The sequence below is a fragment of the bacterium genome, from assembly GCA_037143175.1.
In the GTDB taxonomy this organism is placed as follows: domain Bacteria; phylum Verrucomicrobiota; class Kiritimatiellia; order CAIKKV01; family CAITUY01; genus JAABPW01.
Genome location: JBAWZF010000001.1, coordinates 115,344 through 173,014, shown reverse-complemented (window position 1 = coordinate 173,014; position 57,671 = coordinate 115,344). Strand labels below are relative to the sequence as shown.

Below are 57,671 nucleotides of genomic sequence, written 5' to 3'. Positions count from 1 at the left end.
CCAGACTCCGTCACCCCCATCCGACCCAATGTGAGAAAGGCACCCAGATTACTCACCCCACCCGCCCCCCGGACCCCCATCTCCACCACATTCCGCAACTCGCGCGCATTGCCCGGCCAATCATGCTGCCGGAATAGATCCATGCTTTTCTCAAACTCCGCCCAAATCGTGACATCATCGGAGCCTGTCAGATCCTTCATGAGACAGCGCACCAACAGGGGGATATCGTCCTTCCGTTGTCGCAACGAGGGCATCTCAATCTTGACGATCGACAACCGGTAAAAAAGATCCTCACGGAACCGCCCCTCACGCACCTCACGCTCCAGATTCCGGTTCGTCGCCGCAATGATCCGTACATCCACCGGTCGCACCGTATTTGCCCCGAGCCGCCGGACTTCCTTCTTCTCCAGAACGCGCAGTAACTTGGGTTGCAATGACAGATCCAACTCCCCGATTTCATCCAGGAACACCGTTCCGCCATGGGCGGATTCAAAGGCCCCTACCCGCTCGGTACCCGCCCCCGTAAAGGAGCCTTTCGCATGCCCGAATAATTCGCTTTCAATAACTCCGGTGGCAAGCGCCGCACAGTCAATGACCACAAAAGGCTTTTTGCTTCGCGGACTATACGCATGCAACGCCTCCGCCAGCAGTTCTTTACCCGTCCCGGTTTCGCCCTGAATCAAAACAGCCGCATCCGTTTTGGCATACGTTTCCGCCAGATGAAATACCCGGCGCATGGCCGTGCTCCGCCCGTTTAACCGCCCGAAACTCTCATGGGGGCTTAAGGGATAGGACATCGTTTCCTGCAGCGGACAGAACACCATCTGGGTCTTCCCCACCTGGAATTTCACCCCCTGGGTCAGATACACTTCACAAACCCGGACGCCCTGCACCATCGTGCCGTTCGTGCTACCCAGATCGCGCAGAAAAAAACCATCTTCACGCTGATGAATTTCACAATGCCGGCGGGAGGCTGCCTCATCCGTGATAATTAAATCATTCTGCGAACCTGCCCCGATCGTAAACACATCTTTATCGACAGGAACTTCACGACCACTCTCCTTATTGCTGAGAATCAGGAGTTTCGCCTTTTTTAACTTCAAGGCACGAGGCGCCTTTTTGGGGCTCAACATGACCGTTTGAAATCCGCCTCGACCGACAGGTGTGATGGCTGTATTGCTCATAATTATTACCGATAAGGCTACGCTGCCCTTCGGCTGGAGTCAACGGGAATCTGCATACAACAGAACGCATTAACCTCCAAATTATGTATACTGCGCCACACATAAGCCCCAAAAATGATGGGGCGAACCGTACCTATCCGGCCTCATAAAGCCACTACATGACCATTTCTCACTTCATGGCACACCTTGTGCTAAGATTAATAGTGAGACATTTTGAAGATTAATTAAGGAGCATCCATGTCAAACATCGAAACTAAACTGAATCCATCCGAGGCCCCTTCATCGCAGGGTGACATCGAAACCGTCAAGGCGCTGAATATGGCATACGACAACATGACGCACCAGGTACGCCAGGCGATCGTGGGACAGGATAAAGTTGTGGAACAGGTGCTTGTCGCGATCTTCTGTCGAGGCCATGCGCTTCTGGTCGGCGTACCGGGCCTCGCCAAAACCCTCTTGGTAAGCACCCTTTCCAAAGTGATGCACCTGACGTTCAAGCGCGTCCAGTTCACTCCCGATCTGATGCCCGCCGACATCACTGGAACCGATGTGCTGGAAGAGGATCGCACCACCGGCAAGCGTGCCTTCCGGTTTGTTCATGGCCCGTTATTTGCCAACATGGTTCTGGCCGATGAAATCAATCGGACACCACCCAAGACTCAGGCTGCGCTTCTGGAAGCAATGCAGGAGCGGATTGTGACCGTGGGTGGCGGTGACTTCAAACTGCCCGACCCCTTCTTTGTGCTCGCCACTCAGAACCCCATCGAACAGGAAGGCACCTATCCCCTTCCCGAGGCCCAGTTGGATCGATTCATGTTCATGATCAAGGTGGATTACCCCACTGCCGCAGAAGAACTGGATATCGCGAAAAAAGTGACCGGCACTTACAAGGCCGTCCTTGAACCCGTCCTTTCGGGTGAGGATATCCTGAAGCTTCAGGAAATCGTGCGCCGTGTTCCTGCTGCCGATCATGTGTTTGAGTATGCCCGCGATCTGGCCCGGGCCACACGCCCCGGCCCCACCTCACCCGCCTTCATCAGGGAGCTGGTCCAGTGGGGTGCAGGCCCACGCGCCACCATCAACATGATGATGGCCGCCAAAGCCCGCGCCATTCTGCACGGTCGCTATCATGCCACCACGGAAGATGTCCGCGAAATGGCCGTCTGCGTCTTGCGGCATCGCATTGTCCCCACCTTCAATGCAGACGCCACCGGCATCTCCACCGACCAGATTGTCCAACGGCTTCTGGAAGAGGTCAAACCCTCGACGGACGGTTCGCTCACGTAATCATGAGTGATTCCCCCCATAGCACTCCGTCTTCTGTCCCGCCTCACTTCCAGCTCCTGGATCCTGAGGCGATGGCAAAAATCAACAGGATTGAGCTGCTGGCGCGTCAAACCGTGGAGGGATTCATTTCCGGTCGCCACCAGAGTCCCTATCGCGGGTACTCGGCCGAATTTGCCGAACACCGGGAATATGCGCCCGGCGATGACCTCCGTGATCTCGACTGGCAGGTCTATGCCAAATCCGACCGCTACTACATCAAACAATATATCGAGGAAACCAACCTCCGTGCCACCATTCTGCTGGATGCCTCCGGCTCCATGTCCTATCGAGGCGAGAATGCCGCCAAACATCAGGGACAACCGCTCAGTAAATTTGAGTACGCCCGCTTCCTCGCCGCGAGTCTGACCCGTCTCCTCCTGAACCAGCAGGACGCTGTCGGGCTCGTGACCTATGACAACGCCATCCGCAACTACATTCCCTCCCGGACGCGAACCAATCATATGAACGTCCTGTTGGAGGCGATGTTCAACACAACCCCTGGCGAAGAATCGGCCCTCGCCCCGGTTTTCCATGAAGTTGCCGAACGGATTCACCGGCGCGGCCTCCTGATCATCATCTCCGATCTGTTCGACAAGCCGGAGGAGATTCTCAAGGCATTGCACCACTTCCGCTTCCGCAAGCATGAAATTATTCTCATGCACGTGATGGCGGATGAGGAGTTGACCTTCCCGTTCAAACATTGGAGCCAGTTCCAGGATCTAGAACAGAACGGAAACCATCTGGAGATCGATCCGGAATCCCTGCGTTCAGCTTATCTCCGTGAAGTCCGCACCTTTCTTGATGCCATTGAAAAAGGCTGCGGGGAAATGCGGATAGACTACGTCCCCTTTTCAACCCGCCAGGATTTTGATCTGGCCTTGGCCAGTTACCTGGCCCATCGGAAGAGCCTGGTGAGAAGATGAAGAGGCCAGTGAGCAGTGAACAGTTAACAGTGGCCAGTGGGCAGTGGGCAGTGGGCAGTCGACAGAGCTCGAATACCCCTCTTTTACTCTCTGCTCTCTGCCTACTGCTCACTGCCCACTGGCCACTGCTCACTGCTCACTGCCCACTGCCCACTGCCTACTGCCCACTGCCCACTGCTCTCTGCTCACTGCCCACTGCCTACTGGCCACTGCCCGTGCCGGAGTCACCATGACATTTTTAAATCCACTTATCCTCATTGGCCTTGCGGCGATCGCCATCCCGATCCTGATTCATTTGCTGAACCGCAGCAAACCCCGTCCCATCGAATGGGGTGCCATGCAGTTCCTGAGGGCCTCCATGACCGCCCGTAGCCGCCGCGTAAAGATCGAGGACGGTATCCTCCTGTGCCTGCGCTGCCTGGCGCTGGCCACCCTGGCATTGGCCATGGCCCGCCCCTTTCTTCCCAGTATGTCCGCCATCCCCTGGATCCTCATCCTGCCCGGCATCTTTCTCGCCGTACTCTGCGCCGGCATTGCCACGGTCCTCTGGCCCAATGAAAAGTTGCGCCGCCGGCTGTTGAAAATCGCGGCCGCCATGCTGGTCATTGCCGTACTGGCGACCCTCCTGGAACAGCGGATCCAGGCACGCCGCTGGATGACGGCGGCGGGAGGTGGCGACACGGTGATCGTTCTCGACGCCTCTCTCTCAATGACCATGGCCTCCGAGGGTCCAAGCCAATTCACCCAGGCGGTCCAGGAAGCCCGTGACCTGATTGAAAAGTCACGCCCCGGTGACGCCATGGCGATTATCCTGGCGGGCCCCGTCCCCCAGGCCCTTGTCAGTCGCCCCACCTCTGATCGGCGCGAGTTGCTGCGCGCCCTCGACAGCAAGGCCTGCAAACCCACCGGCAGCATCATGGCCACACTGGAAGCCCTGAACCTGGCGACCTCGATCCTGGCCGATGGTCCTAATGTGTCTAAGACCGTGGTGATATTCACAGATGGCCAGGCCGCAGGTTGGGACGGACAGACAGAAGCCCGCTGGAACTTTCTGGCCTCCGGCTTCAAGCAACTGCCGACTCCGCCGCGTATCATCTGCCGCCGCCTTCCCCACCCTGAACTGTTCAGGAATACGCTGGTCACTGGAATCCGCCTGTCACGCTCCATCATCGGTACAGATCGCCCGGTAAAAATCGAAGTCAGCGTCGCCAACTCAGGTAACGTCCCGGTCCACCCGTCCGCGCTCGAGTTGCTGGTGGATGGAAAACAAATCGAGCGAACTCCGATCATGAAGGATCTGGTGCCGCAGGCGGCCGAGGTATTCCTTTTCAACCACATGTTCGAGACACCCGGCTACCATGTCATTCAAGCCCGACTCGTGGCCGAAGATGATCTCCTCGCCGATAATTCCCTCGAACAGATTGTCCACATCCTGGATCGTCTACCGATCCTGCTGGTTGAGGGCGCCTCTACGGAACGTTTCTTCTTCCGTAAAACGGCAAGCCTCATCCGGGTCGCGTTGACCCCACGTGACGCCTCCGCCAATAAGAGTGCCGACACCTCGGAATTGCCCTATCTGGTCAAGCCCACCATTGTTGAGGCAGCTGATATCGGCACCATCAAAGATCTCACCCCATATCGCGTCATAATTCTGGCGGACGTCTCCCGTCTGCCTGCGGCAGAGGCCGAACGTGTGGCCGTTTTCGTCAAGGCAGGGGGCGGCCTGCTGGTGACTCCCGGTGCCCGCGCCGAACCGGCGTTCTACAATGCCTGGCAGACCACCGCCGGGGAGACCCTTCTTCCCGCCCGGCTCGAGCAACGCATCTACCCACCCGATCCGCTGAAACTGGAACTCAAGTCCTTTACCCATCCCGCAGTCCGACTGGTGGCGCAACCGGATCAATCGGACGCCCGGCTTGGCCTTATAGCCAGCTATTGGGAAATGGGACTCGATCCCGCCTCCAACGAGAGCCGGGTCGGCGGCCGGCTTGAATCCGGCGCCCCCTGGCTGCTGGAACGTCCACTCGGAAAAGGGAACGTATTGATGACGCCCATGGCCTTTGATCGCCGCGACAGCAACCTGTATTCCCTCAAATGCTTTGTCCCGCTGCTCCATGAGATGGTGTACTTCCTGGCGACCTCATCCCTGCAGGACTGCAATATCATGCCGGGTACAGAATGGACGTTGGCTGGCGTAGTTCCTGCGGACGTCAATAATACGGCGGATTGGGAAACAGCCACGGTCACCCTCCCCGCTGGCGAGCAACTTCCCATCCGGATCAAACAGGAAAAAAACCGGTTCATCGTCCGTTGCGGCGAGACCCGCCAACCCGGAATTTACCGTGTCCAATTCCCCGCAGCCCTTGCCGCCGCTGCCGGGGTCGCCTCGAATGGTAACTCCGAGGTGCTCTTTGCGGTGAAGAACCAGCCTGAAGAAAGCACCCTCACCTTTCTATCCGATGCCGATATCGCGGCCATCCGAAGCCACGTCGACTTGTTCCTGCCGAAATCTCTGGATGAACTTCTCACCGCCTTCACAGGGAATATACCCGGCCAGGAATTATGGAAGATCCTGGTTATCTGTGCCTTGTTTACACTCCTTGCCGAAGTTACCCTCACCCGTTGGATCACGCTACACCGGCATCTGCATCAGGCCAAACCGGTAACCCTGAAATCCCCGGCAGAAAGCGTACAGGCTACGAAAACACGACTAACGGAGTTGATGTCGAAATGATTGATTTCTCGAACAGTCTATTAGTCTACAGCCTACTAACCTGTCTTCTGCTGGGTTTGTGGATACGCGCCCAGGTTTGGAGCCGCGTGGTGGTGAACCCGTGGAAATGGCTGGCGTTTACCGGCAGATCAGCCCTTGGATTTTTGACGCTCCTCGCCGCCGCCGGACTGGCCCAACAGGCCGTCGTATTTTCAACTAAATGGCGTCTGTGGCCACTCTTGCTTCTCGCCGCCCTCCTGATCGAAACGGTCATGGCACTGGCACGTCTTGAACGGAATATCGTATCCCCCCGGGCTGGCAGAGCCCTGACCCTCCTCAGGATATCCACCCTACTGGCGGTTGTCCTGATGCTCTGTCAGCCCGTTTTCGTCTACAACGTCGCCCATAAAATCCAGCGTCACATCGTGGTCTTGCTGGATGTCAGCGCCTCCATGCAGATCCCGGATAACAACCTGACCGTGGCCGAAAAACTACGCCTGGCCGAGAGCCTGCAGCTCCCCATGGCTCAACGCCTCTTCCAAGTCGACACACTTGCCGACCGCTTGAACGAAGCCAGTCAGAACCTTCTGGCGCAACTCGACTGGCTTAATGCTCTTTCCGGAACCGGCCAGGATCTCCGCGCCCGCCAATTGAAACAGCATGTTAAAGCGCAACGGAAAGCGCTGACCCAGGTTCGCGACAGTCTCGAAGAAACCGTAAAAGTCCTCGACGAAACCGCGGCGGCGCCCTTCCTTCAGAAGGATGCCACCTCCCAAATCACCGATCTGAAGCGCTTCAGATCCCGAATTACCTCCGAAGCCAGTCAACCCCTGGAGCTTGCCATCAAGCGGGTTGACGACTGGCAGACCGTCACCAATAGCGGTGCCGCCTATGACTCCATCCGCGAAACCGTGCAAAAAACGGCGACCTTCCTCGCCGAGGGCGAAGCACGACTGCGGCTCATCGGCGATGCCGTGGATGAACGCTTCTACCGTTCCCTGTCCGAGTCGGATCGCAAGGCCATCGACCAGATGGCCACGTTCCGCCGGAGTGAGGTGGCGTATAAACTCCTGACAACCCGCACCGGCACACAGTCCCTGCTCGAACGTCTCGAGCATGAATATGGCGTTCAACTCTTGACCTTCGGGTCATCACCCACCGAAGTAAAAACCAAAACATTTCTTGAGGCCGCTGGCACCCTGGTCATCACCTCGCCTCCGCCCCGGCAGGTTCAGGGAACCGATATCGCTGGAGCCTTGGCCAGGATCTCATCCACCATGGTACCGGAACAGACCGCCGGGGTGCTTCTTCTTACGGACGGCCGCCACAACACCGCCGGTTCCGTGGAATCCATCGCCCGCAAATTCGGCGTACAGCGAATTCCTATCTTCCCTGTTGTACTCGGAGGAAATCAGTTCCCCCCGACCGATGCCGCCATCGCCTCTGTCACCGCGCCCGAATCGGTCAGCACAAACGACCGGATCTCCTTTGCGCTCGATTTGAAACTGGATGGCCTGTCTGGCTCCAATGTGACCGTCACCCTCTTCGATGGCGCCACCCCGGTTGCCTCTAACACCGTCACACCTTCAGCCGCTGCCTTCCGACAGCAGCTCCTGCTCTCGGATGCCCCAAAAACAAATGGCCTGCACGCCTATTCCGTCAGGGTTGGAAATTTCCCTTCCGAAGTCGATTCCAGCAATAACGTATTCAATATTCCCGTGCGGGTAGAGAGCGATGCCATCAATGTCCTGCTGATCGACGGCCAACCGCGCTGGGAATTCCGTTATCTCAAAAATCTCTTCATGCAACGGGACAAGAATGTGCGGCTCCAGTACCTGTTGCTTCATCCTGACCAGGTTGCGGGAATCACCAACCGCCCCCCGCGCGCTGCCACTGTCGCGGCAGACCAGGCGGAACCCGAAGCCACCCTCCTTCCGACGAATACGGCGGAGTGGCTGAAATTCGATGTCATTATCCTGGGAGATGTGGCCCCTGATGAACTGGGCAAGGCCAACATGGACATCCTGCGGGACTATGTCCTCAGCCGCGGCGGTTCACTCATTGTCATCGCAGGAAGTCGGCATATGCCGCAAGCCTATACCGGTACTCCCCTGACAGAAATCCTTCCCGTCACTTTCAAACCCACCCAGCGTCCCCTTCTTGCGGCACCGGAAATGGAATTTCGGCTCAGCCTGACTGCGGCGGGCCGGGATGCCATGTTTATGAGGCTTGATGATGACCCGGCCGGGAACCTGAAAGCCTGGGGCGAAGTGCCCGGACTCCGCTGGAGGAACGGCGCCATCACGGCCAAGAACGGGGCCACCGTGCTCGCCTATGCGACACCACCACAGCCGGAATCCGATGGGCTGCCTAGCCGTATTCCTGACGCCGAAAGTCTTCTCAAGCAACAACGACTTGAACAGGAGAATCCGCTCGTGATCAGCCATCAAGCCGGCTTCGGCTCGGTTCTGATGTTCGGGTTCGACCAGACCTGGCGTATGCGTTACAAGAAGGGCGATCAATTTCACCACAAACTATGGGGTCAAATTCTCGGCTGGGCCACGGCCGATAGAATTGCCACCGGTTCCAATACGCTCCGGATTGGAACCTCCCGCTCGCGTTACCCTGCCGGAAGCCCGATTCGCGTTACCGCACGGCTGGCCACGCCGGACTTCATGCCCATCATAAAAGCTTCCCCTGGCGCAACGCTGTGGCGCGGCGACCGGAAAGTCTCCCATTTCCAATTGAGTTATCGCGAGAGCTCTCCGGGGATCTACTTCACCGAACTGAGTGCGTTACCCGAAGGGAATTACCGCATTGAACTGGAAACGTCTGGAATCAGCAAAAAGGATACCGCCCCGTCACCGTTCACCGAATTTTCCGTCACGGCGGTAACGGATGCTGAAAAAGTTGAGCTTTCGGCGGACCGCGGAGTGCTGACCAGTCTGGCCGGACTTTCCGCCGGCAAGGTCCTGGATACATCTGCGCTCGACTCCATTTCCAAACGGCTCGGGCCCGCAAAAATCACGAGCACAGAACGGCGCCAGATTGATATATGGAATTCCTGGCCCTGGTTTCTTCTGATCCTGACGCTCCTGACCGCCGAGTGGATGCTGCGCAAGAAAGTGAGGCTGCCCTGATGAACAAGACCCCGATAAACGAACCGGCCCCGCTGCCAGCCCAGATTGTAACCGCACTCAGCGGGCTGATCCGGCGGACACGGCACCTGATGATTCTCCGCGGACTTTGCGCTTCCTGTGCCGCCGGACTCGGAGCGTTCCTGCTGATCATGCTGCTGGATGCCAGCGTCACCCTGCTGGTCGAGTGGCCCCGCTGGGTCATGACCGTGCTGGCCTATGCTGCCTGGGTGGGAGCGACAGTCTGGTACCTGATCCGGCCCCTGACCCACTCGTTCACGCTGGCCGGCGTTGCACGGCTCATCGAAACACACCATCCGGAATTACAGGAGCGCATCAGTTCCGCCGTCCAACTCCTGGGCAGTAAGGATCTCCCCTCCATTCGCGGCTCAGAAACCCTCATCGCGGCCTTGACCGAAGAAGCGGTCCGCGAAGCCATCACGATCCAACCCCGCCATGAAATCTCATTTCGCGGCGCGATTCCGTTCGTCGCCGCCGCCGCAATCGTATTTATTTCGCTGTCGACGATCTACCTGGTATGGCCCCGGCAAACTTGTTTCCTGCTGGCACGTGCCACAGCCCCCTTCCTAAATCTCCCCAACGTTCAGGCGGTCGACCTCGTGGTTGAACCCGGCGATACCCTTGTTGCCGCAGGATCTTCCTTGAACGTTTCGCTTCGCACAGCCAACCCGGTCGTCTCCTTCGCACGGCTTCGCCAGGTGGATCGTCAAGGCCGTGTAACGGTCATGGAAATGGCTCCACTGCCGGCCTCAACCAATCAGCCGGGACGACGCTTTGCCGTCACCGTTCCCCGCATCCTGAACGACTTCCGGTATCGCGTTCAGGCCGGCGATGCACTCTCCCGGTATTTCACCGTCCGTGTGGCCATCCCCCCCGTCATTGAACACCTCGCCCTCCAATACAGCTACCCCGAATACTCACGCCTGAGCATCAAGCAGGAGCGTGACGGCTCCGGAACCATCCGGGCGCTTGCCGGCACCGCCGTATCCCTGTCGGCTCAAGTCAACAAACCCGCGCGCCAAGCCATACTTTTGGTGATGACCCCCACCCTGACTAACACCTTCACAGGACTTCTCCGCACGGAAGGAAAAATCAATTTTTATGATTTCAGTCTCACGTTACCAGGAAAACTGAACGGTAGTTGGACCATCCGACTGACTGACGAAATCAACCTGACCAACTCTCCATTCGAGCACCCTATACAGAGCATCCCGGACAATCCACCCGTGGTCACCCTAACCAGCCCCCTCACCCGTGAGCTGCACCTGAACCGCGAGGCCCGCCTCCCTATCACCTACCGGGCTGAAGACGATCACGGGTTAACCGCCGTGGCCCTTGTTTGCACTGTTTCGGGAATGACCAACGACCTGATCCGGTCCCTGCCCCTGCCGGATTCCTCGCCAGAAACAATTCCAAGAACCCTCAATGGAGAAACACTTATCGCGCTTGAGGACATCTGTTTCAGCAACGCGACACGCGTCTCCTTCCGCATCCGGGCGTTTGATAACCTCCCGAGGCCTTTCCAAGGTCCCCAGAGCACCGACTCGGAGCCCTGCACCATCCTCATTGATAATCAGGCGGCCTCCTGGACAGAACAAGTTCTGACCAGTCAGGATCAGCGCGTCCAACAGGGACTCAAGAAGGTCCGGGATCAACTCAACCTTGCCCGCGAACAGGCACGGGCCCTGGAAAAGCCGTTGGGCCAGCCCACCCTCCCCGACAGCACCACCCGCCAAATTGACACCCTTCAGGATACGCTGGCCTCCACCGACAACGGGCTGAGGAAAATCGCCGCTGATATTGACAAGGGCTTCTTTGAATCCATGGCCAGTAACCTGACCACACTTGCGGAAGGCCATATCAGCAAGGCGGAAAATATGGCGGGGCAAATCCGTCTTCTTGACACCCCCGCCGAGCGCACCGCCATCAACAGCAATATCACTGCGGAAATCACCACCTCGCTGGAGACCGTGGAGAAGGCTATTGAGAATCATGAAATTGCCAGGGCCGCAGTTCACCGCGCCGTGAAACTCGAGCAGTTGGCGAATAAACAGGCCGCCCTTGCGCAAGCCCGGCAAGACATGGACAACACCCCGCCCATCCCTTCCAGTAACACGACCGCCATCGCCCAGGCTGCTGCCGCCTCAAATGAGTGGAAGCGTGCCCAGAATCAGGTGGCCAATGAACTCGCCAAAGTCACCCGCGAAACCCCCGGCTCCGCAGCCCAGATTGCCGCGGCTATCAGTAACCGTACGACTCAAGCCGCCACTCAGGCCAATGACCTCGCGACGCGGCAGAAAGAGCTCGCGGCTTTAACAAAAGAAGAAACGGAGCGACTTCAGAAACAGGACAGCCAATGGCGCGAGCTCACCACTCGCCAGAATCAGTTGGCAGATCTTGCCCGCAACGAACCGCTGGCAGCGGCCCAAAGCGAAGCCATGCGAAATGCCGCCCGCGATCTGGAATCCGGAAAAACCGCACATGCCGTCGAAACCCAGGCCAACGTATCCGACGCCCTGAAACAGGCCGCTGATATACTGCGCCAGGCTGCCAACGCTCAACAGACCGCCGTGCCACAGGCTGCACAGCAGCAGTCTCAGGATTCTATCAAACCGAACCCCACGCGCGAACTCGCCGCCCGCGCGGCTGAACTGAATGCCGACCAGCAAGCCTCCGCCAACCCCAAACCTGAAGACCCCTCTGCAAAAGCCGCAACACAACAAGCAGCGCGGCAAGCACAGGAAGCCAGCAGCCTTGCCAAACTCGCCGCACTGAACGCCGGACAGGCTGCGGAGAGGGCCCAACAGACCGCTCAACAAATTGACCAAAACAAAGCCGCGACTCGCGAGGCCGCACAAGAGATCAGACAAACCGCACAAGCAGCGGCAGACCAGGCGAAACGAGCACAACAGGCGGCTCAAGCCGCCCAACATGAGGCCAATCAAGCCGCTGAGCTGGTTCAAAAATCAACTTACTCCACTTCCACACACGCCGCAGAAGAGGCGCTCGCCGAGACTGCGAAGTCAGCCGACTCAGCCACCGTCCATGCCAAGACGGCATCAGATGCGGCGTTGAAAGCCAGTGGACTCGCCGCACGGGCGGCGGAGATAAGAGCCAATCAGGAAGCTTCCTCCACCCCCAACTCTGCGGTTACCCCGGCAAAAAATGATACACAACAGGCGGCACAGCAGGCTCAGGATGCCCGTAAGCTGGCCCAGCAGTCGACCCAACGCGCCGAACAGGCGGCGGACAAAACCAGACAGGCAGTTCAACAAATCGAACAACAGCTTTCGCTGGCAAAGCAAACTGCAGTAAAGAGTTCACAGGCAGCGGAACAAGCGGCCCAACAAGCGCAACATGCCATGGGGAAAGCCAACGAACAGGAACTGATCAATGCCACTCAGGCGGCACGGCAGAAAGCTCTGTCCGCACAACAAAACGAGGACGCGGCACGCAAGGCCAGCAAGCAGGCACAAGGGTTATTGAAAGCAGCCGAGCAAGAGGTTCTGAAAGCTCAAAAAGCGACCGAGGATACCCAGCAAGCCGCTCAACAGGCAACTGAACAAGCCCAGAAAGGTGCCGCCGCCCCCACCCCGTTCGCCGCCGAACAGGCACAAGCCGCAACTGCCAGGACGGCAGCAGCAGCCACGGCCCATGCCGTGACTGCACAAGAAGCAGCCTTGAAAGCTGCAAAAATTGCCGAACGGGCGACAGACCTGAGTGCGGAACAGCAAGCCTCAGGAAAATCCCCGCTCGAAAACGCCCTGGCAAAAGCCGCCACGCAACAGGCCGCACAGCAAGCACAGGAAGATGCCAAACTTGCCCGGCAGGCAACGGTAAACGCCGGGCAGGCGGCTGAAAATACCAGGCAGACAGCCCAACAACTCGAACAACAGGCGGCGATGGCTAAACAAACTTCCTCAAAGAGTGCACAAACTGCCTCACAAGCCGCGCGACAGGCAAAACAAATCAACCAGTCCGCCGAAGTTCAGGCACAAAAAGCGCAAAATGCGGCTGAAGAAGCCCAGCAGGCGGCGAAAGAGGCAATTGATCAAGCGCAGAAGGCTGCTTCTGCCACGTCCCCACGCGCCACTGAACAGGCTCAGGACGAAACCCGTAAGGCCGCCGCCTTAGCCGCAACCAAGGCCTTGGCCGCAGAAGAGGCCGCGCTCAAAGCCAGTGACTTCGCCGCGCGTGCCGCAGGCTTGAAAGCCGAGCAACAGGACTCCAGTAAACTCAACCTTGAAAATGCCGCGACTAAGAACGCCACTCAACGTTCAGAACAGCAAGCTCAAGACGCCCGCCGGATGGCCCAACAAGCTGCCAAAATCGCCGGTGAGGCGGCAGAACGCGCCAAACAGTCAGTCCAACAGGCCGCACAAGAATTGGCCACAGCCCAGGAAGCCGCCGCTAAAGGCTCACAAACAGCTGAACAAGCGGCACAACTGGCCCAGCAATCCAAGGGTACCGCCAACGAACAAATCATGACTCAAGCTGCTCAGACCGCCCAGAAAAATGCGCAGACCGCGAAGCAGAACGAAGTCGAAGCGCGTGCGGCTGCAGAGCAGGCAAAGCAAGCCACCCAAGCCGCAGAACAACAGGTGCAAAAATCACAGCAGGCGGCTCAAGCGGCCCAGCAAGCCGCTCAACAGGCAACTGAACAAGCCCAGCGGGGAGCCACCGCCAACTCCACGCGCGCCGCCGAGCAGGCACAGGCAGAAACGGCCAAGGCGGCCGCCGCCGCCACCGCCAACGCCGTAGCCGCCCAGGAAGCGGCGCTAAAGGCCAACGAGTTTGCCACCCAGGCAGCAGGTATCAAGACCAATGCCCAAGTTACCGCCGCCATTGCGCCGAAATTCGGAAATGTCTCGGCGAAAGCGTCCGCACAACGAGCCGCGCAGCAAGCTCAGGAGGCCAACAAGATTGCCCAACAAGCAGCAGAGGCCACAAAGCAGGCAGCAGAAAAAGCCCGGCAGGCAGCCCAACAAATCGATCAACAGGCAGCCACCGCCCAACAGACGGCGGCCCGAAGTGCTCAGGCCGCTCAGCAGATTACTCAGCAGGCAACTCAAGCCAAGGGTAAACCCGACGAACAGGCAATGGCTCGCGCTGCTCAGACCGCACAGCAAAACGCCCTGGCCGCCAAACAAAATGAAGCCGCAGCCCGGGACGCCTCACAGCAGGCAAAACAATCCGTCCAGTCCGTGAATCAACAGGTTCAAAACGCACAACAGGCGGCTCAAACGGCCCAGCAAGCAGCCCAAAATGCCATCGAGCAAGCCCAGAAGGCCGCCGCTTCAACCTCCACACGCGCCGCCGAACAGGCTCAATCAGAAGCCACGAAGGTGACGTCCACAGCTACCGCCAATGCCGTGGCCGCAGCCGAAGCGGCATTGAAAACCAGCGAAATTGCCGCGCGGATCCTTCAACAAAACAATGCGCTAAAGTTGTCAGAACTGGCCCGGCAGCAAGCGGAACTTCACCGCGAAGCCGCCAACCTGATTACAGGAAAAGAGAACGCAAAAGATTTACTGAACGCAAACCTCTCACGACAGGCGGGCGAACAGCAGCAGAAATTAGCGGATGAAACCGATGCGCTGGCACGTGAATTGAATAAGGAGCCCCCTCCCACCCGCGCGGCGATACAGGCAACCCGGGCGGCAGATACGGCCCGTCAGACCGCCTCTGAAATGCAAAAAGGTGACCTGCCACAAGCAAGTTCATCCGCGACGGAAGCCAGTCAGGCCATGAATCAACTCGCCGATACGCTTCGCTCCGCAACCACAGCGACCGCCTCAGACCGGCTCGATAAACGTGCAGAACTCGCCCGTCTTGCCCAGCAGGCCGACACCCTCTCAAAACAGCAGGCACAACTGGGACATCTGATGGGTGCCCTCGCCGAGAACAGGCCACACGATGCCTTGCAACAACAGCAGGAACAATTGGGCGGAGAGGCGAAAGAACTCACCCAGGAAGCCAACGTACTCCATGAACAAGCGAACGATGTTCTGGCACAATCCCAGATTGGCCCCAAAACAGCACAGGCGGCCCAGGAATTAAACCGGGCAACCCAATCTGCAGAACAATCCGCCAAACGATTCATCGAGGCAACCGGAAAGGATGATGATTCCGGGCGCAGGGCCTCAGCCCAGGAACAACAACAGGCTGCCAGCCAAACCCTTCAGAACCAGCAGAACGCCGCCCAATCACTGCAACAGGCCTCCGCTCAATTGCAACAGGTTGCCAGTGCTGCGGGTTCCCCTCAAACGCCCAGGGCGGCCCCTGGCCAGCAACCCGCCGCCTCGCTGGCAGCTCAGGAAGCCATCGCCCAAGCCTATCAGTCGGCCAAACAGGCGGCGGAAAGTTCACAAGTATCTGCCGCCGCACAGTCCGCCACTCAACTGGCGCAAGCCGCTCAACTGGCTGCCGCCGATGCTCAAGCCTCAGGCGCCAACGCACGCCCTGCGACCCTCCAATCGGCCAGTCTTAACAGTGACGGCAAAAACGATACCTCACAGGCCTCCGAAGGGGTCCCCTCCTTTGCACGACGTATGGGGCTAAAACTTCAGGATTGGCTCCGTCTGCACGGTGAATTGAAAGACGATGTGCTCAAGGCGGCCAATAATGAAGGCCCCGAAGAATACCGCCCCTTAATCCAGCGCTATTTCCATGAGGTTTCCGGTCATGGAGAAGAGGAGTAATATGAATATCTTCACACGATTACTTGGACTGGCAACGCTCACTCTCCTGCTGGCCTCCTCGTCCAACGCTGCACCCTCTGTGATACAAGATGTAAAGTATCAACGCGCGTTTGATGAGGCGGTGGATAAAGGGCTCTCCTTCCTCGCCAAATCACAAACAAAAGATGGGGCGATCGGAGAAAAGCAGTCACCCGCCATCACATCTCTGGCCGTCATGGCATTTCTGGCCCGGGGCCATACACCGGGACTTCCTCCCTATGGCGATGTGATCAATCACGGCATAGATTTCATTCTCACAACCCCGGACACGAAAGGCACGATGATGGGCGGCCAGGGCCAGATGTATAGCCACAACATCGCCTGCCTGATGCTCTCGGAAGTCTCCGGCATGGTGGATCCGGAACGCCAGGCCAGGATCGATGCGATTCTGCCAAGGGCCATCCGCATCATATTGGACGCCCAGGATGTCAATAAGCCCGAGTCCATGGCTGGCGGCTGGCGCTATCAGCCCACCAGTACCGACAGCGATATCTCCCTTGCCGGCTGGGCCTTGGCGGCCTTGCGCTCGACCCGGAACAATGGCGCACCAGTGCCCAAGGAGGCGATTGATAAAGCCGTGAAGTTCATCCTCCGCTGCCGGACCCAGGACAATGGGTTCGCCTACCAGCCCGGTGGCGGGGCCAACCTGGCCCGTACAGGAATCGGCCTCCTCTGCCTGGAACTATCCGGAAGGCACCGCGAAGATGTCACGCTTAAGGCGGGGCAGTATATTATTAATCAGTTCAAAAAAGACTCACCGTTCAGTGGCGATTCTGGCCGCTACTATGCCCTGTACTATGTGGCCAACGGGATGTTCCAGCTGGGTGGTCCGGAATGGGAAGCCTTTGCCCCGATCCTCTATGACACCATTCTTAAAACGCAGTCAAAAGACGGTTCATGGCCAATCTCGGGCAGCCATGATAAAGATATCACCTATTGCACCAGCATGGCCATTCTCTCCCTGAGTGTCTCCTACCGCCAGCTCCCCATCTACCAACGGTAGAGATTCCTCATAAATATCCAAGAAGCATGTGGCATCGAATGTTTTAGTTAAAAGACATTTGACACCGACACACGGAATTGTGGTACTTTTTGAAGACATTAGAAAAAGAACGCATCACTATGGATATCAAGCATCATATTCGCGAAGCCCAACGCAAGATTATCAACAACCTGATAACCTGTGAGTTACTGATCGCTGACCTCTACTCAGAGTTCGGGCGGACAAATCAGGAAATGTCTGAATTCTGGCAGGACCTTGCGCTTGAGGAAAAAGAACATGCCGCTCAACTCACATCGGTGGTTCACCTTCAGGGAAAGGGCCTGATTTTTCAGGATATTGGACGGTTCGACACCGTTGCGATGGCACCCTTAATGGACATGGTTAAAAAGGAATTAGAATCAGCACGTCTAACGCCCCCCTCTCCCATACATGCCCTTTCAGTTGCTCTGGACGTGGAAACATCACTGATTGACTCACATTTCTACGAAATCGTGAAAGCCGATTCCCCTGAATATCAGGCTATTGCCCGCGAGCTTGGAGCGGATACGAAGCAGCATGTCGAAAAGGTGCGAGCCAAGTTCATTGCATGCCATCACAAGGATTCCAGGAAAAAGTAACCAACCTTCCGCCCCTAAGCTTAGAGGCGGGAATGAATGCCACCAGCTCCGTATCAGCCAACGGTAACCGGAATAGACTCATGCCCCCCCTCGAACAACCCAGTTCCATAGACACCGTGAACATCCGTCCCTATCAGGCCAGTGACCGGAGTGCCATCCGGCATATCTGCGCTGAAACGGCTGCTGCGGGCGAGCCGCTGGAAAACTTCTTTTCAGACCGGGAATTGGTTAGTGACCTTGTAACACGATATTATACCGACTTCGTCAGCGATTATTCCTGGGTTGCCGAACTCAATGGACAACTAGTCGGGTACCTGACGGCTGCCCCTGACACCCATGCTTTCAGAAAAAGTCTCCACTGGAGCATCGGCCCACAAGCCTTCCTTCTGGCGCTCGGGCGGGGGCTTCTTTTCAAGTCGACAACCTGGGCCATGGCGGGAGCCTTAATAAAGCGAAAAGGTCAATGTATCCGCCCCCCTTTCCACGTGCCGGAGAATTACCCCGCCCACCTCCATATCAACCTCTTGAAGCAGGCACGAGGCCACCATACCGGCTCTAAACTGATTTCATTGCTGCTGCAAAAGCTCAAGACCAATCATGTCCCGGGCGTCCACGCCACTGTTCTCGCCAATAATGCCGGGGCCTGCGCATTTTTTGAACGGATGGACTTCAAGCCGATTTTTGAATACGATGAAACCCTGCCGGCTAACAAGGGAGTTCGCGATGTTCATGTTATCGTATTTGGAAAAGCGGTTCGTTAAAAAACGGAGTTGCAGCGCGCGTTTACTCCTCCTCGCCCTCATCACAGTCCCCTTGCTGGCCACAGCCGAACGGCTCTCTTCAGGCCCTGTAACGCTTTGCAACACTGACCGCATTCTCATCCTCGCCCCGCACCCAGATGATGAAGTCATTGGATGCGGAGGAGTCATTCAGCAAAGTGTCGCCATGAAGCTTCCCGTACGGGTGGTCTATTTCACATATGGGGACAATAATGAATGGTCCTTTCTAATTTACCGCAAACATGCCGTACTGGCCCCCGGAGCCGTCAAACAGATGGGCCTGATCCGTCATAATGAAGCGGTGGTGGCGGCGGAAACGTTGGGGCTATCCACCAACCAACTCACGTTTCTGGGCTATCCCGACTTCGGGACCCTCCGCATCTGGATCAACCACTGGGGCGATAGCCCTCCTGCCGAAGGGATGATGACTCACGCCACTGCAGTACCCTATGCCAATGCCTTGCGGCCCGGGGCACCTTACCGAGGGGAAGAAATCGTCAAGGATCTCACCAGCGTGATACGCGCCTTTATGCCAACCAAGATTTGCGTTTCACACCCGGCCGATTTCAACGTGGATCACCGGGCACTTTATTGCTTTACACAATTGACCCTGTGGAATCTTGAAAGTGAGATTCGCCCTGAAGTTTTCCCTTACATGGTCCATTTTCCCCGCTGGCCCAATCCGCGCGGCAACCACCCCGGCCTCCCCCTCAAACCGCCAGCGTTTTTCGAGGACGATATTGCCTGGCGCGATTTCAGACTGACGCCGGAGTTGATTGCCGGCAAGGAAAAAGCGTTGCGGGCACACCGGTCCCAATTTGAATATGCCGCACACTATCTGGAATCATTCATGCGAACCAATGAGCTTTTCGGAGATTTCGAAAGAATCGTCTTCCCGGCTCCGATCACGACCCGCTCCAAGGTGAGCCTGTTGCCAACCGCGCCCCCCCGGCCTGATGAACGTGATGAGGAAAACCATTTAACCGAATCTGAACGCAATGGTTTCGTTGGTCTTGAGTGGCGCCATATCCAGTTGGAAACCAATGCCGTCAAATTATCCATTAACCTGTCGCGCCCTCTGGGCGAAGCGGTATCAGCAGCTATCCAGGTTTTCGGGTACCGCCACGATGTCCCCTTCGAACTGATGCCTAAGATCCGGGTGGAGATCGGCCTCCTGGGAAATACCGTCCACAACCAGAACCTTTCACTACCAACCAATAGAATCAGAGTTTTGCACCATATGCGGGACATTGAAGCCGAGATCCCTCTCGATCTCCTGGGGTGCCCCGAACGCCTGTTTGTCTGCGCCCGAACCTACCTGGGAGAAATCCCCCTCGACTGGGTCTCCTGGCGCCTCGTGGAACTTAAATGAGCGTCAGTCATTCTTCTTGCGTCTCGCTTGGCATCCTTGGTAATTTTCACAGCGGAAAGGTTATTCTAAACACATGGAGTCAATCATCACCAATGTTGCGCATCGGCCGCGACGCAGTTTGTGCCTGGAGCGTTCCCGTGAGCTGGAATTGGAACGGCTTAAACGCTTGTCCGTACAGGCGAGAATAGAAACGGCGCTGACCATGAGCACCCGTTTCGCGTGGCTCAAACCGCAACCCAAGGATAACTGACCCGTGAACGATCCTGAAGCCATCCTGCGTGCCGCGGAAGGTGTCATCGGCATCCTTAAGGGGCATCGCATTGACGCCGTGGTGATCGGCGCCGTGGCGCTCGCCGCCCACCACTACGTGCGACAAACGGAAGATCTCGACCTGGGGGTGAATGCCGACCTTCCGACGATGCGGGCGCTCACAGAATCGCTCCGCAAGGCGGGCTTCACGGCTGAACTGAGGGAGCCTGACGGCGACGATCCCTTGGGAGGCGTCATCGATGTGAGCGGCCCCTTTGGCCTCCTGCAAATCATCAGTTACGCGAACAGATTCCCGGCGGTGATTGAAGACGCCTTGCGTCTTTCGAATCTTGTGGTGAGGGAGGGCAGTCCGCTCAGGATCGTCCCAATCCCCCATCTTGTCGCTCTTAAACTCTATGCCGGCGGCTACAAATCGAAAGCCGACATCGTCGAGTTATTGGCCCGTAATCCCGATTTTGACCTGAACGAAATCCGGACGGTGTGCGAACAATACCGGCTCGAGGGCCTTGACGAACTTCTCTCGGAATCATCTCGCGGGCAATCCCGATGACTTCCTTTGCTTGGACAATTAGAATTGAAACTTTTTTTATTTACCCTGATGAGTAAACGGAACCTGCTTAAGGAGATCGAACATGGCTAAGAAAGTTTCTGGACTGGATGAGATTCTCGGGCGTTGGCGGACGGAAATCAAGGGAAAGCGCCGCCGCATCATTTCCTTCGAGGAGACCGTCGACATCAAGATTAACTCCCTGAACAAGCTGATCTTTACAGATGTCGAACCGTTAAATGGTTGGGAGTTCAAACATTTCAAATATACCCGCCAGCGCGAGCGTATCGCGATCGACGACGAGTGGCGTCCGATTTCCGTGGGCGAGCGTTGGGGTGGTCCCGACATGAGTGCCAAGTTCCGGTGCAATGGCCGGATGCCCGCCCGTTTCAAGGGCAAGACGGTTGTCCTCAAGGTCTATTTCAGCTGAGACACGTTGCTCTACGTAAACGGCAAGCCCTATCACGGCATCGACCCGTTTCGGGATACTGTATTTTTGACCAATCACGCCAATGGCGACGAAAGTTATGAGTTCGAGGCCGAGTCCTACATCATGTGGCATTTCGGCGAAGACGAGATCAAGACGCTGGAAATCTCGCAACTGGCCGTGATGGATGTTGAAATGAAAGACATCTACTGGGATTTCCGCGCCGCCTACAATGTCATGATGGTGCCCAATCAGGATCCTGACCTGGTGGAATTCCTCAAGGCCGGCTTCATCAAGGCCATCGAGCCGATCGACCAAAATGAGAAAGATATGGATGCACGGCGCGCCAATGCCCGGAAAGCCCGTGATATCCTGCGCCGCGAAATCTATGAAACAGATCGCTTCCAGAAGGAAGGACTGATTCATCTGGCCGGAAACTCCCACCTGGACGTGGTCTTCCTGTGGACTCATGCCGAGTTCGTGCGCAAGCTCGGGCGTACCCACGCGACCGCCCTGCGGCTGCTGGCACAATACCCGGAGTACACCTTCTCCCAGAGCCAACCGCTCATGTACGAGGAGATGAAGAATAACTATCCGGAGATGTACGAGGAAGTTAAGCAGATGGTGAAGGCTAAGCGGTGGGAAGTGATCGGCGCCTTCTGGGTCGAGCCTGACTGCAACCTGATTTCAGGCGAATCGTTTACCCGTCAGATTCTGTACGGAATCGATTTTGTGGAGCGTGAGTTCGGGGTCACCCCGCGAACCTGCTGGTGCCCGGACGTTTTTGGCAACGCCTGGACCATGCCCCAAATTCTGGCCAAGAGTGGGCTGAAGTACTTTGTGACGCACAAAATGGGCGTCTGGAACGACACCAACCCCTGGCGGAAAAACACGTTCTGGTGGCAGGGCCCGGACGGCTCGCGCATTTTCTCGCTGATGCCCCCAACGCACTTTATCGGCTCGATCGAGGCCGACCATCTGGCTGAGCACTGGAAGAACTTCGGGGACAAGAAGACCATTGGCGAAAGTCTCTACAACTTCGGTTGGGGTGATGGCGGTGGTGGGCCGGATGTGGAAATGCTGGAGTATCAACGCAGATATGCGAACTTCCCCGGCGTGGTTCCGACCAAGCCTTCATTCGTCGAAGAGGCGTTGGATCGCATGTACGAGAAGGGCAAGGACGCCGACCTGCCGGTCTGGAACGATGAACTCTATCTGGAAGAGCACCGCGGGGTACATACCACCAAAGCCCGCCTCAAAAAGCTCAACCGCATTTGTGAAAACCTGTATCGTAACGCCGAACTCTTCAGTGTGTTGAGCGGCCGCGTCTATCCGCGCGAAACGCTGGAACAGGGTTGGAAGATTGTGCTGACCAATCAGTTCCATGATTCGCTGCCAGGCTCCCACATTTCCCCTGTTTATCAGGATCTGCTGGAAGCCTATGACAAGACGCTCGCTATCGGCAACGAGGTGCTGGGCCAGTCCCGCGTAGCGATAGTCCGCCGCGTGCATACGTCTGGCGAAGGGCGTGCCCTGGTCGTGTTTAACAGCCAGCCATTTGTCCGCAATACCATCGCATCGGTGGAGTTGGAACCCGCAAACGTCCACGTGATTGATAGTGAAGGGCATGAAGTCCCTTGCCAGTTTATCAAACACTATGAGACCGGACGCAGCGTCATGCTGTTTGAAGCGGACGGGGTTCCTGCCGTCGGGTACAAGGTGTTCCGCCTGATCCAGGGAACAGGCAAAACCAGCTTCAAGCCTGTTTCCGTCAGCCGGACGTTACTGGAGAACGATCTGGTGCGGGTGACCCTGAACGGCGAAGGGGAAATTGTTTCGCTGGTGGATAAACAGACGGGACATGAATGTATTGATGCCGGCAAGCGCGGTAATGTCCTGAAGCTTTACGAGGATGTGCCGGGTAACTATGAGGCGTGGGATATTGCTCCAACTTATACCAAGGTCACGTTTGATGTTTCAGGCGCGACCGTGGAAGTACTGGAAAATGGCCCGGTCCGTTCGGCCGTTCAAGTCTCGCGATCGTTCCGCGGTTCGAAGATGACCCAACGGATTGTGCTCACCCGCAATTCTGCCCGCGTTGATTTCGAAACATGGGTGGATTGGCATGAACAGCAGAAGTTGCTGAAGATCCGTTTCTTCACCAATATTGTGACGCGACTGGCGACGTATGATATTCCCTATGGCAATATCCAGCGCAGCAGTTACCGGAACAATTCGTTCGATGAGGCCAAGTTCGAGGTATCAGCCCATTACTGGATGGATCTCTCGCAGCATGATTATGGTTTAAGCGTCCTGAACAACTGCAAGTATGGACATGAAGCCTTCGACGGCATGATGTCACTCTCGCTGTTGCGCGGTCCGCTCAGTCCCGACCCGCTGTCGGATCAGGAGCAACACTGGTTCACCTACTCGCTCTACCCGCATAACGGGAGCTGGGCTGAAGGGGGAACACACCAGCAGGCGCTGGACCTGAATGATCCTGTTGGCGTGGTGGTGTGCGATGGGCACAAAGGCGAACTGCCCCCGATTCACGGGTTTATTTCCGTGGATGCGCCCAATGTGACGCTGGAGGCCCTGAAGCAGGCGGAGAAGAGCCATGATGTTGTGATCCGTTTGCTGGAGCGGTATGGCGCGACCCGCCCGGTGACCGTGACCTTTGATAAGGCGCTACGTACGGCGACGGAGTGCAATCTGCTCGAACGTGAGGATGTCCCGGTTAAAATGGACGGTAAGACGTTGACCTTTGAGATCAAACCTTACGAGATACGAACCTTTAAGGTGCGGTTCGATTGACCGTAGAGGCCGGTCACAACGTCCGGCTATCATAAGCCCAATGCAAGAGGGCCTGACGCTGGCGCGGGCGGCAACTTACGTCTCCCGCCGGGCAGGCTTTCTTGAGCTGGGCCACATGGCGGGTCATCGCTGCCCAGCGCTTGATCTGGCGGTTGTCGTCGGGACATCGCCGTCCCATGTAATACCGGCAGTACCATTGGAACCAGCCCCGTGGATCATCCGGGTAGATCCAGTCCTTCTCCATCCAATAACTCAGGGGTTTCGAAGCATTGACGCCAAAATAATTCAGTTTGGGATTACGCTTATCGGGGCTCAGCTTCGCTCTCAAGAACCAGGAGCGGGGAAATTCCTCCTGACAATCGGTCATGTATTTCCCGCCGAAAACGCCCATTTCGAGCATTTGTTTTGGCGATAATTCAGGATCAAAGGCAGGCAGAAAATTCCACCCCACCGGCTCTGTCAACCAGTAGACAAAGCCGGACTGCATCCGGTCGTTGACAACAATTTTTCGCTTTTCCATCAGCCCTTGAGTTTCAGGGCGATGCGGGCCACATGAGCACCCTGAAAACGGGCACCAGCCAGTTCGTTCTCGCTGGGCATCCGTTCACCCTGGCCACCCGTGATGGTTGACGCGCCATAGGGGCTGCAACCGGTCACCTCGGCAAAACCAAGTTGTCCTGCAAAGGCATAAGGCAGCCCGACCACGATCATCCCCTGGTGCAACAGCGTGGTGTGAAAGTTGAGAATCGTTGATTCCTGTCCGCCATGCTGTGAGGCTGAGCTGCAAAATACGCTCCCCGGCTTACCGATCAGCGCGCCTTTCATCCAAAGCCCGCCAGTAGCATCCAGAAACTGACGCATCTGGCCGCACATATTGCCGAAACGGGTCGGGACGCCAAAGATAATAGCGTCTGCGGCAGCAAGGTCATCCACGGAAGCAATCGGGATATGCGCCATCTTTTTCTGGGCCTCAACAGCCCCCATCTTGCCCAACACCTCTTCCGACAGAGTTTCCGGCACACGCTTTATGACGACATTGCAACCGGCCACTCCCCGAACGCCCTCAGCGACCGCTTCTGCCATTTTGTAAATATGGCCGTACAGACTGTATTCAACAATTAAGACGTTACACATAGTCACTTCCTCCTGCAGGTTCGATAATTTTTGAACCACACCGAATCAGTTCTTAATGCATTTTGACTATACCAGAGCCGGGACGGATGCACACCCCAAAAAGCATCAGGACAAGGCATCGGGACGCTTGCGCCTCAAAACGGCTGTCAATCTCAACCGGTTATACCGCTGCTCCAATAGCCCCATCACTATCAGTAGCACGGTCACCCCCGGTCCCACTCTACAATCTTGCGGCACACATTCTGGCCGCACAATACGACCATCGGCATTCCGCCACCGGGATTAACGGAGCCGCCGACAAAAAACAAATTGGCATAGCGCGCATCCTGCTTGGGTGCCTTGAATCCGAAATTTTTCCACTTATCCGCCACCACCCCGTAGATGGAACCCCGGTTCGAGTAATACTGCCGCTGAATGTCACGGGGCGTCCACACATGCTCAAACACAATGTGCTTGCGCAAGTCCGTCAGACCCATACGCTCGAGTTTGAGGATGACCCGATCCTTAAAAGCCATGTAGTCCGCGTCGGTCAGCGGTTGCTTCTCATTCAGGCAGGGAATGTGGGGCAGGATTTTAAGACAGTCACACCCTGGCGGCGCCACCGTCGGGTCGGTCTTGGAAGCGGCCACCAGATAGATGGTAGGATCGTCGGAGAGAACCCCCTTTTTAAAGACCGCATCAAAGTGTGCCCGCTGCTCGCCCGAATAAAAGAAGTTATGGTGTGCGAGTTGCGGGTAGCTGATATCCAGGCCCAGGTCAAGGATCAGCCCCGAACAGGCGGGCTCGAAACGCCGGAGTCGCCGTTGCGCCGCGACATCCGGCGGCAACAGTTTCTGGTGGGCGGGAATAACCTCCATATTGGAGACGATTATCTCCGCCTCGTGTTGCCCGCCCTCAGAGGTGGTGATGCCTATCACCCGGTTGCCTTGCGTCCGGATCTTTGCCACCTCGGAGTTCAGATGCACGGGAATCCCGAGTTCATCCATCAGCCTGCGTAATCCCAATGCGATGTTGTAAAGCCCCCCATCCACATACCAGAGATCGTACCGGAACTGGATCGTGGGCAGGCAGTTCATGAACGCGGGGGCATCGTAGGCGGAGGATCCCACATACTTGATAAAATAATCAAGCACATCGCGCACATGCGGTTCATCAATGAACCGTTCCACGCCCCCGTGCATCGTGCGGAAAAGATCAAACTTCAGGAAATCCAAAAGTCCATAGAACCGCTGAAAATCGCGCACGTTGTCCAGCCCGCGCTCAAAGTAGCCCTTATTAACGAGGTCGTAAAGCTGCCCCGCATAGTCTAAGAATTTTTTGAATTGCCCCGGATCCTGCCCGACCTTGCGCAACTCTTTTTCCATGAGGTCAGCCTCAGGGACCAGATCGAGCACTGTCCCGTCTTCGAAAAAGTTGCGCCAATGGGGCCGCAGCGGCCGGATCGGGATATAGTCGGCCAGCCGCCGGCCCGACATCTGGAAAAGCCGTTCGAAGATATGGGGAAGCGTGAGAATGGAAGGGCCCAGATCGAACGTATAGCCCCGCCCGCTGAGGACGTTCAGTTTACCGCCGATCTTCGCGTTCTTTTCAAAGACCTCCACGGCATAACCCTCCTGGGCCAGCGAAATTGCCGCCGATAGTCCGCCCAGGCCAGCCCCGATGACAATCACTTTTTTGCGCTTCGGTGTACTCATAACTTCTCCTCTTTCTCCCGCCATGATGTCGTGGCTCCCCTCACTCTGTTCGCTCGGCGATAGATTTCAAAGCAAGCTTATCACGCGGGTTCGCCTCCAACGCTTTTCGATAAAATGTCTTATACAATATCCTTGACGGGAAGCGACGATATTTCGTTCCCTGTCCCATGACTGCACATTCATGGTTGACGCAGGCGCAAGCATTCCGGGACAAAGGCACCGCCCGCTCCCTGACCTACCGGCGGGCGCAACTCCACATTCTGGCGTCTGCGATTGAGTCCTTCGAAGGCGATATTCTTGACGCCCTGCACCGGGATCTGGGCAAACCGGTCATCGAGGCCTATGCCTCCGAAATCGGTTTTGTTCTCGCCGACATCCGTTACGCCTTGAAACATCTCGACGATTGGGGCAGCCCCCAGCGCCGCCGCACTCCCCTTTGGCTCAAGCCAGGCTCCAGCCACGTTCACCCCGAACCCTACGGCGTAGCCCTCATCATCGGCCCCTGGAACTACCCCTTCGCCCTGGCCCTCTCGCCGCTGGTGTCCGCCGTGGCGGCGGGAAACGGCGTATGTGTCAAGCCGTCCGAATACGCACCGCATGTCTCGGGTGTGATCGCCCGGCTCCTGCGTGACCATTTCCAGCAGGACTATATCACCGCGGTGGAAGGCGATGCGACCCGCGCCCGGGAACTGGTTTGCCAACCGTTCGATAAAATCTTCTTCACCGGCAGCACTGCCGTGGGGCGTCTGGTGCTGGCGGCGGCAGCCCCGAACCTCACGCCCGTCACTCTGGAACTGGGCGGAAAATCACCCTGCATTATCTGCGCTGATGCCGACCTACAGGTTGCGGCCCGCCGGATAGTCCAGGGAAAATTTCTCAACGCCGGTCAAACGTGTGTGGCTCCGGACCATGTCTGGGTTCAGGCGGAGTTACTGAAACCCTGGCTCGAACACCTCACCCGAACCCTGCGTGAGTTCTATGGCCCCGACCCGAAGCAAAGTCCGGATTATGGGCGCATCGTCAACCCCTCCCACCTGAACCGCCTGACGGCCTTTCTTAAGCAGGGCCACCTCGAGTGCGGCGGGCAATATGACGAAAGCGACCGCTACCTCGCCCCTACCGTCCTCACCGCCATCCCACTAACCGCCCCCGTCATGCAGGAGGAGATTTTTGGACCCATCCTGCCGGTCCTTCCGTTTGAAAAACTGGATGACGTCATAAGCCACCTCCGTAGCCAGCCGCGGCCTCTGGCGCTTTACGCCTTTACCGGCGAACGGGCCACCCAGGAACGCCTGCTCGCCGAAACCCACTCGGGTGGCGTCTGCTTCAATGATACCCTGAGCCACATCCTCAGTCGTGACCTGCCGTTCGGCGGCCTCGGGGAAAGCGGTATGGGCGCCTATCACGGAAAGGCGGGCTTTGACACCTTCACCCATTATCGGAGCGTGTTGACACGTTCCTCGCACTTTGACCCGGGTCTGGCCTATCACCCTTCCCGGATTTCTCTTGTCACCTTGAAACGATTCCAGCATTTTTTTATGAGCAACTAAGGAGTCAACCCATGCCAGCCCAAAAACATATCGTTATCGTAGGCGGAGGCCCCGGAGGGCTCACCACGGCCATGATTCTCGCCCACCGGGGATTCAAAGTTACCCTCTTCGAGGCCCAGCCCGCCGTGGGCGGCCGGAATGCAGCCATTAAATCAGGCCCTTATGTGTTTGACGCCGGCCCCACATTCCTAATGTTGAAAGACGTACTCGACGAGGTCTTCCTGGAGGCCGGGGCGACCACTGACAGTCTGATGGACATGCGCCGGCTGGACCCCATGTACCGGCTCCACTTCGCCGACAAAACCATCGACACCTCGATGAATCGTGAACGGATGAAAGCCGAAATTGCCCGCGTTTTCCCAGGCCGCGAGAATCACTATGATGAGTTCATGAGCCGCGAAGCGGTGCGATTCAAGAAACTTTACCCCTGCCTGCAAAAATCCTACCATACCCTGTCTTCATTGTTCTCCGGCAGCCTGATCCAGGCGCTCCCCCACATGGCGCTAGGCCGTAGCTTATTCTCGGAAGTCATGAAGATCTTCGGGGATAAGGACCTGGCGCTCTCCTTCACTTTTCAATCCAAATATCTGGGCATGTCTCCGTGGGAATGTCCGGGAATGTTCGCGATGATTCCCTATATCGAACACGCCTATGGCATCTACCACCCCATCGGCGGCCTGAGTCGGATCTCCGAGTGCATGGCCGACGTCGCCCGCCGTAATGGGGCCGACATCCATCTCTCCACACCCGTCGAGGAAATCGTCGTACGTAACGGAGTGGCTGTAGGCGTCCGCCTGACCAGTGGCGACGTCGTGGAAGCCGATGAGGTCGTCATCAACGCCGACTTCGGGCATGCTGCCACCCGGCTCTTCGCACCTGGCGCCCTGCGAAAATACACACCTCGTAAAATGAAAAGCATGAAGCTCTCCTGCTCCACGTTCATGATGTATCTCGGGTTGGATAAGAGCTACGACTCCCCTCATCACGAGATTGTATTCGCCCGCGATTACCGGGCCAACATCGATCGCATTTTTAACGGAAAGGAACTGTCGGGCGATCTTTCGTTTTACGTGCGCAACGCCAGCGTGACCGACCCCACCCTTGCGCCCGCCGGCCACTCCGCCCTGTACATCCTGGTCCCCGTGCCTAATTTACGCGGGGCCATCAATTGGGACGAGCGCCGGATCGCTTATCGCGAAATGACACTCGACGCCGTCGAGGCGCGCACGGGCATGAAACTCCGGAACCATATTGTCACCGAGACACTCGTGACCCCGGCGAACTGGAATCAAGACTATCACGTTTACGAGGGAGCCACCTTCAATCTGGCTCACAATCTGGGCCAGATGGTGTACCTGCGGCCACGCAATAAATTTGAAGACGTTGACCACTGTTATCTGGTCGGCGGCGGAACCCACCCGGGGAGCGGGCTGCCAACCATTTACGAATCAGGTCGTATCTCCGCCAACCTGATCTCGCGCCGCCACGGGGTCCCGTACGTATCAGGCAATCTGGAAGTCTGAACACCTACCCGATCGCCACGGAGCCTGTTTCACCGGTACGAATCCGCAGGCAATCCTGCATGTCGAACACGAATATTTTACCATCCCCAGTCTGCCCCGTACGCGCTCCCTCAGTGATGGCATCCATGGCGGGCTTCAAAAACTCATCATTGACGGCAATCTCGAGCTTCACCTTTTTGAGCAGGGTGCCGGCTTCTTTATGGCTCCGGTAGACCTCGGCGATTCCCTTCTGACGGCCCCGGCCCACCACGTTGGATACGGTCACCAATTGAATATCTTTCGCCAACAACAAGGCGAGCACCTCATCGAGTCGATCCGGCTGAATGATTGCAATTATGTACTTCATGGTTACTCCTCTTAATCCAATACGGTATATCCTGACTCACGATGCTGGGTAAGATCCAGCCCAATCGCCTCTTCATGTTCCTTCACGCGCAGGCCGATCACAAAATCAACCACCTTAAACAACACCAGGGACATGACGAACGAATAGACCATCGTGATACCCACCGCTTTCAATTGGATCCAAAGCTGCATCGGATTTCCATAGAAAAGACCACTCACACCCGCGGGATTAACCGATTGCGTGGCCCAGATGCCCACCGCAATGGTTCCCCAGATACCGCCAATCCCGTGTACGCCGAAAGCGTCCAGGGAATCATCGTACTGGTATTTGGCCTTCAAAGCGGTCACCGCCAACCAACAGATGATCCCGGACAGCAAGCCAATCCAGATGGCCCCCGATATCGCGACATAGCCCGCCCCGGGCGTCACTGCGGCCAACCCGGCCACCGCACCCGTGATCATTCCCAACGTCGTCGGCTTGCCGAATTTCACCCAATCCAGAATCGACCAGATGAGCCCGGCTGCGGCACCCGCAATATGGGTACACATAAACGCGTTAACGGCCACATGATTGGCGGCCAAGGCACTTCCGGCATTAAAGCCAAACCAGCCGAACCACAGCAACCCGGCGCCCAGGACGGCCACGGGCAGATTATGAGGCGGCGAGATGGCATCGGGAAAGCCCTTGCGCTTGCCCAACACGATGACCGCAGCCAGAGCGGCCATACCAGCATTGATGTGAACCACAATGCCCCCGGCAAAATCCACGGCCCCCATTCCTCCCTGAGTGCCCAGAAAACCACCCTGCCCCCAAACCCAATGTGCCACGGGATCATACACCAGCGTCGTCCACAATAGACTGAAGACAACAAAGGCGGCAAACCGCATACGCTCGGCAAAGGCACCAATAATCAAGGCCGGCGTAATGACTGCAAACATCATTTGGAAGATTACAAAGGCGGTATGAGGAACTGTCGGGGCATAAGAGGACGCTTCCATCCCCACATTCTTTAAGCCTACCCATTCCAGACTTCCCACGATCCCGAACAAATCAGGGCCAAACGACAAACTGTACCCGCAAAAGACCCATTGCAGACTGATGACGCTCAACATCATGAAGCACTGCATCAGAATGGAGAGTACATTTTTCCGCCGGACCAGTCCTCCATAGAAAAAAGCCAACCCGGGCGTCATCAACATCACGAGCGCCGCGGAAAGCAACACCCAAACGGTATCCGCGCCATTGATCCCCGGGAGACCACCCGTCGTTGTCGCAATGAAAACCTCATCCCCAGCCCTGAGCATAGCGGGAAGCATCCCCACCACCACCGCAAGAAACCACATCCAGCGACTAGCTAATCTCATACCGCGATACCCTCTGCTTTCATATTACGCTATATGGCCACTTCACCATCATTGTCAGGCAAATATCTTGTCACTCGCTTGACCTACCCCAATTTACACATTTCTTATTTTCAATAGCAAAGGGTGTACCAATTGCATGAGAAACCGGTTTATCCCACTGAAAAAAAGCGCAAAATGTCGCAACAGGTTAAAATCAAATCACTTATATCACTGAATTAACAATCATGAATTAGCGCAGGGACACAAATAAGCCTTCGAAAAGTCTTACAGCTTGACGACAATTTTGTCGTACAAACACAAGACACGACATTAGTGTATTTTTATGCCAACCTCGGCTTTACAAGAACATGGTCATGACCCGTACCATCGGCACTCTCATGGAGATGGGCTGCAACTATGCCAGCCCCCCCCGACCATTCATTCCCGCCCGAAGTGAAGTTCGAAACCCTCGAAGACTTCTTTGAACGCGGCCGCCGCATGACAGCCACCGGTCTTGATTTCCCGGCACCGTTCTGGCAACGTCCCTCGCATGAATAAATTGAATGCAAAATGGATTTGGGCGGACACGCCCGAACGACGTCCTCAAAATCAGACCGTAATTTTCCGTAAAACATTCCATCTGCAGGCGATCACGACGGCCACGCTGGCGATCACCGCCGACTCACAATACCGCCTGTTTATCAATGGCAACTGGATTGAAGACGGCCCCTGTCGCAGTTGGCCCAGGCATTTCCAGTATGACGTACTGAATGTCGCCCATCTTTTAAAGCCGGGGCGCAACGTCATTGCGGTCATCGCGCGCCACTACGGTTACAGCACGTTTCACAAAGTGCCGCAGGAAGCAGGCCTGCTGGCTCAACTGGATGTCCAATTCCGCAGCGGAACGTCGTTACGGCTCAAAAGCGACCGAACCTGGCGCGCCCGTGTCAGTCCGGCACACCGCGCAGATACGGCCCGCATCAGTATCCAACAGGAAGCCACCGAATGGATGGATGCCCTGCAGGAAATTCCATCTGCAATTTGTCAAGATCTCAATGATCGCGACTGGCCTCGAGCCCGCGAGTTCCATGCCGCCGGTGCCGGACCGTGGCAGGATCTGCATCCACGCGATGTCCGCTTCCTGACACGTGAGCCGGTGTTTCCCCAGCGGATGATGGAGGCGCAAGTCGTGAGTGCCCCCCAACACATCGTTACCTTTGACCTCAAGCATCTCTGCTATCCACAGGATCGTACAGCGAACATTATGCCTTTCGCCGCGGTTCTGGGCACGCTTCTAGTGTCCAACCATTCCCGCGATCTCCGCCTCAACACCGACACAAACGGATTCCGCTGCTTCTGCCGCGGGCGTGAGGTCACCGACGGCATACTACGATTACAGCCGGGTGATAATCTGCTTACTCTGCTGGTTCAAAATGACTATGGCCATGGGTGTTACGATCTCGGCCTGGGGTTTGATGACGTAACAGACCTGGGTTGGCGTAACCCCTGCGCATCCGAGGATACAAACCCATGGGCACTGATCAATCTCGCCGTCGGGTTTGTCCCCCCCTCCAATATCACCAACACCACCCACGACACGGGTCCCGCTGAGTTCGCCGGGCGCGCCGAGCCCTTTGCCGTCTGTGGCGATGCCGCCTCGTTTGCCCGGGCGGCCGCCGCCAGCCAGTACCGACCGATCCCGCACGGCGAGATGTTCCTGGCCAACAGCACCCTCCAGTTTCGTTTCCGCGAAGTACAACACAACGCCAGCCCGCAAGTTGACGATCCCGCCGCGCTCCTGTCGGCCAATCATGAGTGGACCACGGTAGCTCCGGCGGCCACTGGTGATGTCGAACTGTGCCTCGACTTCGGGCAGGAACTGATCGGCTGGGTCGAGTTTGAAGTGGAGGCGGCCGCCGGAACCATTGTGGACGTGAATCTGATTGAATTCAGAATCGGCGAGGAACTCCAGCACACGAATGGCAATCGCAATGGATTGCGTTATATTTGTCGGGAGGGTGTAAACGCATTTACGTCGCTGAAACGCCGCGCCGGACGCTATCTGTTTCTGACCTTGCGCAATCAGACCGGGCCCGTCCGTATCCGCACCATCCGCCTTCTCCTGGCCACTTATCCCGTGGAACGTCAGGGCGAGTTCCGCTGTTCCGAACCGCTCCTCACCCGGATCTGGGAGATCAGCGCCTACACGCTACGCCTCTGTATGGAGGACACCTATACAGACTGCCCACTGTATGAGCAGACGTTATGGGTCGGCGACGCGCGCAACGAATCGCTTTACAACAACATCTGTTTTGGTGCCAATGATATCACATTGCGCTGCCTGCGACTGACTGCACAGTCGCTCGATGATATGCCCATCACAGGTTGCCAGGTGCCCAGCGGGTGGGACATCATCCTCACCGCCTGGAGTCTGCTCTGGGTTCAAAACGTCTGGGAGTATTACCAAGCCAGCGGCGATGCCAGCGGCCTGATGGAACTTTACCCCGCCGTGAAACAGAACCTCCAGGCGATTGAAGCCTACTGCACCGAGCGCGGCGGCCTGCTCTCCATCCAAGTCTGGAATCTCTTCGACTGGGCGCCCATTGACCAGGACCACCGCACCGTGCTGCATAACTCCCTGTTCCTGATCGGGGCCCTCGACGCCACCCACAGCGCGGCTGCGCAGCTTGGCCGCATGGATGATGTGGCCTGGCTTGAGACCTGGCGCCATCGGGTCCACAACGCCATCGTGGCACTGTGGGATCCAGTCAAAGGCGGTTATCCCGATGCCATCCGTGACGACGGTACGATCAGCCCAACGCTCAGTCAGCACACCAGTGCGCTGGCACTGATCCATGATGTGTTCCCGGATAACACCGCCCGCGCCTGCGCGCTCCGGAACCTACTGGATCCGCCCGCCGGCATGGTCCACATCGGCAGTCCCTTCGCCTTACAGTACGTCATGGAAGCCCTGGAAAAAGTCGGCGATGCCCGGAATGCCTTGAACATGATCCGCCGCTCCTGGCGCGACATGATCGACAGCGATGCCACTACCTGCTGGGAAACTTTCCGCGGCTGGGAGGCAAAAATACCGACCCGCAGTCACTGCCACGCCTGGTCCTCCACTCCCGTGTATGTGCTCAACCGCAGTGTGCTGGGAATCTTGCCCGCCGCGCCGGGCGCCACCGAGGTGATGGTCAGCCCGCACCCTTGCGATCTGGAATGGGCAGAAGGCGCCAGCGCCTCGCCACATGGTCCGCTACACGTCGGATGGCGTATCAAAGGCGGTGACTTGCATATTCAGGTGGACATGCCCTCATCCGTCCATTGGCGTATCGTCCGCAATCCAGACTGGCAGACCTTCACCCGCATTTGGGTCAATGGAGCGGAGTGGAACGGCTAGGGACTCAGCACCCCTTTAGGAGCTGAACTCATCACGCCCCACCTGAACCCAGCGGGCAAATCGCTGGGGCTCATTTTCAACAGTATGGGTATCCTTCAGAATCATGACCGTATTCAGGGCACCGGCATACTTGAGCGTTTCCTGAAACTCAAGGCGGATGTCCGCCTCGTTGAAACCCATGCAGACCGGAGTTGGCTTGGGCTTGCGACAATAGACGTAATGGCGCCCGAACAATTCCGCACACCGCGCCTGAGCACTCCAGGGCGCCAGGCTCATCATGGTAGGCGCCACCCGACTGGTCACTGAGAGATTGTTTGAAAGGAATGCCGAAATCGCTGATCGTCACCGGACACCCAACAGTGAAGGTGGGGTCGAAGGCGGCATCATCCCGGATTACATCGTGCTGATATTGGTATCATGCTGTGAAAACTGCATCATCTGCCTCCGTAACATCTGAATTCATGTGGGATTACTGGTTATTACTGAGATATTTACCCGAACAATGACATCTGGGCGGAGTCACGGGGTTTGCGTTTCTGGCGGGCTAATTTGGGTTGGCCGGCATCGCTGAATTCACCCTCTTCCAGGTTCGCAAGAATTTCTTTAGCGCGGTCAATCACTTCACCGGGCAAACCGGCCAAGCGGGCGACCTGAATCCCATAGCTCTTATCGGCAGCGCCCGGCACAATCTTGCGCAGGAACACAATCTGGTCATTCCGCTCACGCACCACCACATTGTAATTCCTGACTCCGTTCATGGTCAGCGCCAAATCCGTCAGCTCGTGATAATGGGTTGCAAAAAGCGTCTTCGCCTTCGCCTTGGGATTATTGTGCAGGTATTCCGCCACCGCCCAGGCGATACTGATCCCATCAAAGGTGCTGGTTCCGCGTCCGATTTCATCCAGGATAATCAAGCTCCGCGAGGTGGCATTATTGAGAATGTTGGCTGTTTCCTGCATCTCGACCATGAAGGTACTGCGCCCTCGCGCAATATCGTCGCTTGCGCCAACCCGGGTGAACACCTGATCCACCACGCCAATCTCAGCGGAAGAAGCCGGCACAAAGGACCCCATCTGGGCCATAATCACAATCAGTGCCACCTGCCGGATGTAGGTGGACTTTCCGGCCATATTGGGCCCGGTCAGCACAATCAGCTGCGAATCGGTCCCATTCAGCAGAGTATCGTTGGGAACAAAGCGCTCCGCTCCCGACATCCCTTCAATCACCGGGTGACGGCCATCCTTGATAGAGACTTGATCATCCGCTGAAATGCGAGGCCGCACATAGCGCCCCATGACCGCGCGTTCCGCCAAGGCGGACAGGACATCGGTTTGAGCGAGGGCGGTGGCAGTCTGCTGAATCGCAGCGGTCTGCTCCACCACTTTGTCTCGAATCTCCACAAATAACTCATATTCCAGGGCTTCGGCACGTTCCTGTGCTCCGGTGATCTTGCGTTCATACTCCTTGAGTTCCGGGGTTACAAATCGCTCCCCATTCACGAGCGTCTGCTTGCGAATATAATCATCCGGCGCGTTCGCCAGTTGTCCCTTGGAAATCTCAATGTAATAGCCAAATACCTTATTGAAGCGGACCTTCAGCGTTTTGATCCCAGTCCGGGCCTGTTCACGGGTCTGAAACTCCGCCAACCACTGCCGGCCTTCGCTGGCCGCCACGCGAAGCTCATCCAACTCAGGGCTGAAGCCCTTGCGGATGATGCCCCCCTCTTTCAAGGTGATTGGGGGTTCATCTTCAATCGCCTGCTCGATCAGCGCCGCAAGTTCCGGCAACAGGCGCATCTCACCACCCAACTGCTTCAATAGCACCACCGGGTGATCCACCACCAAATTCCGCAGCTCCGGCAAGGCGGACAGGGAGGATCCCATCCCCTTCAAATCACGGCCATTCCCGCTTCCCGCGCTCAAGCGCGCCACCAATCGTTCCAAGTCGCGGATTCCCGTAAATCGCTCACGAATATCATGCAACAACGTCCGATCCCGCATCAAGGCCTCAACGGCATCGAGACGGCGCTCAATGCCCTTCACATCGGCCAAAGGCCGCAGAATCCATTCGCGCATCAACCGGGCTCCCATTGGCGTTTTGGTTTGATCCAGCGTCCCCAACAACGTCACCGAGTCACGCCGTTCCTCATTCCGGCGCGGCACCAAATCCAGATTCATACAGGTCGCCTGGTCAATCATCATGAATTCAGCTGGATTACTCACCCGCAGAGAACGGACATGCTTGAGATCTCGCTTCAGCTCATCTTGAACGTAGTACAACACGCCCCCGGCGGCCCCGACGGCCGCAGACATTTGCTCACAGCCAAACCCATCCAGCGAATGAACCGCAAAATGGCGGATCAACCGATCGCGCGCCACATCGTAACGGAATACCCAGTCTTCACTGCTGGTAATGACAATCCTGTCGAGCGAGGCAATCAGGGCTTTCATCACCGGATCAGACATCTGCTCAGCCGGAAACACACATTCACGCGGACCGAATTGTTTCAGTGTATCCACCAGAATGCCGGCATCGGAAGATTCTTCCACCCAGAAGGCACCCGTGGAAATGTCCAGTAAGGCCAGGCCAAACACATCCCCGCTTCGGCAAAATCCTCCAAGATAGTTATTCTGAACCGAAGTCAGAATCGCATCCTGCATCACAGTCCCGGGAGTCACGATGCCCGTGACTTCTCTCCGGACAATGCCTTTGGTCATGGCGGGATCTTCAACCTGTTCACAAATGGCCACTTTCTTTCCAGCCCGGATCAACTTGGCCAGATACCCGTCAACCGCATGGAAAGGAATTCCGCACATGGGAATGCTCTGGCGTCGCGTCAGGGTGATATCCAAAATCTGTGCGGCCTCCTTGGCATCCTCAAAAAACATTTCATAAAAATCGCCAAGCCGGAAAAAAAGAATCGTATCCGCAGGCAGCTTGTTTCGAATCTGCCGATACTGCGACATCATTGGCGTCAATGTTTCACCACTCATGATACCCCTTTCTGCCCCACTCCATCTGCCAGTTGCTGCCACTGGCTCACAGCCAACATCTCAGGGCGGATCCGGGGATCTACCCCCATCGTCTCCAACACCGTCAGGGCGTGATCCAGTTCAAATCCCAATTTCGGAGCCACACGCGAAAGGATCGTCGCCAACTGCTTTCGCCGGAAGACAAAGGACTCCTTTGTCAGTCGGGCAAACATTTTACGATCGCCGGTGTTCAGCACGTCCTCCGGAAGCCGTTTCAACAGCACCACTGCCGACTTCACCTTCGGCCGCGGACAAAAACAGGAGGGACTGATCACCTTGACGATTTCAACGTGGTACACCCGTTGTGCCCAGACCCCCATCAACCCGCGCGCCTCCGCACCAATAGCCGCCGCTAGACGTTCCGCCACTTCCAGTTGAAGGGTCACGGTCACCCTGGCGGGAGGATGCGGCAGAGTAAACACATTCATCAGAATCCGGCTTCCCACGGAATACGGGAGATTTGAAACTAACCGGGTGATCTTTTCCCGTTCAAAGAAATCTGCATCCAGATCTAACGCATCACCGAGAATCAGGGACAGGGAGGGGTGATCATGAAACTGCTCCCGGAGATATTCATGGAACCCACGATCCTTTTCCACGGCAATCACCCGACCAGCCTTTTGGGCCAGAATCTCCGTCAGCACACCAAGTCCGGGCCCCACTTCCAACACCACGTCATCAGGCTGGGGATCGGCCGTATTGAGGATGATGTCACGGATGTTGGCATCAATCAGGAAATTCTGCCCCAGCAGGGTATTCGGGGTGAGTCCACGAAGATGGAGCAATGCCAGAACTTGAGAAGGGCTTGTAAGATTCACCATGGACTCCGATCAAAACCCATCAAGGGCCCGGTTCAACAAGCTTGATATAGGCATCTTTTCTTAACCGTGCGATCCACACCGAGGTAAGATTCCGGATTTCTTTCCGGCGCAAGTCCTTCTCAATAGAAGCCCTTACCACTTCAAAGGGCAAGGTTCCCGACGGATGCCGATCCTCCACCTTAACCAGATAGAAATCGCCATCCATACGAATGATGCCGCTAATCGTGTTTGTGGCGAGCTTGGACAGCGAAGCGGTCAATTCAGGGCGAAGATCTTTTGTTTCAACCCAACCCCAATCCCCACCTTGTTGCGCCTTACCATCCTCAGATAGCTTCTTGGCCATGTCGGCAAAATCGATCCCGGACTTCAGCTGCGTTAACGCCGTAGACACGGACGCCTCACGGACAGCCAAATCTGCCGTGTTGGTGGACCCATGGATCAGGATGACCCGGAGTTTCAACTGTTCTTCCTGATGAAACTTCACGGGATTCGCGGCATATATCTCCCGGACCTCCCTGGGCGAAATCACCACCTTGGATTCCACTTCACGCCCCCGCATCATGCCAACGATCACCCGCTCCCGCATCCGGCGACGCCACTCTTCCATGGAAAGTTTTTCATCACGAAGCGCCTTGAGAAATTCCTGTCGATCCCCGCCGAAACGATCCTGGATGAAATCACTCACCTTTTTTTCGACATATTTATCGACACCGTCTTTGTTAATTTTAGTGTCAGCATCATAAGATTTCAGGATTAATTTAGCGTTGATCAGGTCGTCACACGCTTCGTCAAAAGCCTCCTTGATTTTCGCCGTCAGTTCGGCGCCCTCATAAACCTGACGCCACTGAGGCAAAGACGGGGCAATGGCCTCATTGACCTCCCCCACCGTTACGACGGTATCGTTCACATAGGCTGCCACGCCATCAAGGGTGACAGTCCCCCCTTTTATAACAGGCGCCAGAGCCAGTACCACGAGTGCTAGAAATATCCGTTTCATCCAATCGACCTCCGTCCGTCCATTTCATACCAACAAAGAGCCGGAACTATTGCATACCGCGGCCCGCAAAGAAAATAGAATGTTGCGGGGAGAAAAAATCATCAGATGGTGAAAAGCTCGATTCGGCCAGAGGCCGGAAACCCAAGTTTATGCCGGGATGCAATGGTTCTCATTCTGGCATTTGATCACCACCGCCGTAATGTCATCCTGAAGGGTATCGGCGCCGCTGAAACGTCGAACTTCATCAAACAGCAGTTGAATGATCTGCGCGGAGGGAAGGTGTCGAGCCCCTTTGACCAGCTCCAGTGCGCGAGACACTCCGAATTCTTCACCGGTAGGAGACGTCGATTCCAATATCCCATCGGTGAGGAGAAACACCAGATCCCCTTTTTGTAGCAAGACCCGGGCGGAAACCAAGCGTTCGTTCTCCGCATCAATGCCCAATGCTGGCGCCGTCGCCACCAATTCTTCACGGACATGGCCCTCATGCGCAATCACATAGCCGGTCGGGTGACCGGCATTAATGTGATCCAACGCACCGGTTTGGGGACTAAGTTGGGCAAAGAGCAGCGTGATGAACCGGTCACTGCCAAGGTCTTCCACCAGGAGATGTCTTGCCTGAACCATAATGTCCTCGAGGCTCCGGTTCGAGAGAACCAATGCCCTCAAATAAGCCCGGACATCCGTCATCAGCAGGGCGGGTCCGAGGCCATGCCCGGTAACATCCCCCACCACGACAAAAATCTCCCCGTGTGGACCGGCAATAAAATCGAAATAATCACCACCCGTGGCTTCGGCAGAACATGATGCCCCCGCCATATCATAGCCCGCATACGCCGGGGAGATGGCGGGAAAGAGCTGTTGCTGGATCTCTTTCGCAATGCGAAGTTCCTCCTCCCGAACCAGTAAACAACGTTCCGCCGCCCGGCGGCCCTGCCGGTCTTCCGCATCCTTCAGCTCCCGATCCACCGCCGCAACCAGGCGCGCCAGATGTCCTTTGGTCAGGTAATCCTGAGCGCCAGCCCTCATCGCAGCCACAGCCACTTCCTCACCGATGCTCCCCGACACGATCAGAAAAGGAATGTCCACATTGACGGCCCTGACCATTGCAAGGGCCGCCGTGGAGCTGAATCCCGGCATATTATGGTCGGAGAAAACAATATCCCAGGTCTGCTGATTGAGGGCATCTGCAAGGTCCGCCGCGTTATCAACCCGGCGAAACTGAGGCTCATATCCCCCATGCCGCAAATACGCAAGTAACAGAAGCGCATCACTTTCAGAATCCTCAATGATGAGAGCTTTGAGCGGTGTGTTCATGGCAGCACTCCTCTCGAGTTCACCAATTGCACCAACAGGGCGGAAATTTTTTCCGGCGGGAGCACATGAAGCGCTGCCTCCAGACGAATAGCCTCACCCGGCATCCCATGGATCAGTGAACTCTCCTTGTCCTGAGCGATGGTGATCCCACCCCTCTCCTTCAGTTGCTTCAAGTCCTGGGCACCATCCTTTCCCATACCAGTCAGTAAAACGCCCACGGCAGAAGGGCCGAAGGTCAGGGCCACGGACCGGAACAGGTAAGATACCGCCGGACGAAGGCCATTCTCTGGGGCATCCCCACTCAACACCAGGGTCCCACCCGCCGACATCCCCAGATGGAGATTGTCTGGAGCAAGGTAGACATGCCCGGGCAATGCCCGGACATTATGTTCTGCAATGTGGATTGGAAAACCCGTGGTACTGCCCAACCACTCCGCAAAACCTTTTACAAAGCCCTCGGCAATGTGTTGAACAATCAACAGGGGCACAGGATAATTCCTCGGCAAAAACCCAAGGATCGTTTGCAGCACCAGTGGTCCCCCGGTCGAGGCACCGATGGCAACCACGCGGGGAGCGTTGGCAAACGACATCGCACCGGGCATCAGCCGGGTGCCTTCCTCCCTCGCCTGTGCCGGACGCCGCATCCGTTTCACCTGTTTGATCTCCGCCATCAGCTTGATGGTCTGTATCATATTGGCCACGGAGCTCTGAAAATCCGGATGCCCCGGACCGGCTGGCTTGTTAAGAAATGCCACGGCCCCAGCTTCCACCGCCTGAAACGTCTTGTTGACATCATCGTGCTGGGAACTGGCGCTACAGATGACAATCGGGATGGGATCCGTTTCCATAATGCGCCGCGTTGCCTCATACCCGTTCATCACGGGCATCTGGAGGTCCATCAAAATCACATCCGGCCTTTGATTCGCGACGAACGCAAGCGCCTCCGCGCCATCGTTGACGATTCCTATGACCCGGAGTTCGGGATCAGCCCGGAACAGTAGCGTATAGAGCTTCTGGAAGATGGGAGAATCATCCACAATTAGAATTTTGATCATCTGCGAATCCATGGTTCACACCACCCTCCTGAGCGCCTCAAGGAGGTCGCTCTGTTCGAAGCTGCTTTTGGCAATATACGCGTTAGCGCCCACCTCTAACCCGCGAACACGGTCTTCCGGCGACGACAGCCCGGTAACCAAGATTACGGGTGTATCACCGAAGCGTTTATCATGCCGGATCCGGGAGGTGAGCTCAAGCCCGTTCAGCCTTGGCATGTCAATATCAGAAACCACGGCATCAAAATTTTCTTTCTTCATCACCTCCCACGCCCCCTCCCCGTCGACTGCGGTTTTCACCACATACCCGGCAGACTCCAGAATGGACTTGAACAACACCCGCGAGATGATGGAATCCTCAACCAAAAGGAGGGACTTTTGCCGCTCCAGGGCGGTGGGGGCGGGGGCACTGGAAAGGACGGCAGCTGACTTTAGCAGGTCAGCCACATTGAGGATCGGCACCACACGGCCCGAGGCAAGCACCGTTGCGCCAGCCACATTGCGAACCCGGGAAAGAGGCTTCATAAATGACTTCACCAGCACTTCCTGCTCAGTCAGAACTTCATCAAACCCAAGGGCGATTCGCTTATCCCCGACACCCACAATCCCTATCGAGACCAGTGGTTTATACATTGGCGACCTGCCCAACGAAGGTAACCCCAGCACATCCGCCAGCTCCACGAACGCAAGGGTGTGACCGTCCAGAGAGAGCACTTCCCGGCTGTCCACTATCGTGATCTGGTTCCGCCGAACCCGGGCGACCCGATCCACGCTGGCCGAAGGCAGAATGAACCACTGGCCAGCGGCGTCCACAAAGGTACCGCGAAATGTGGTCAAGGTAAGGGGCAGCGTGATCCTGAATGTGCTCCCCATAGTCGGGCTGGTTTCCACCGTTATCCGGCCACCGAGCGTTTCCACCCGATCCTTCACGATCGCCATCCCCAGCCCGCGTCCCGAGACAGCGGTCACAGCCTTGCTGGTAGAAACAGAAGACCGGAATATCAGATCTAACGCCATGTCCCGGGACAGGTGCGCCGCGCTAGCGGCCGAAATCACGCCCAGTTTGATGGCTACTTTTTTCACCGCCTCGACATCAATTCCTGCCCCATCATCCCGAATCACCAGTTCCACCTTACCGGCATCTAACGGCAGGATCTCCACGGTAATGGTTCCTCGACCCGGCTTGTTTTTCTGCTCCCGCACCGCCACCGTCTCGATCCCGTGGTCCACACAGTTGCGGGTCAGGTGTATAACGGCGTCTTTCAACTCCTGGAGGATTCGCTTGTCGATCTCAATATCCCCCCCCCGGATGACGATCTCCGCATCCTTGCCCTGATCACGACAGAGATCCCTTACCAGTTTTGGAAGAATCCCCAACAGGGTATTGAAAGGCAGCATCAGGAGTCGCTTGGATTGGCCAAGAAGGTTATCAACCAGGAGGCTCACCGTATGGGCATCCTGATCTGCCCCCCTCGCGAGGCTGGCAAGGGCATCCCCGAGTGTGCTGACCGTGGTTTTATGACGTTCCAGCAACTCGTCCAAGAGGGTTGGCAGGCAGGCCTGAGCCCCTGCCAGCAACCGGACTTCAGTGTTAATTTTCACCGCCTGTCGTTTTCCCTGTTCAACCAGGGCCACCGCCGCCCGCAGGGCATCAGCCCGCTGATTCAGGGTGAGCTTCACCTCCAGCATCTCCTCCAATTGCAGCAGGAGCGTCTCGAGCCGCGCCACCGGCATCCGCACGGTTTCTTCAGGCCGCGTTTCCCCTCCCTCCGCCGACGGCAGTTTAACCTCTTCTGTTTCAGGGTGGACAGGTTCAGGCCGCGGCGGGGGGGCGGGAACAGCCACAGGTGCTGGCACGAACAGCGCGAGTTTGGCCACCACCTCATCACGCTGACGTCGCCCCATCGCCCCTTCTGTTGCAAGCATCGCCCGAATCGAATCCAGTGCCTCGTGCAGCGTATCAAAGGCGCCCGGTGGAGGCGTAGACCCACGCGGTTTCCAGGGTAGCAAAACACTTTCCAGGGCATGGCAAATGGTCTCAATGTCCTGAAAATTAACCGCACGGGACTCCCCTTTCAGGCTGTGGATCTGCCGACAGATGCTATCCACCACCACGGTCTGACGGTCGGGATTCAGCCCCTTTTCCAATTCCAGGAGTTCATCCGTGATCGCGCGGAGATACTCTACGGCCTCGACGGCGAATTCCGCCCTCAGTGCCGTCAACAGTTCTTCCTCCTGCCTGTTCATTTTTACGGGACCTTGTATTGGACAACCACTTGCTCAAGTTTCTGTCCCAGTTCCTTCAAATGCTGTGCGGCGACTTCCATCTGCCGGGAACAGGAAAGGCTGTTGGTCGTCGCCTCCCTGATGTTCGTCATGGAAACCGATACCTGATCCACCCCATAGAGCTGCTGCTGATTGGCATTCGCGATATGGGATGCCGCCTCCGCCGCGGAGTTCACGCTGGCGGCAAGCGTCTCAATGGAATGGCCGGTCTGCACAGATTGAGACACACCCCTTTCCACCGCCTTACGACCGTTCTCGATCGCCGTGACTGACAGGTGGGTTGCCTTCTGGATGTCATTCAGAATCATCCCGATCTGGTGCGTCGCCCGCCGGGACTGATCCGCCAGGTTCCTCACCTCCTGAGCAACAATAGAAAATCCCTTGCCTCGTTCCCCTGCCTTCGACGCCTCGATGGCGGCATTGACAGCCAGGAGGTTGGATTGCGCAGCGAGGGCATTCACGGCGTCGATAATCTGACCAATGGACTGAGTCTGGTCATTCAGCCGCATCATACTATCGGCAATGGCATCCATTTCGTCCCGTATGCGCTGCATGGTGGCAATCGCCTCCTCAGTGGATTTCCTCCCCTCCTGGGAAAACTGGGCCGCCTGCAAGGCACTCGAGGCAACCTGTCCCGCATCATGGGTGGTCATTCGCACGGTCTGGCGGACCTCTTCAAAAGTGGTGGCGGTCTGTGCCACAGACGTGGCCGTCTCGGCGGCCCCCGTACTCATCTGGTTGCTGACGGTCATGACATCACGAGCTACGTCCAAGAGCATAGCAATACCATTGCTCAGTTCGGCCACCACCCGTGCCAGATCCTGCGTCCGTTCCTCGGCATGGCCCTCCAATTCCTTGTGTTCCCTGCGCAGGGTGTCATCTTCCACTTCATGCAGAATTTCCGCCCGGCGAAGCTGACTGGCATTCCGGAAAATGAGCATTCCCAAAAGCACGATATTCGACATCATGAACAGGGCAAATCCAATATCCGAACTGTATAGACCCGAGCGTTCCCCCTCCAGACGAAGCCAGCCCAAGGTGAACAAAAGAACCATGCTACCCGTCATCAAGTGGCGCACCATACGCCCTGCCGCCGTTTTGAGGGTCACCAGCCCCATCAGGCCCCGATCCGGACAGGAATAGAGAATGCCCGCTGAAAGGATCATGATCAGCAGCGCCGAAGGGAAGGAGACGGGTACTGCTGAACTGACGGAATACAAGGGTTGTATCCGATACCCGTACCCCACCAAAACCAGCAACGCGATTAAAATCGGCACCAGGACGAAACATTCGACCAGACTGATGCCACGCCATGTTCCAACCCCCATGCTGCACAAGGCGAACCCGAGCAGGATGAACGCAACCGCCGTAGGGGGAGCCATGTGGGTCACCTGCAGGGGAAACAGGGCATTAAAACCCCATTCCTTATCGAACACAATTTCCAGCAGGCGGAACAGTCCGATCAGCACCACTGCCGCCCCCAGGCCGATGGCGACCTGATGCACCCGTTTTCGGGCCGGACAGGCGACATTCCACAAAAACAGCCCACTCCCCGCAAAAAAGAACGCAACCGCCGACAGGGGGCTCATGGCTTTGCAACCGGGCAAGACGCTTGTCAGGCCCGGATAATCAAAACGCCACCCGATCCAAACAAAAAAAGCCCAAGCCAAAACAACCCCACCCGACACCCGTACAAAAGTCGTGTACTTCCCGGCACCCAGTTGATCCGAATCCATGTTCACGTGGCGGTCTCCTGCCCTTCATAATGCACGACGAGTTCCCTCAACTTCTGGCCCAGTTCGTTAAGGTGTTGGGCGGAGGTTTCCAACTCCCTCGCGTTATCCGCATTCTGATCCGCCGCCACCTTGATACTCTGAATGGCCGATGCCACCTGATCCATTCCCGCCAGTTGCTGCTGGCTTGACGCGGCAATCTGCGTCACCGCGTGGGCTCCCTCCATGACATTTCGTGCCAGGGCAAGAATGGATTCTCCTGCCACCGCATACTGTTTGACTCCTGTCTCCACCACACGCGTCCCCTGTTCGGTGGCCATCACGGCAATCGAAGTGGCGGCCTGAATCTCCTTCAGGATCGTCCGGACCTGAGACGTGGCCTGCTTGGACTGTTCCGCCAGTCTTCTGACCTCCTGGGCCACAACGGCAAATCCTTTTCCCTGTTCACCGGCCTTGGCCGCCTCGATAGAGGCGTTCACCGCCAGCACGTTGGACTGGGCCGCCAAGTCCTCGACCGTCGCAATGATCTGCTGAATGGTCTGGCTCTGCTCGCTTAAGCGGAGCATGCTGGTGGCAATCGCATCCATCTGCGTGCGGATACGGCGCATCCCCTCCGCAGCCTCCTCGGCCGCCTTCTTACCTGCCTGCGAGATTTGGTTCGCGTTGGCCGAGCCTTCGGCCACCTGTCCTGCTTTCCTGGTTGTCAACTTCACGGTCTGCCGCACCTCGTCCACAGTGGTCGTGGTCTCGACCACGGATGTGACGGTATCGGCGGCATTGGCCACCAACTGGCTGCTGAACCCGAGGATCGATTTGGCGGATGAACTCAAAATTCCGACGCCATCCATGATCTGGCCGGCCTGAGTCAGCAACGACTTGTTCGCCTTCTGAATCGTCTCCTGGCCCGCCTGAATTTCCCCCAGCATCTGGTTGAACGCATCTGTAAGCTGGCCTATTTCGTCCTGTCCATAAACCTCAACGCGAACGGAATAATCTTTCCGTTCCTTAATGATCTTGGCGGTGTCCGCCAGGGTCAGGATGGGCTTTGAAATCACGCGCTGGAGCGCCGCCGCCAGGACCAATGTCAGGATAAAGGCGCTGATCAGCACCAAGATAACTATGCTGACATACAAGTTAATACGCTCACGAATCCCCTCTAGATCCACCCGGAGATAAAGAGATCCAACCCGCTTGTCATTCATCATGACAGGCCGAATGATCTCCAGGTGATCAGCGCGGTAAACGGATCCATCCGGACCCGCTTTTTCGGGCGGCATCACCTTGTCACCATTACGGTGATAGGAGGCAAACCGTCCACCATTTCCCTTGTAAAGGCAGGCAACAACCACATGCGGCTCCGCCTGCAGGGCGTGGAGGGTGACTTCAGCAGCGACCGGGTCGTCGAATTGCAAGGCCGCGGTACTGTTACGGCTCAACACATCGGCGAGAACGTTCATCTCGAGATTCAACCCACGCTGAAACGTATTCATCTCGTAGGCGACAAACGCCGTGCAAGCCAGCACCAGGATGGTGGTGCTGGTCAACAGCATGGCCAGGATCAACTTACCCTTGATTGATAGATTCCGGAACCAGTTCATGTGTTTAGCGCCTCTCCTTGGGGGGTTCCATCTCAATAATTCTGGCGAGACTCAACAACTGCGAACTGATCTTGAGTCCTTTCTTGCGCGCCGCCTCAGGATTGATTTCAAACCGGATTTTATTCCCCTGAAGGAAGAAATTGATGACTCCCTCCCGGATCGCAAAATCTTTGCACTCCCCCACGGTTAAAACACCCGCATTTTTCAAAAGACTGAAAATTTTTGACAACCGGTATTCCTCTGACCGGCTGACGAACAGCACGTGGCATGTCGCGACATCGGCCATATCACGAAGCCTCTTGATCACCAGGGACCGCCCTTTGACCGTCTCCCCTTTTACCATCCCTTCAAGAATGTCGGTAAAAGCATCATCCCCCAGCACGCCGATGCACACGGGGGTAGCGGCATCCTGAAAGGCCTCCTGTGGCCATTCCACGAACTGGGCGAAGTTAAAGAGAAACACGGCTTTGACCTCGTATTCCTTATATACTTCAGAAGCAGCCGTTACAGTAAATGCGGGAAGACCAAACCAGCCCATCACCGCCAGCAGGACAGCAGCAACCATCCGCTGGCCGGGCCGGATTCCGGCGGTCCGCGACAGAATGATCTCGGGATGGATGTGTGTATTCATAATCAGAAGGTTGCTTTCACTCCTATGACGCCACTCAAGGTTTCCTGGGGAACAGCCGTGCCGTAAAGCCCGTTCAAGGCATAGTGATGATCGGTAACATTACGCAGATCCGCATAGAGATCCAAAGACTTCGAGAGATGATACAACGCGTACACGTTTGCCTGCCAGGGTGTTTCCAGTTCGTGTTCCAATGCCCCGGCCTGCACGTTTTCAGGAGTAGACCTGATCACAAGGCTCGGCGTGACGAACAGTTTTGACGTAACCGCCCAGGTCAACCCCACACGCCCGTTATGATGCGAAATGCCAGGCAAACCGGTCATCTTACCGTCGGTCTCCATTTCAAAAGTCGTGTAGGAATAAGAGAACCAGGGGCTGACTGACCCGAAGTTCGCCCGGCCGTATAAGTCCAACCCTTGATTGGAGCTTGTGCCACCATTGGCCGACCGGATCAGGTTTATTGGCTGGGTGCGCGCTGAATCCAGATAAACGGTTTCAATGACGTTCAGCGGCAAATTCCGGTCGGAAATCTGGATCAGGTTTTCCTGGTCGCCATGATACAGGGCTAACCCGAGCTGGAAGTCCTTTTTAGCATAGTTTAAGTCAACCTCATGGGTCCTCGATTTTTCAGGCTCCAAGCCGGGGTTTGCCGTACTGATCTGGTAATTGTTCATGTAGACGTTGTCTGCAAAATACGCGGCCGGGGAAATGTAGGCGGTGGAGTAGTTGTATTTTACCGTCAGCTCATCGCTCACATTCCAAAGGGCGCCCGCACGCGGAGTGAGGGACGGATCGTCGATCCGCGTGTCTTTATCCACACGGAGGCCGCCTAGGACCTTCACCCGCTCCAGAACCCTCCAGTCACCTTCCAGATAAGCCCCGTACATCTCATACTTCTGATTATAGACCCGGGGGATCCCATAGGGACCACTCCCGTCCGCCCTGTAATATTCAAAGCTCCCACCTTCCTCCATGATGTCCCCGATGGAGCCATGCGCCCCGCCGGGTACCGTGCATTTCGGCACGATATCGTAGTGGGCGGCATCGACGCCAGCCAGCACCGAAACGTCCCTGGAGAATTCCACCTTGAGGGTCTCTTCGGCAGAATAGGATATCCCGCGCGCATACTTGTAGTCATTGTAATACCATGACTTCGTGTCCACTGGATTTTCCCAGACATAACGGGTTGACGGATCGACCTCGTAGCGGTTGAAAGTCACGGCAGAGTCCAGGCACACCTTGTCGGTAAAGCGGGTCAGGTATCTGGCCTCCGTCACGGAGGAGGAGTCCTCCCACAACGCCTCCGGAATAAACCCGAACGCGGGAGCCATGCTGTCTGAACTGCTGCGCCTTGAATCCCGATACCAGGTTTGCAGTGAAAAGTCAGCGGCTTCAAGCCGTACGAAAGTGCTCAAACCGTAGTCGCTTCGCGTGGGCGTCAAGCCGGAGCCCTTCGCTTTGGCGACATCACGATAGGTTTGCCACCAGCCCGGATATTCCCTGTCAAGCCGCGTCAGGTCGGAGTCGTGGTGCTGGATCATGCCGCTCAGCCGGACGAGCCCGGCCTTGTCAAGAATGCCACCAAACGAACCCCAGGCTTCGCGTTCATTATGAAGCCCCCCAGCCACTCCCGCTTCCCCGGTGACACCTTCCACGGGTTTCTTCGTGATGATATTGATGACGGCAGACACCGCATCGCGGCCGTAAAGCGTCGAGCCCGCACCATAGATCACCTCGATCTGCTCCGCGTTCCTCACACTGAAGTCACTGCGAAACGGAAAATTCTCGCCACCGGGAGGATTGACACGCATGCCATTGACCAACACCACAATCTTGTTGTTACCGACAATGCCGCGCACGGAAACCTCCGTGCCGTCTTCCGCAAAATAGTATTCCCGGGTTTCCATCCCGGGAAGGTCGCGGAGCACGTCCTTCAGGGTGGAATAGCCGCGCATCCTGATGTCCGCGGCACTGATCACAATCACGGTGGCCGGAGCTTCGGTGGCCTTTTCCTCCTTCTTGGAGGCGGTGGTAACCGTAGCAACCTCCACCTTCATCAATTCGTCGAGCGTCATATATTTCAACTTTTTTGGTTCCTGGCCCGAACCCGCTGTTTGCGCCTTTCCAGTCTCTTCCGCCAAGACAGGACTTGCCAGCAGAACCGCCACCCCTGCCAGCCCCAACATAAACCCCTTCAACCAAACGCCCATGGCCGATCCATTCCGATTCTGTCGTTGATTGTTCATAATGCAACCTCCTCGTGTACCCATAGTTTCTTATCTGCCAACATCCTGGGAATATCGAGAAGAAACATCTGATCCTTGGTAACCCCCCTCAAGGACTCCGCCCGAATACCGGATAAGTCGGGGAGCGGCGCCTGAAAATCGGCGAGAGAAACGAAAGATACGCCGAGGGTGCTATCGGCCAAAACGCCAAAGAGAGAGTCACCCGCCTCCACAATGATGACCTCGCCTGAACTTGAAGACTCAGACACTGGAAGTTCAAAATAGGTTTTAAGGTTGATCACCGCGATGATATCCCCCCGCACATTGATCACTCCGGCCACAAAATGGGGGGTACAGGGAATGGGAGTCACTTCCATTGCCGGGTAAACTTCCCGCACATGGGCCGTTTCAATCCCGTAATGTTCATTCATCAGAGTGAAGACCATGACGTCAAACCCCGTCTGAGCCGGAGTCGGCGGTTCCGGGGTTTTTACCGGGGATGGTATCGACTCATCCGACAGTCGTTCGTCGGAAAACGAAAGGAATAAATCAGGATTCTTGATCAGAATCGTCCCATCGCGGGTTCGGACCGCCCCTTTCACAAACGCCAACCCCGGCAGAATCGGCTCCGCCGCCGTCAGGTCCTGCTCGGGGAAGTCCATAACCCCCTTGACCTCATCCACCACCAAAGCCAGACGGCGCCGCCCAGTTATCATAATGATGAACTGAGCGTCCGGCCCGATCCCACGTTCAGGCAAACCGAGAAGCTGGCGCAGGTTAAGAACCGGGACGCTTTCCCCCTGTACGCTGATCACGCCCAACACATTGGCAGGCGCCTGAGGCAGGGGTGTAACCACTGCAGAACGGATGAGTTGAGCCACCCCTGGAAGCGGGAGTGCAATCCGCTGCTCGTCGAGAGTAAAGACCATGACGTCATTTCTCATGCCGAAGAACCCTCATCCACCCATCTGATGTTACGACAATAATCGCGCTTTTGTTTCTTCAAGGCAGACTTTCGCCTGAAGAAATGCTTCTTCCAACTGATCCAGAAGCACGGGTAAAGGAATTAACTGGCCCGCACGACTGGCCGATTCGACGCTTTGCGCCAGTTCCACAATCTTCTGCGCCCCTATGTTACGCCCGCTTGATCGCAGGGAATGCCCCAACCGCACCACCGGTTCAAGATTCCCCACGGCGAGGCCATTCCGAGCCTCGACAAGAACTTTGGGAACATAGGCCAGAAAAACGTCAATCATCTGGACGACAAAACTGACGCCGCCAAGTTCTTTCAGAACCTCTAAAGCCTTTTCATCTATACAGCTATCGTCCATTGTGCTTCCCCCAGACGACCACCCACTGAATGCGACATTACCAATGAGTTTGGTATAACTCCCCATTCGCACCTCAGTCAAGCAGAATGGCATTCGAATAAAAAAATCTAACACTTACAGGGATGAAAGATATGAGGGTTTCCCTGATTTTTCCGTCAGGGAAATCCCTATCCCAGGCCATCTTCTTCAAGAAACTCGCGTAAGTCGGTAGAGTCCGCCATGACTCCACAGGCGGTATCCGTTGCGCCCAAATAGGTCTTATGATAATTTAAGTCAGTATTTTTTCAGAAAGTAAAGGAATCGAAAATGAGTGTTCGCGTACGTTTTGCCCCCAGCCCGACAGGGCAGGTTCACATTGGAAATATCCGGGCTGCCATTTTTAACTGGCTTTTTGCCCGTCATAATGGCGGCCAGTTTCTCCTCCGTGTTGAGGATACTGATCGTGAGCGATCGACACCTGAGGCAGTTCAAACCATTTTACAAGCAATGGAATGGCTGGGCCTCAACTTTGACGAAGCCCCCCTCTACCAATCCACCCAGCACGAACAGCATCGGTTGGCGGCGGCAAAACTGTTGCAAAACGGACATGCGTATAAAGAGGACAAAGGCGGCACCGGCCAGGGTGAATGCATTATCTTCCGGATGCCCGGCACCGATATGGCCTTCCACGATGAAGTCAAGGGCGACCTGAAAAAGAAGGCCGCCGACGTAAAGGATTTCGTCATCGTCCGTTCCGATGGCTCCCCCGTGTTTCATCTCGCCAACGTGGTGGACGACATTACCCAGAACATCACCCATATCATCCGGGGCGATGATCATGTTGAAAACACCTTCCGTCATGTCGCCCTCTATCAGGCCCTGGGCGCTCCGGTTCCCCACTACGCCCATCTGCCGATGATTGTCAATGCGCAGGGAAAACCTTATTCAAAACGGGATGGCGCCGCCTATGTCGGGCAGTTCCGGGACATGGGCATCTCGGCTGAAGCCCTGTTTAATTACCTGACCCTGCTGGGCTGGTCCCCGGGCGAAGATCGCGAAAAAATGACCCGCGAGGAAATCATCTCGGCCTTCACCCTGGACCGCATCGGAAGCGGCCCGGCCCAGATGGATATCCGGAAACTGACGCATATGAACGGACTCTATCTCGCTGAACTCCCCCTCACCGTCTTTGCGGCTGAGGTTCGCCGACATCTTGAAAAGTTGGACTGGGGCAAAACTATCAATGAAGAGATCTTCATGTCTGTCTGCAAGTTGATGCAGTCCCGCACCCCACTCTATCCCCAATGCGAAACCTGGAAGTACTTCTTTGTCGATCCGATTGAATACGACGAGAAATCCGTGCAGAAAACGCTGAGGAAAGAGGGCGTCAAGCCTGCGCTGGAGGCGCTTCGCACGGCCTTGACGAACTCTGATTTCTCCGAGGCCAGCATTCAGCAAGCCATCCGGCAGGCGGAATCCGCCATAGGGTCCGGAGAAGGAAAACTAAACCAACCCCTCCGTGTAGCCGTCACCGGGGTTGCTATCGGGGCTGGCATTTACGAAATCCTCGCCATTATGGGTCGTGAACGGACCCTGGCACGACTGACGAATTCCATCAATATCCTATAAAGTCTAGCCATTCCAATGGAAAAAACCATGCACACTCCAGAAACACCTGTACCCTCAGATTTCATCCGAGATATCATCAGCGAGGATCTTGCCAGCGGCAAACATTCCCGGGTGGTCACCCGTTTCCCTCCGGAACCCAACGGCTACCTGCACATCGGTCATGCCAAGGCCATCTGCATTGACTTCGGGACCGCCCTCGAATTTGGTGGCGAATGTCATTTGCGCATGGACGACACCAATCCTTCCAAAGAAACCATGGAATACGTCGAGAGCATCAAAAACGACGTACGCTGGCTCGGCTTCGACTGGGGCGAGCATTTTTATTTCTCGGCTGATTACTTTGAACGGATGTACGACTGCACCTGCGCCTTAATCCGCAAGGGAGGCGCCTATGTCTGCGAGCTGACCCAGGAGCAATGGAAAGACTACCGTGGCATCCCCACCCAGCCGGGAAAAGAGAGTCCCTTCCGGAATCGGCCGGCGGAGGAAAGTCTGGACCTGTTCAACCGTATGAGAGCGGGAGAATTTCAGGACGGAACCCTTTGCGTCCGTGCCAAAATCGATATGTCGTCACCCAACCTTCATATGCGTGACCCGGTGATTTACCGGATCATGAGGGCGCATCATTACCGAACCGGCGACAAATGGTGCATCTATCCCACTTATGATTTTGCCCACCCGATCGAAGATGCCATTGAGTACGTTACCCACTCCCTGTGCACCTTGGAATTTGAAGTGCACCGCCCTCTCTACGACTGGGTTTTGCAGCAATTGCACATGAACCCCACCCCACCCCGCCAAATTGAATTTGCCCGCCTGAACCTGACTTACACAGTTCTCAGCAAGCGTAAACTGCTGGAATTGGTGCGTGATGGCCATGTCAAGGGCTGGGACGATCCGCGCATGCCAACCGTTGCCGGATTGCGCCGCCGTGGTTTCACGGCAGAGTCCATTCGCCACTTCTGCAAACGGATTGGCGTCACCAAATTTGACGGCTACACGGACATCGCCCTGCTTGAGTTCTGTGTGCGGGAGGAACTTAACCAATCCGCTAACCGCGCCATGGCGGTGCTGGATCCGATCAAAGTGGTCATTGATAACTTCCCGGCGGATCAGGTCGATTTCCTCGAAGGAATCAATAACCCTGAGAACCCGGATGCGGGTGTACGGATCATCCCCTTCACACGCGAACTCTACATTGAACGTGATGATTTCCGCGAAGAGTCTTCTAAAAAGTATTACCGCCTGGCCCCTGGCCAGGAAGTTCGGCTGCGTTACAGCTATTTCATCACCTGCACCGGCTTCACCAAGGATCCGGTAACTGGCCTGGTTACCGAGATTCGCTGTACCTATGACCCCGCCACCCGGGGCGGCAATGCTCCGGATGGCCGCAAAGTCAAGGGCACCATCCATTGGGTATCCGCCTCGGAGGGAATACTGGCTGAAATCCGGATCTATGACCGTCTGTTTAAAGACGAACATCCCGAAGAGGTGCCCGAAGGTATGGATTATAAAACCAACCTGAACCCGGATTCCTTGAAAATCGTTAAGGCTGTAGTTGAACCTGCCCTGGCGAAAGCCACCCCTGGAACCCGCTTCCAGTTCGAGCGCAAGGGATACTTCATCGCCGATAGCCAGGACCACCGCGACTCGTACCCGGTCTTCAACCAGATCGTACCACTCAAGGATTCAGGACTGAAAGCCGCAGGAGGAACCAAATGAATTATGCCAACAAAATTCTGGCTTACCTAGGCGAGCCGGATCGATTTTCACAGGTATTACTCATTGCGGGCGCCCCCCCCGTCGAAAAAGTGGGGACGCAATTCAAGATCGTCCTCAACACGGTACTTACCCCTGAGGATATCCGTGACACGCTGGCGATCTTTGCAAGTCACGCCCGGCGTACGGGGCCTTCAGATTTGGGCAAACAAGGGGTTTTTGCTTTCGGCATGCCGAATCAGGGCCGATTCAAAATTTATTATCTGACGCAACGGGGTAGTGATTTTGTCTCAATCCAGCGTATGCCTTTTGACGTCCCTAAGCTGGAAAACCTTCTCGCTCAGCCAGCTCAACTTTCGCAGGTCGACGAGGCCCTGGCTCAATCCGGTGGAGGAATTGTCCTTTTTACCGGCCCTTCACCCGACACCTTGATGCGTTTCATGTACGCTACACTGGCCCGCGTGAACGATTCTAGAAACATGGTGATCTACGTTTTGGAACAACACCTGTCATTCCTTCTGAAACATCGGAACTCCATCGTGATTCAAGTCGAGGTGGGCATTGATGTCCCGACCCTTTCGGAGGGAATCCGCAACGGACTTTTCCTCACTCCTGATTTGATGTATGTCAGCAATCCAAAAACGCCGGAGGAGTTCGAGGCACTCATGTGCGCCGCCCAGGCAGGCGCGCTGGTGCTCGTAAGTGCCATCGCCATTAATGAACAGCATCTGTTGGGAGATCTGGAAAAACGGTTGCAAGATGACTTTCCTCTCCTGTGCCACCATATCCTTAAAACGATCAGCGTGAACGCGGATCCGGCGGGATCGATAACCCTGACATAATAGTAGTAAAGACTCCACAAAACAGGACGAAGACCATGACAAAGAAAATCCAAAGCCGGTGGGTGGTAAAGAGTGACGACTCACGATATATCATTAACCGCGAAAAAGATGGAGGGGTGATCCTGTTGGACTGCGCCGTCCTCGAACCCAATGATCCCGACAGCATGGAGGGATTGTTTTACATTGCCCCCGCAGATGCCGAGGCCTTTCTATCCACGATGAAAGCGGCCCTAGCCATGGATGGACAAAGCGAGTCCCCTGCTCCGGAAAAAGCTAAACCGGCCAAAGCAGGCACAAAAGGGTAAGCGGAAATAGTATAGGGGGATCATGCCGATTAAGGCCTATATATTCGATTTAGACGGCACCCTATTGGATTCCGAAATACTTTGGTGCAAGGCCATGCAACAGCTTATTTACAGCCGGGGCCTGCCCGTAACTGATTCCTATGCCTGCGAGTTGGTCTTTGGTCGCTCCTGGGGTGACATCCTCGCCCGACTGCGTCAGGATTATCCATCAATCACAGAAGCGGCCTGGGTTCTTGAGCAGGAAAGTCAGCAATACTATGAAACCCTCCACGCCACCGTGGATATCCGGATTCACGGCTCCATCGACCTTCTTAAAAAACTGGCCGAGCGGTACCCTGTCGCCATCGTCTCCGGATCAACACGCCGCCAGATCGCTGATGCCATCGCGTTGATGGATATTCACGATTACGTTCAATTCTACCTGGGTAACGAGGATTATCCCCGCGGCAAGCCCGACCCCTCGGGATTCCTCCTTGCCGCCTGCCATTTCGGGATTGACCCGGAAAACTGTTTGGTTTTCGAGGACTCTTCCGCTGGCGTACGCGCCGCCAAAGCTGCGGGCATGCACTGCGTTGCATTGCATCAGAAGGGGCATCCGCCTCAAGACGTGAGCATGGCAGATGAAATCCTGTCCGATCTTGCAGAGTTTCACTTGGACTTATGATGGCAGCGGCAATATTTTTAACGCTGGTGGGGTCTATGCTGTTCCTGACCATTAGTGGTGGCGGCCTTTTCCCCATTACAGTCGGCATTGTGGCAATAGCAACCAGCGCACTGGCCTGCGTGGTCACCCACCGGAATTCCGGATCCCGCCCCCATCTCGAGATTAGCCTCGCACTCATCCTCCTCTTCATTCTGATTACCGCCCTTCCCCTGCCGCCGGCCCTGGATGCACTCGCCGGCTCATTGCGACATCAACAAAATCAGGCTGTTGTGACATCGATCCATGAGGCAGCACAATATGGGGCACTCCCCCTGATGGAGGAGCCCTGGTTCTGCCTGAGCCGGAACCGGGCGGGTACGCTCCGCTTTTTTCTCCTGCTGGCAGCCGCCATAAGTGCGTGCCTCCTGACTGCTGCCTTACCCTCAAAAGGCAGACTATTATTCTTGGGTTTCCTGGCCCTGCTGGGAACGGGTGTTGGAATAGCCGGACATATCGGCCAATGGAAAATTCCACAGGGGGATACCCTGTGGTGGTTTATTCCGGTCCCCCATGCACCCACTTCACCGGTAGGTTGCTTCCTCAACCGCAACCACTTCGGGGGATTTGTAGCCATGCTTTGTCCAGTTGCCCTGGCGCTCGCCGCCCAT

42 protein-coding genes (2 of these 42 cut by a window edge) are annotated in these 57,671 nt (G+C 56.3%); 23 read left to right on the top strand and 19 right to left on the bottom strand.

Going from position 1 to position 57,671, the window contains the following annotated elements:
- A protein-coding gene (locus WCI03_00695; GenBank protein MEI8138364.1) for a sigma 54-interacting transcriptional regulator crosses the window boundary here: on the bottom strand, window positions 1-1,184 show its 5' portion. 199 nt of this gene lie to the left of the window's left edge; 1,184 of the gene's 1,383 nt are visible here — the first part of the coding sequence; the start codon lies at window positions 1,182-1,184; its stop codon lies beyond the left edge, outside the window.
- Window positions 1,185-1,421: 237 nt separating this feature from the next.
- On the opposite strand from WCI03_00695, the gene WCI03_00690 reads away from it, so the two are divergent.
- The 13 genes from WCI03_00690 (at window position 1,422) to WCI03_00630 (ending at window position 23,873) form a co-directional block, all read left to right on the top strand.
- Window positions 1,422-2,471, top strand: a complete 1,050-nt coding sequence (locus tag WCI03_00690) for a MoxR family ATPase (protein MEI8138363.1) — start codon at window positions 1,422-1,424, stop codon at window positions 2,469-2,471.
- Between the two features lie 2 nt (window positions 2,472-2,473).
- Window positions 2,474-3,433, top strand: coding sequence for a DUF58 domain-containing protein (locus tag WCI03_00685; protein ID MEI8138362.1), 960 nt, complete (start codon window positions 2,474-2,476; stop codon window positions 3,431-3,433).
- A gap of 229 nt (window positions 3,434-3,662) precedes the next feature.
- Complete coding sequence (locus WCI03_00680; protein MEI8138361.1) at window positions 3,663-6,167, top strand: BatA domain-containing protein; 2,505 nt, start codon at window positions 3,663-3,665, stop codon at window positions 6,165-6,167.
- Window positions 6,164-9,286, top strand: coding sequence for a hypothetical protein (locus WCI03_00675; protein MEI8138360.1), 3,123 nt, complete (start codon window positions 6,164-6,166; stop codon window positions 9,284-9,286). The genes WCI03_00680 and WCI03_00675 overlap by 4 nt, the downstream gene beginning before the upstream one ends.
- Entirely contained in the window at window positions 9,202-16,005 is a 6,804-nt protein-coding gene (locus WCI03_00670) for a hypothetical protein (protein ID MEI8138359.1), read from the top strand. Before WCI03_00675 ends, WCI03_00670 begins: the two co-directional genes overlap by 85 nt.
- A 1-nt stretch (window position 16,006) precedes the next feature.
- The gene (locus tag WCI03_00665; GenBank protein ID MEI8138358.1) at window positions 16,007-17,047 is read left to right on the top strand and encodes a prenyltransferase/squalene oxidase repeat-containing protein; all 1,041 of its coding nucleotides are present in this window, start codon (window positions 16,007-16,009) and stop codon (window positions 17,045-17,047) included.
- 89 nt (window positions 17,048-17,136) lie between these two features.
- Window positions 17,137-17,664 (top strand): hypothetical protein, encoded by a 528-nt coding sequence (locus tag WCI03_00660; GenBank protein MEI8138357.1) that lies wholly within the window; start codon window positions 17,137-17,139, stop codon window positions 17,662-17,664.
- An 80-nt stretch (window positions 17,665-17,744) separates the two neighbouring features.
- Window positions 17,745-18,425 carry a GNAT family N-acetyltransferase gene (locus WCI03_00655; protein ID MEI8138356.1) on the top strand — a complete coding sequence of 227 codons (681 nt, stop codon included), beginning with the start codon at window positions 17,745-17,747 and terminating at the stop codon, window positions 18,423-18,425.
- Window positions 18,388-19,815: a PIG-L deacetylase family protein gene (locus tag WCI03_00650; GenBank protein MEI8138355.1), complete on the top strand. Its 1,428-nt coding sequence runs from the start codon at window positions 18,388-18,390 to the stop codon at window positions 19,813-19,815. Before WCI03_00655 ends, WCI03_00650 begins: the two co-directional genes overlap by 38 nt.
- A 73-nt stretch (window positions 19,816-19,888) precedes the next feature.
- Window positions 19,889-20,065: a hypothetical protein gene (locus WCI03_00645; protein ID MEI8138354.1), complete on the top strand. Its 177-nt coding sequence runs from the start codon at window positions 19,889-19,891 to the stop codon at window positions 20,063-20,065.
- A gap of 3 nt (window positions 20,066-20,068) precedes the next feature.
- Window positions 20,069-20,635 carry a hypothetical protein gene (locus tag WCI03_00640; GenBank protein ID MEI8138353.1) on the top strand — a complete coding sequence of 189 codons (567 nt, stop codon included), beginning with the start codon at window positions 20,069-20,071 and terminating at the stop codon, window positions 20,633-20,635.
- Window positions 20,636-20,717: 82 nt separating this feature from the next.
- A complete protein-coding gene (locus tag WCI03_00635; GenBank protein ID MEI8138352.1) occupies window positions 20,718-21,062 on the top strand; it encodes a hypothetical protein in 345 nt (114 codons plus the stop codon).
- A 6-nt stretch (window positions 21,063-21,068) separates the two neighbouring features.
- On the top strand, window positions 21,069-23,873 hold the full coding sequence (locus WCI03_00630; protein MEI8138351.1) for a glycoside hydrolase family 38 C-terminal domain-containing protein: 2,805 nt from the start codon (window positions 21,069-21,071) through the stop codon (window positions 23,871-23,873).
- A gap of 13 nt (window positions 23,874-23,886) precedes the next feature.
- On the opposite strand, the gene WCI03_00625 is transcribed toward WCI03_00630, so the two are convergent.
- From WCI03_00625 to crtI (WCI03_00615), 3 genes are all read right to left on the bottom strand, one after another.
- A complete protein-coding gene (locus WCI03_00625) occupies window positions 23,887-24,393 on the bottom strand; it encodes a hypothetical protein (protein ID MEI8138350.1) in 507 nt (168 codons plus the stop codon).
- Window positions 24,393-25,007, bottom strand: a complete 615-nt coding sequence (wrbA, locus tag WCI03_00620; GenBank protein ID MEI8138349.1) for an NAD(P)H:quinone oxidoreductase — start codon at window positions 25,005-25,007, stop codon at window positions 24,393-24,395. The genes WCI03_00625 and wrbA overlap by 1 nt, the downstream gene beginning before the upstream one ends.
- A 203-nt stretch (window positions 25,008-25,210) precedes the next feature.
- Window positions 25,211-26,701: a phytoene desaturase family protein gene (gene crtI / locus WCI03_00615; GenBank protein MEI8138348.1), complete on the bottom strand. Its 1,491-nt coding sequence runs from the start codon at window positions 26,699-26,701 to the stop codon at window positions 25,211-25,213.
- 167 nt (window positions 26,702-26,868) lie between these two features.
- Between crtI (WCI03_00615) and WCI03_00610 the strand changes: the two genes are divergently transcribed.
- The gene (locus WCI03_00610) at window positions 26,869-28,251 is read left to right on the top strand and encodes an aldehyde dehydrogenase family protein (GenBank protein MEI8138347.1); all 1,383 of its coding nucleotides are present in this window, start codon (window positions 26,869-26,871) and stop codon (window positions 28,249-28,251) included.
- Between the two features lie 11 nt (window positions 28,252-28,262).
- Window positions 28,263-29,774 carry a phytoene desaturase family protein gene (gene crtI / locus WCI03_00605; protein MEI8138346.1) on the top strand — a complete coding sequence of 504 codons (1,512 nt, stop codon included), beginning with the start codon at window positions 28,263-28,265 and terminating at the stop codon, window positions 29,772-29,774.
- A gap of 4 nt (window positions 29,775-29,778) precedes the next feature.
- Here crtI (WCI03_00605) and WCI03_00600 read toward each other — a convergent pair whose 3' ends face one another.
- Window positions 29,779-30,120, bottom strand: a complete 342-nt coding sequence (locus WCI03_00600; protein MEI8138345.1) for a P-II family nitrogen regulator — start codon at window positions 30,118-30,120, stop codon at window positions 29,779-29,781.
- Window positions 30,121-30,131: 11 nt separating this feature from the next.
- On the bottom strand, window positions 30,132-31,484 hold the full coding sequence (locus WCI03_00595; protein ID MEI8138344.1) for an ammonium transporter: 1,353 nt from the start codon (window positions 31,482-31,484) through the stop codon (window positions 30,132-30,134).
- A gap of 396 nt (window positions 31,485-31,880) precedes the next feature.
- Here WCI03_00595 and WCI03_00590 point away from each other — a divergent pair, with 396 nt between their 5' ends.
- Together WCI03_00590 and WCI03_00585 are read left to right on the top strand one after the other, a co-directional pair.
- On the top strand, window positions 31,881-32,021 hold the full coding sequence (locus WCI03_00590; protein ID MEI8138343.1) for a hypothetical protein: 141 nt from the start codon (window positions 31,881-31,883) through the stop codon (window positions 32,019-32,021).
- The gene (locus WCI03_00585) at window positions 32,014-34,866 is read left to right on the top strand and encodes an alpha-L-rhamnosidase N-terminal domain-containing protein (GenBank protein ID MEI8138342.1); all 2,853 of its coding nucleotides are present in this window, start codon (window positions 32,014-32,016) and stop codon (window positions 34,864-34,866) included. Before WCI03_00590 ends, WCI03_00585 begins: the two co-directional genes overlap by 8 nt.
- A gap of 15 nt (window positions 34,867-34,881) precedes the next feature.
- Here the strand turns inward: WCI03_00585 and WCI03_00580 are convergent, their stop codons facing one another.
- The 13 genes from WCI03_00580 to WCI03_00520 form a co-directional block, all read right to left on the bottom strand.
- Window positions 34,882-35,145, bottom strand: coding sequence for a hypothetical protein (locus WCI03_00580; GenBank protein MEI8138341.1), 264 nt, complete (start codon window positions 35,143-35,145; stop codon window positions 34,882-34,884).
- 212 nt (window positions 35,146-35,357) lie between these two features.
- Entirely contained in the window at window positions 35,358-37,859 is a 2,502-nt protein-coding gene (gene mutS, locus WCI03_00575; protein MEI8138340.1) for a DNA mismatch repair protein MutS, read from the bottom strand.
- Window positions 37,856-38,719 carry a 16S rRNA (adenine(1518)-N(6)/adenine(1519)-N(6))-dimethyltransferase RsmA gene (rsmA, locus tag WCI03_00570; GenBank protein MEI8138339.1) on the bottom strand — a complete coding sequence of 288 codons (864 nt, stop codon included), beginning with the start codon at window positions 38,717-38,719 and terminating at the stop codon, window positions 37,856-37,858. The genes mutS and rsmA overlap by 4 nt, the downstream gene beginning before the upstream one ends.
- Window positions 38,720-38,738: 19 nt before the next feature.
- Complete coding sequence (locus WCI03_00565; protein ID MEI8138338.1) at window positions 38,739-39,716, bottom strand: peptidyl-prolyl cis-trans isomerase; 978 nt, start codon at window positions 39,714-39,716, stop codon at window positions 38,739-38,741.
- Between the two features lie 147 nt (window positions 39,717-39,863).
- Window positions 39,864-41,033: a fused response regulator/phosphatase gene (locus tag WCI03_00560; protein ID MEI8138337.1), complete on the bottom strand. Its 1,170-nt coding sequence runs from the start codon at window positions 41,031-41,033 to the stop codon at window positions 39,864-39,866.
- Window positions 41,030-42,088 carry a chemotaxis-specific protein-glutamate methyltransferase CheB gene (gene cheB / locus WCI03_00555; protein ID MEI8138336.1) on the bottom strand — a complete coding sequence of 353 codons (1,059 nt, stop codon included), beginning with the start codon at window positions 42,086-42,088 and terminating at the stop codon, window positions 41,030-41,032. The genes WCI03_00560 and cheB overlap by 4 nt, the downstream gene beginning before the upstream one ends.
- Window positions 42,089-42,103: 15 nt before the next feature.
- Complete coding sequence (locus WCI03_00550; GenBank protein MEI8138335.1) at window positions 42,104-44,332, bottom strand: response regulator; 2,229 nt, start codon at window positions 44,330-44,332, stop codon at window positions 42,104-42,106.
- Between the two features lie 2 nt (window positions 44,333-44,334).
- Window positions 44,335-46,107, bottom strand: coding sequence for a methyl-accepting chemotaxis protein (locus tag WCI03_00545; protein ID MEI8138334.1), 1,773 nt, complete (start codon window positions 46,105-46,107; stop codon window positions 44,335-44,337).
- A 2-nt stretch (window positions 46,108-46,109) separates the two neighbouring features.
- On the bottom strand, window positions 46,110-47,702 hold the full coding sequence (locus WCI03_00540; GenBank protein MEI8138333.1) for a methyl-accepting chemotaxis protein: 1,593 nt from the start codon (window positions 47,700-47,702) through the stop codon (window positions 46,110-46,112).
- A 4-nt stretch (window positions 47,703-47,706) separates the two neighbouring features.
- Window positions 47,707-48,333 (bottom strand): YfiR family protein, encoded by a 627-nt coding sequence (locus WCI03_00535; GenBank protein MEI8138332.1) that lies wholly within the window; start codon window positions 48,331-48,333, stop codon window positions 47,707-47,709.
- A gap of 2 nt (window positions 48,334-48,335) precedes the next feature.
- Window positions 48,336-50,576, bottom strand: coding sequence for a TonB-dependent receptor (locus WCI03_00530; GenBank protein ID MEI8138331.1), 2,241 nt, complete (start codon window positions 50,574-50,576; stop codon window positions 48,336-48,338).
- Complete coding sequence (locus WCI03_00525) at window positions 50,573-51,499, bottom strand: chemotaxis protein CheW (protein ID MEI8138330.1); 927 nt, start codon at window positions 51,497-51,499, stop codon at window positions 50,573-50,575. Before WCI03_00525 ends, WCI03_00530 begins: the two co-directional genes overlap by 4 nt.
- 30 nt (window positions 51,500-51,529) lie before the next feature.
- A complete protein-coding gene (locus tag WCI03_00520; GenBank protein MEI8138329.1) occupies window positions 51,530-51,886 on the bottom strand; it encodes an Hpt domain-containing protein in 357 nt (118 codons plus the stop codon).
- A 306-nt stretch (window positions 51,887-52,192) separates the two neighbouring features.
- Between WCI03_00520 and WCI03_00515 the strand changes: the two genes are divergently transcribed.
- The 6 genes in view from WCI03_00515 to WCI03_00490 are tightly spaced (at most 35 nt apart) and all read left to right on the top strand, a layout consistent with a single transcriptional unit that may run on beyond the window.
- Window positions 52,193-53,494, top strand: coding sequence for a glutamate--tRNA ligase (locus WCI03_00515; GenBank protein ID MEI8138328.1), 1,302 nt, complete (start codon window positions 52,193-52,195; stop codon window positions 53,492-53,494).
- A 27-nt stretch (window positions 53,495-53,521) separates the two neighbouring features.
- Window positions 53,522-55,216 (top strand): glutamine--tRNA ligase/YqeY domain fusion protein, encoded by a 1,695-nt coding sequence (locus tag WCI03_00510; protein ID MEI8138327.1) that lies wholly within the window; start codon window positions 53,522-53,524, stop codon window positions 55,214-55,216.
- On the top strand, window positions 55,213-56,055 hold the full coding sequence (locus tag WCI03_00505; GenBank protein ID MEI8138326.1) for an ATPase, T2SS/T4P/T4SS family: 843 nt from the start codon (window positions 55,213-55,215) through the stop codon (window positions 56,053-56,055). Before WCI03_00510 ends, WCI03_00505 begins: the two co-directional genes overlap by 4 nt.
- Window positions 56,056-56,090: 35 nt before the next feature.
- Complete coding sequence (locus tag WCI03_00500; protein MEI8138325.1) at window positions 56,091-56,360, top strand: hypothetical protein; 270 nt, start codon at window positions 56,091-56,093, stop codon at window positions 56,358-56,360.
- Window positions 56,361-56,382: 22 nt separating this feature from the next.
- Window positions 56,383-57,024 (top strand): HAD family phosphatase, encoded by a 642-nt coding sequence (locus WCI03_00495; GenBank protein MEI8138324.1) that lies wholly within the window; start codon window positions 56,383-56,385, stop codon window positions 57,022-57,024.
- On the top strand, window positions 57,021-57,671 hold the 5' end (the start) of the coding sequence (locus tag WCI03_00490; protein ID MEI8138323.1) for an O-antigen ligase family protein. The gene runs 1,098 nt beyond the window's last position; 651 of the gene's 1,749 nt are visible here — the first part of the coding sequence; it begins with the start codon at window positions 57,021-57,023; its stop codon lies beyond the right edge, outside the window. The genes WCI03_00495 and WCI03_00490 overlap by 4 nt, the downstream gene beginning before the upstream one ends.

What these genes read in the sequence shown, in the direction of transcription:
- WCI03_00690 (MEI8138363.1), top strand. Translation starts at nt 1,422, where the DNA reads ATGTCAAACATCGAAACTAAACTGAATCCATCCGAGGCCCCTTCATCG.
- WCI03_00685 (MEI8138362.1), top strand. Translation starts at nt 2,474, where the DNA reads ATGAGTGATTCCCCCCATAGCACTCCGTCTTCTGTCCCGCCTCACTTC.
- WCI03_00680 (MEI8138361.1), top strand. Translation starts at nt 3,663, where the DNA reads ATGACATTTTTAAATCCACTTATCCTCATTGGCCTTGCGGCGATCGCC.
- WCI03_00675 (MEI8138360.1), top strand. Translation starts at nt 6,164, where the DNA reads ATGATTGATTTCTCGAACAGTCTATTAGTCTACAGCCTACTAACCTGT.
- WCI03_00670 (MEI8138359.1), top strand. Translation starts at nt 9,202, where the DNA reads ATGGAATTCCTGGCCCTGGTTTCTTCTGATCCTGACGCTCCTGACCGC.
- WCI03_00665 (MEI8138358.1), top strand. Translation starts at nt 16,007, where the DNA reads ATGAATATCTTCACACGATTACTTGGACTGGCAACGCTCACTCTCCTG.
- WCI03_00655 (MEI8138356.1), top strand. Translation starts at nt 17,745, where the DNA reads ATGCCCCCCCTCGAACAACCCAGTTCCATAGACACCGTGAACATCCGT.
- WCI03_00650 (MEI8138355.1), top strand. Translation starts at nt 18,388, where the DNA reads ATGTTCATGTTATCGTATTTGGAAAAGCGGTTCGTTAAAAAACGGAGT.
- WCI03_00645 (MEI8138354.1), top strand. Translation starts at nt 19,889, where the DNA reads ATGGAGTCAATCATCACCAATGTTGCGCATCGGCCGCGACGCAGTTTG.
- WCI03_00635 (MEI8138352.1), top strand. Translation starts at nt 20,718, where the DNA reads ATGGCTAAGAAAGTTTCTGGACTGGATGAGATTCTCGGGCGTTGGCGG.
- WCI03_00625 (MEI8138350.1), bottom strand. Translation starts at nt 24,393, where the DNA reads ATGGAAAAGCGAAAAATTGTTGTCAACGACCGGATGCAGTCCGGCTTT.
- wrbA (MEI8138349.1), bottom strand. Translation starts at nt 25,007, where the DNA reads ATGTGTAACGTCTTAATTGTTGAATACAGTCTGTACGGCCATATTTAC.
- crtI (MEI8138348.1), bottom strand. Translation starts at nt 26,701, where the DNA reads ATGAGTACACCGAAGCGCAAAAAAGTGATTGTCATCGGGGCTGGCCTG.
- WCI03_00610 (MEI8138347.1), top strand. Translation starts at nt 26,869, where the DNA reads ATGACTGCACATTCATGGTTGACGCAGGCGCAAGCATTCCGGGACAAA.
- crtI (MEI8138346.1), top strand. Translation starts at nt 28,263, where the DNA reads ATGCCAGCCCAAAAACATATCGTTATCGTAGGCGGAGGCCCCGGAGGG.
- WCI03_00600 (MEI8138345.1), bottom strand. Translation starts at nt 30,120, where the DNA reads ATGAAGTACATAATTGCAATCATTCAGCCGGATCGACTCGATGAGGTG.
- WCI03_00595 (MEI8138344.1), bottom strand. Translation starts at nt 31,484, where the DNA reads ATGAGATTAGCTAGTCGCTGGATGTGGTTTCTTGCGGTGGTGGTGGGG.
- WCI03_00590 (MEI8138343.1), top strand. Translation starts at nt 31,881, where the DNA reads ATGCCAGCCCCCCCCGACCATTCATTCCCGCCCGAAGTGAAGTTCGAA.
- WCI03_00585 (MEI8138342.1), top strand. Translation starts at nt 32,014, where the DNA reads ATGAATAAATTGAATGCAAAATGGATTTGGGCGGACACGCCCGAACGA.
- WCI03_00580 (MEI8138341.1), bottom strand. Translation starts at nt 35,145, where the DNA reads ATGATGAGCCTGGCGCCCTGGAGTGCTCAGGCGCGGTGTGCGGAATTG.
- mutS (MEI8138340.1), bottom strand. Translation starts at nt 37,859, where the DNA reads ATGAGTGGTGAAACATTGACGCCAATGATGTCGCAGTATCGGCAGATT.
- rsmA (MEI8138339.1), bottom strand. Translation starts at nt 38,719, where the DNA reads ATGGTGAATCTTACAAGCCCTTCTCAAGTTCTGGCATTGCTCCATCTT.
- WCI03_00565 (MEI8138338.1), bottom strand. Translation starts at nt 39,716, where the DNA reads ATGAAACGGATATTTCTAGCACTCGTGGTACTGGCTCTGGCGCCTGTT.
- WCI03_00560 (MEI8138337.1), bottom strand. Translation starts at nt 41,033, where the DNA reads ATGAACACACCGCTCAAAGCTCTCATCATTGAGGATTCTGAAAGTGAT.
- cheB (MEI8138336.1), bottom strand. Translation starts at nt 42,088, where the DNA reads ATGATCAAAATTCTAATTGTGGATGATTCTCCCATCTTCCAGAAGCTC.
- WCI03_00550 (MEI8138335.1), bottom strand. Translation starts at nt 44,332, where the DNA reads ATGAACAGGCAGGAGGAAGAACTGTTGACGGCACTGAGGGCGGAATTC.
- WCI03_00545 (MEI8138334.1), bottom strand. Translation starts at nt 46,107, where the DNA reads ATGGATTCGGATCAACTGGGTGCCGGGAAGTACACGACTTTTGTACGG.
- WCI03_00540 (MEI8138333.1), bottom strand. Translation starts at nt 47,702, where the DNA reads ATGAACTGGTTCCGGAATCTATCAATCAAGGGTAAGTTGATCCTGGCC.
- WCI03_00535 (MEI8138332.1), bottom strand. Translation starts at nt 48,333, where the DNA reads ATGAATACACACATCCATCCCGAGATCATTCTGTCGCGGACCGCCGGA.
- WCI03_00530 (MEI8138331.1), bottom strand. Translation starts at nt 50,576, where the DNA reads ATGAACAATCAACGACAGAATCGGAATGGATCGGCCATGGGCGTTTGG.
- WCI03_00525 (MEI8138330.1), bottom strand. Translation starts at nt 51,499, where the DNA reads ATGAGAAATGACGTCATGGTCTTTACTCTCGACGAGCAGCGGATTGCA.
- WCI03_00520 (MEI8138329.1), bottom strand. Translation starts at nt 51,886, where the DNA reads ATGGACGATAGCTGTATAGATGAAAAGGCTTTAGAGGTTCTGAAAGAA.
- WCI03_00515 (MEI8138328.1), top strand. Translation starts at nt 52,193, where the DNA reads ATGAGTGTTCGCGTACGTTTTGCCCCCAGCCCGACAGGGCAGGTTCAC.
- WCI03_00510 (MEI8138327.1), top strand. Translation starts at nt 53,522, where the DNA reads ATGCACACTCCAGAAACACCTGTACCCTCAGATTTCATCCGAGATATC.
- WCI03_00505 (MEI8138326.1), top strand. Translation starts at nt 55,213, where the DNA reads ATGAATTATGCCAACAAAATTCTGGCTTACCTAGGCGAGCCGGATCGA.
- WCI03_00500 (MEI8138325.1), top strand. Translation starts at nt 56,091, where the DNA reads ATGACAAAGAAAATCCAAAGCCGGTGGGTGGTAAAGAGTGACGACTCA.
- WCI03_00495 (MEI8138324.1), top strand. Translation starts at nt 56,383, where the DNA reads ATGCCGATTAAGGCCTATATATTCGATTTAGACGGCACCCTATTGGAT.